Here is a 57671-nt window from a genome sequence, read left to right on the forward strand (position 1 = left end):
GTGTTAGGCACGCCGCCAGCGTTCGTCCTGAGCCAGGATCAAACTCTCCAAAAAAAGTTATTTCACTTCTTCTAGAAGAAGATGATTGACTCATGATTTATTTTGAAACTCTTGCGAGTTTCTCTCATTGGCTGTCCTTGTTGTTTAGTTTTCAAAGACCATTTTGTTGTTGAATCCCTTGTAGGACCGAGTTATATCTTAGCATTTATAACAGCTGTTGTCAATACTAATTTATATTTTTTCCATTCGGTTAATTAAGGGCCAACATTCTGTTCGCACATATTCCCGAGTATTTTCTCAAGCGAACAAATATTACTATACCATAACCATATACTCCTCCTCAAATGTCATTTGGGTCCATATTAATACTATTGTGCCCAAAAATAATAAATTTCCTTCCCAATACTATGTTTATCTTGTTTACACGTTGTATTTTGTGTTACCTTACGGTTTTTATGTAACTCTTCCGAAAGTTTCTGACAAGAACCCACTCTTTTATATAGGAGTTGTAAGAGGCAATAAAAAAGCTGCCCAGCACTTAGCCGGACAACTTAGTTAAAATTATCAAAGATTATTCTTCAATATCCTCGTCTAGGACATTTTCATCTCTAGGGCGCATTGTTGGGAAGAGGATGACATCTCGAATTGAGGCTGAATCCGTTAATAACATAACCAAACGGTCTATCCCAATTCCTAGCCCACCCGTAGGCGGAAGACCGTATTCTAAGGCCTGGACGAAATCCTCGTCCATAATATGAGCCTCATCATCTCCTTTAGCTCGTTCAGCTGCCTGCGCTTCAAATCGTTGTCGCTGGTCAATAGGATCATTTAATTCAGAGAAGGCATTGGCAAGTTCACGTCCATATATAAAGGCTTCAAAACGATCCGTATATTCAGGTTGCTTAGCGTTACGCTTAGCTAATGGGGATATCTCTACAGGATGTCCAATTATAAATGTCGGTTGGATTAGTTTTGGCTCAACGTATGCTTCAAAGAACTCGTTAATAATTTTACCACGAGACGAACCCGCTTCCACATGTAAGCCCTTCTCTTGAGCAATAAGTTGAGCTTGTTCATCCGTCGCAATCTCCCTAAAATCAACTCCCGAGTACTCTAAAATACCGTCAAGCATTGAAAGCCTACGCCATGGAGTCTTAAATTGAATAGGTTGTCCCTGGTAAGTAATTTCCAGAGTTCCATGTATTTTATGCACAATATGGGCAATCATCTCTTCAGTTAATTCCATAATATCTTCGTAATTTGCAAAAGCCTGATAGAGTTCCATCATCGTAAACTCAGGATTGTGCTTGATTGAAATTCCCTCATTCCTGAAAGTCCGGCCAATTTCAAAAACCCTTTCAAGCCCACCGACAATTAATCGTTTCAACGGTAGTTCGAGTGCAATCCTCAAATAAAGATCTATGTCTAAAGCATTGTGATGTGTGATAAATGGACGTGCTGCCGCTCCACCAGGAATAGTATGTAACGTCGGTGTCTCTACTTCAAGGAATTCTCGTTCTTCTAAGAACTCCCTCATAAAACGAATGATTTTACTGCGTGTTACAAACACTTGACGAACATCGGGGTTCATAACTAAATCCAAATACCGCTTGCGATAGCGTGTTTCTACATTCGTCAGTCCATGAAACTTTTCCGGAAGCGGGCGCATTGCTTTGGATAGTAATGAAACTTCACGTGCATGAATTGATATTTCCCCTCGTTTTGTTCGAAATACTTTTCCTCTTACCCCAACTATATCTCCCACATCAAACTTCGAGATTAAATCAAACATCACCTGACCTAATTCATCCATGCGGATATAGATTTGAATACGACCATTCAAATCTTGAATATGTGTAAAAATAACTTTTCCCTGATCGCGCTTGCTCATGATCCGCCCAGCAATACTTACTTCTTGGCCCTCTAACACTTCAAACTGCCCCAAGATGTCAGAGGTTTTATGTGTCCGAACATAGCGATCCGCATAGGGTTCGATATCTGCTTGGCGAAGCATATCAAGCTTTTCTAAGCGAATTCGCCAGAGGTCATTGGTATTATCCATCTTTATTCCTCCATATAATTGCTTATTATCAATTTTTCCAAACTTAGACCTCATTAAACAGTGAAAAACTATATATTAGATTATTACCTTCAAATTATGTATTTTATCAACAATAGCCGCAAAAATCAAACCATATTTTGCCTGGTAAATGAATAAAACAAAGTGCAGCATCTGTACGTGGCCAAACCAGTCACAGAACACTGCACTCTCAAAGACACCCTAATGGTCTAAATCGAATTCATGAACCTTGGGGTGATTGGTCCCTTACTTAATATCTAGAATCTGATAATGTAAGATACCTGCAGGAACGTTTACTTCAACGATAGACCCTTTAGATTGACCTAGGACCGCTTTTCCGACAGGGGATTCATTGGAGATTTTATTGGTCCCTGGATCTGCCTCAGCAGAACCGACAATAAAATATTCCTCTTCGTCACCAAAGTCTAAATCTTTTAAGCGGACTTTTGTCCCTATTGCCACGACATCGGTTCCTTCGAGCTCATCGATGATTCGGGCATTTCTAAGCATTTTTTCAAGAGTAATAATCCGACCTTCGATAAAAGCCTGGTCATTCTTAGCATCATCATACTCCGAGTTCTCGCTAATATCTCCAAAGTCAATGGCCTGTTTAATACGTGTGGCAACTTCGCGTCGCTTCACAGTTTTAGATAGTTCCAACTCTTCCTCAAGTTTCTTAAGGCCTTCTAATGTTAGAATAACTTCTTTTTCAGCCATATTTTCCTCGCTCCCTTTTCTCATCCTACGCACTGAGCTTCTATAATCAACGTCTGCGTGCTTTATTAAAAGCCTTATATGCGTAATTCCTTTAAAACAAGGTACTACTTAAGATTCCTTGTTTACATTACTCGTTATTATAAGGACCTTGCAAATTATTGTCAAGGATACAGCCCTTTTCTCGAACGCCTTACTTCATAAAATAATCAGTTTTTTCAGCATAATACCCCATTCTACTCAAGGATTCGATTTAGGACCACTCGCATTTCCTCAGCCGATCTCGTTTGCATAATCTCATCACGGATTAGTGCTGCCTTCCTAACCCCTTTAATATACCAAACAGCATGCTTCCTCATTTCGTTAAGACCGATCCTCTCGCCTTTATAACGCAACACACGGTCGAAATGCTCTAACGCAACTCGTATTCGTTCTTCAATTGACGGTTCAGGCAATATAATACCATGCTTTAGGAAGGATTGAACACGCGGAATAAGCCAAGGATTTCCTAATGCACCCCGTCCTATCATGACCCCGTCACACCTTGTTTGCTCGATTAGTCTCGCAGCATCATCGGGTTTACAAACGTCTCCATTTCCGATAACCGGAATATTAACAGACTCCTTTACCCGCCGAATCCATTCCCAGTTGGCTTGGCCACTGTAGAATTGTTCACGGGTTCTGGCATGAACTGTGATCATTTGGACACCTACAGCCTCTAACCCCTTTGCCAGTTCAAGGGCCACGATCTCTTGGTCATTCCAACCAAGACGAATTTTCACTGTTACCGGTACATTAACAGCCTTGACCACCGCCGAAGCAATAGCTTGCGCTCGGGGAAGATCCTTAAGCAGTGCCGAGCCTTCATTATTTTTAATAATTTTTTGGGCGGGACATCCCATATTAATATCAATAATGTTGGCACTAGCTTCTATAGCTAATAGAGCCGCGCGAGCCATTGTCTCCGGATCCGAACCAAACAATTGGACAATTCTTGGTTCAGCTTCTCCACTTAAGTCTAACATTTTCAACGTTCTCGAGTTTTGATAAGTCAATGCTTTATCACTGATCATTTCCGTCCAAACATACTCTCCACCCACTGAACGGACAGTCTCACGAAATGCTTTATCCGTTACCCCGGCCAAAGGTGCTAGAAACACCGGGACTCCAAGTTCATAATGTCCTAACTTCATGTTCTTATTCCTCTTAGTTACTATTTCCTGTTACGTTCATAGATTAATAAAAGTCCCTCCAGGGTTAAAAAAGGATCAACGGTTTCTATCATTTCCGATTCTTGAGAAATTAATTTAGCTAATCCACCCGTGGCGACTACTTTGGTCTCCGGTCCCAATTCCCCTTTCATACGTTTAACAATCCCATCAACTTGTCCCGTGAACCCATAGTATATCCCGGATTGCATTCCAGCTACCGTATTTTTCGCGATAACCGACATGGGTTTAACCATCTCTATGCGAGGTAGTTTTGATGCCCTCTGAAACAGGGCTTCAGTCGAGATTCCGATTCCGGGAGCAATAGCCCCCCCTAGGTATTCTCCACGCTTTGATATTACACAGAATGTCGTTGCAGTCCCAAAGTCCACAATGACTAGCGGCCCTCCATATTTAGTATATGCCGCTACTGCATTCACAATACGATCGGCCCCAACCTCTCTAGGATTATCATAGATAATGGGCATTCCGGTCTTTACGCCAGGTCCTACAACAAGAGGTTCTACACCAAAATACCTTCGAGCAAGAGCTTCTAAGGTAGGCATTACCGGTGGGACTACCGATGAAATCACAACAGCTTTGATTTCTTGAAATGTTAGACTACTTAAATCAAATAAGTTTTTAATAACGACTGCATACTCATCCGTAGTACGAGACTTCTCCGTAGATACCCTCCAGTGATGAGTCAATGTTCTCTCATCATAAACCCCTAAAACAATATTTGTATTACCCACATCAAATAATAGAATCATAAGAACGCCCCTTTTGATTAAGTGATTCCTTTTTCCCAATTCGCCCTAGTTGTAGCTTTAATCTCACCTAGGTCAAGACTAAAATCCATGGCCTTAACGGAATGGGTCAAGGCGCCTATTGAAATTAAATCAACCCCTGTCTCAGCTACCTGACGAAGGTGTTGCTCCCGAATCCCACCTGATGCTTCAACGATTGCCCGTTGATTAATATAAAGAACTGCCTGTCGCATTTCTTCTATTCCCATATTATCTAACATAATCACATCAACGCCGCAAGCTACCGCTTCTTTGACCTGTTCGATAGTTTCACACTCAACCTCGATCTTAATCATATGCCCGATTTGATCCCTTGTCCTTTGTACCGCTTCTGATAATCCGCCCACTGCGGCAAGATGGTTATCCTTTAACATCACGGCATCGTAGAGGCCAAATCGATGGTTCTGTCCACCACCAACTCTGACGGCATATTTCTGTAAAGAGCGCCATCCTGGAAGTGTTTTCCTGGTATCCACAATCCTCGTTGAAAGTCCTGCAACCTGATCAACTGCACGATTTGTTGCCGTAGCGATTCCTGAGAGATGCTGTAAAAAATTTAACGCTGTTCGCTCGGCCTGCAAAATACTGCTTAGGGGACCTTCCAGCTCTATCACAACGTCTCCGACATTCACCTTTTCTCCATCCTTCAACAATATATGGACCTTAATTCGTGGATCTACACTCTGAAACACTTGTTCAACAAGTGACAACCCTGCCACTACACCTTCTTCTTTGGCATAAAGTTTTGCAAAGCTGCTCAAGTCTTCTGGGAAGATCCTTGTGCTCAGGTCCCCCGTACCGATATCTTCCTGCAATGCCCGATCAATCAACTCTTGAAACTGGAACGTAGAGTACATCATTTTCCTCCTTATGTTGAAGAGAGTGCTTTTGCCAAGATTCGTCAAGCCGCGAAGGGTAATCCGATCGGAAATGACCGCCTCGACTCTCTTTGCGATCTAGAGCAGCTTTGGCGATGGCTGATCCAACAGCTAATATATTAGCTGTTTCGAATTCATTTACTGAGGATATTGACAAGAGTTCTCGATCCCAATCCAGCAATAACTCAGCGGCTTCTCTGAGTCCTGTCTCATTTCTCAAGATTCCCACTCTATTCCACATCAAATCTTGAATCCGTGTCCTTAAGTCTTGTTTATCGGACTGTTTCACCGCTTCACCTATACCAGTTTCTGTTCGATTTAGACTTAATTCAGGACTACGAACTTCCTCCCATGTAGGGCGTATACCTTGGACCCTAGCTTTGATTTTTTCCGCTATTCGTGCTCCGAAAACTAATCCATCCAGCAAAGAGTTACTTGCTAACCGATTTGCGCCGTGGACCCCGTTACAAGCACATTCTCCTGCTGCATATAGATGAGGCAGGCTTGTTTCTCCATATGTGTTCGTCGCAATCCCACCCATCATATAATGAGCAGCCGGCGCAACGGGTAACGGCATAGTTAGTACATCCACCCCAAATTTTAAACAGGTTTGGTATATGGTTGGGAACCTCTCTAGGATCCGCTTCTCTCCGATAGGCCGAAAATCCAAAAAAACTGGGCCTTGATTCATTTCCAGCCAAATTGCCCGGGCGACAATATCCCGGGGAGCGAGCTCTTTGTCAGGCATATCTTCCATGAAGCGTATACCTGCGGAATTAATCAAATGGGCACCTTCGCCACGCACGGCTTCCGAAATGAGAAAACGCGGTGCATTAGGGATTAACAGGGCCGTAGGATGAAATTGAACAAATTCCATATCCATCAATTCTGCCCCTGCACGCCAAGCTACAGCCATTCCATCACCCGTAGCAACACCAGGATTTGTCGTGAAACAATAAACTTGTCCTAACCCTCCAGTGGCTAAAATTACTGCCTTCGCCAAATGCCCTTCAAAATCTCCTGTCTGAGCATTAAGGACTAAGGCTCCCAATATTTCCCCTTTATCATTTTCTAACAGATCAACCACGAAACGTTCTTCTAAAGTGGAAACGTTAGGACATGCCTTAACTTTGGCGACCAAGGCCCGTTCAACTTCCCACCCTGTGGCATCCCCTAGTGCGTGTAGTATTCTCCTCTGACTATGTGCGCCTTCCCGGGTAAGAGCAAGCACTCCATTATGGTAGTCAAATTGAGCACCCATACCCATTAATTCTTCTACGCAGTTTGGTCCATCTTCAACCAAAATTTTTACTGACAAAGGATCGCAAAGCCCTGCTCCTGCCCGTAGGGTATCTTGTAAATGCAAGGCCGGGGAATCTGCTTCGTCAATAGCGGCTGCAATTCCCCCCTGGGCATGCTCGGTATTACTTTCTTCAATGGTTTTCTTTGTTAAAATAGTGACCTTACATCCCTCACTAGATTTGATTGCTGTGTATAAACCTGCAATACCGCTTCCCAACACAAGTACGTCCGAATCAAAGACCTTAACCTCTGATTTAGTCCAAGGGTATAAATATCGTCTCAATATGCCCATCCCCTGCTCTACTGCTGGTTATAAAGCCAGCATTCGCTCTAGTGTAGCTTTGGCTCTGACTCGTATCTCCTCGTTCACTGTAACACGTGGTGAAAGGGTTTTAAGTGCGGCTTTTACCTTTTCTAAGGTCGTCAGTTTCATATTTGGACAAACTAATCGTTCTGACGCAAGATAGAATTTTTTCTCTGGGCAAACCTGATGGAGTCGATGTAAGATCCCCGACTCCGTTCCCACAATAAATTCCTGGGCGTCAGAACTCTGGGAAAAGTTGATTAATCCTGCGGTGGAACCGACATAATCCGCCTCTTGGCATATGTCTTCTCGGCATTCCGGGTGCACGATGACTTTAGCTAGTGGGTGCTCTTCTTTAGCCTTATGAATATCCTCTTTAGTCAATCGGTCATGGGTTTTGCAGTACCCCGGCCAGAACTGAAGTGATCGACCAAGTAGTTTCGCTGCGTAACGGCCAAGATTTTCGTCAGGGATAAAAAGAATGTTGTCTCCCGCTAAAGACTGCACTACTTTTACTGCATTGGAGGAAGTGCAGCAGATATCGCTCTCCGCTTTAACTTCTGCCGAGGAATTAACATAACAAACTACCTTAACCCCAGGAACCCGCTTTTTATAGGCCCGTAAGCCATCGGCATCTACCATGTCCGCCATCGGGCAACCCGCGTTATGATCAGGCAATACTACAACCTTATCCGGTGATAGGATAGCTGCACTTTCCGCCATAAAATGGACGCCGCAAAACACAATGACTTCTGCATCCGTATTGGCCGCTTGTTGACTCAGCTGCAGGGAATCTCCGACAAAATCGGCAATATCCTGAACTTCAGGTCTTTGGTAATAGTGAGCTAAGATAACTGCTTTGCGTTCTTTCTTTAGCAGTTTAATTTCTGAAGCTAACGTCTGAAATTCGTCTTGGCTAATGGTATGCTTCATTAAAATGTCCATCCTCTCTGAAGTGGCATAATCCATTGTGGAGTAGTTCTTAAAACCTTATTTTGTACTATCAGGGCAGAAAGTATAAACTTTCGTTATATACTGCAAGAAGGCTAATATGTGCGAAGACAGTGTCTGCAAGAGGGTCTAATACGTGCGAAGACAGTGTCTTCGTGTGTGTGTGGGCGCCAGCCAAGTTTTCTTTATCAAGCTTCCTGTCCATGAATTTCTTCCGTTGATATCTTAGTTTCACAGTTTTTAGAGTCGACAAACACGACTTTAGGAGTATAGATGCGGGCCTGTTCGTCACTAAGCACCGCATATGAAATAATAATCACTTGGTCACCCACTTGTACATGACGGGCAGCTGCTCCATTTAGACAAATGACCCCAGAATCTCTCTCTCCCGGAATAACATAGGTTTCAAGTCTAGCCCCATTGTTATTGTTCACAACCTGAACCTTTTCATTGGTTAGAAGATCTGCTGCCTCCATCAAAGCGACGTCAATCGTTATACTTCCGACATACTGAAGATTTGCTTCTGTTACGACGGCTTTATGAATTTTTGATTTCATCATCGTTCTAAACATTTTGCTCAACCTCCACGACTTTATTATCAATTAAACGGGTCGTCCCAAATTTAACGGCTAGAGCTAATAGTACGGGGCTCTGGATATCCGTTACATCAGATAAGCTACCTGCATCTCTAACTTCTACATAGTCAATAACTCCATGACTCTCTAGAGTAATCTTTTCTCTTATCTGCCGTTCAATCTCCCTAGCTGATCGTTGCCCCCCATGTATACTACGCTCTGCTTCATTGAGACTCTTAGACAAAACTAAGGCTTCCAGACGTTGTTCCGCAGTTAAATAGATATTGCGTGAGCTCATAGCCAACCCATCTTCTTCCCTAATAATGGGAACAGGGCAAATCTCAATGGGAAGACTCAAATCCTTCACCATACGCTCAATGATCAGATACTGTTGATAATCTTTCTGGCCAAAAAAAGCCATGTCGGGTTGAACAATATTAAATAGCTTGCTTACCACAGTTGCTACTCCACGGAAATGCCCTGGACGAGAAGAACCACACAACACCCTATCTAATTCACCTACCTCAACGAAGGTGAGCATCGGCCGAGGATACATTTCCTCAACGCTGGGATGGAAAACTACATCTACTCCTGCCTCCTCCACCAAATGGGCATCCCGCTCTAAATCCCTTGGATAACGTGACAGGTCTTCATTGGGTCCAAATTGTAATGGATTTACGAAAATGCTCAACACCACAAAGGCATCCGTTTGCTTGGCTTGCTCAATTAATGATAGATGCCCTCGATGCAAAAAACCCATAGTTGGAACTAAGGCAATTTTTCGTCCCCGTTTTTTTTCCGAGGATATGATCTCGCGCAGCTCAGAAATTCGCGAAGTTCTCTTCATGTCTTACTCCACCTTTCTTTAACCATATAGTTTCTGATTATCTTGCACTGAGTAACGATTTCAACCTGTTTAACTCTTCCGAAGGGTAGGTAAATCCCTGAATCGCCCTCTTGCTTTCCCCTAAATCTAAAGCTTTTAAGCCTAACCCTTTATACACCTCTATCAACTTTGGCGGCAACTGATCTAGGTGGCCTTGAACCACTTGTACATCCCCACGAGCTATTGGACCTGTTAAGGCTTGGGGTAAGCCTACTTGTTCTAGGTTAGAAAGTGTTCCTTTCATTAGCGGCAACAATGAGGCTAGGGCTTCCTCTCCTTGAATTCCTGCTTCGGCAAAAAGCTCTACAGCTATTGAAGCAAGAACCGCCAAATAATTAGAGGCCACCACCGCACCTGCATGATAAAGTGTTTTTTGGTCGGCCAAAATGCTATGCGAAATTCCACCAAGATCTTTTACAATCCCCTCTCCTAATTCCTCTTCCTCCCCTTCGATCCCGAAGTGAGTTCCTGAAAGAATTGTTAGTGCATTATCAACGCTTGCAAAGGCTTGTAGTGGGTGTAGAGACAGACAACGCACAGGCAATTCCTCCTGAACACGTAAAACTGCCGAAGGAAGTGAGCCGGAGCAGTGAATCCATACTTGCCTTGGTACAATTAGATCCTTCGCTACCAGTGTTTCTGCAATAGATCGAATCATCCCATCTTGTGTTGTAATAAACAAAAACTCAACGGCAGGTACCAGCTCTTCTAACAAGAAATGGTCTTTATTAACATAACTGCGAAACCGCTCATAGGAGAGACGGCTTCGGGTGTGAACCCCTACACATTCATGCCCTGCTTCTGTTAATCGCACCGCTAAGGCGGTACCTACTATTCCGGCTCCAATAATTCCAAATTTCATCTCCGATCCTCCTCCCTAAACACATATCTTTATCCTCTAGGCTGAATAGTCCGATAATTATAAATAAACAAAAAAATACCTTCACGAGCGTGAAGGAGTGTTTCCTCCGTCTCGGTCGCCTAAGATCCAAGCGGGTATTATTACGGTATACAATTAATATGGGTCTTAATTTATTTTAAAAGCTAAGCTAATAGTTTCCCTCAATCAGTACAATTCTCTAGGATATCGTCTGATATAGGTTTGGTTATTTAGTGAGGAGATGAACCTTTCCCTCCCCAGAGACTTCATTGATCGATTTTCCTGATGGCAAGACGAGTTCGGGGGCAATCTCTCGTAAAGGAGCAATTACAAAGGCACGTTCTTCCAAGTAAGGATGTGGTAACCTTAATTCTTCAGTTTCACTGACTCTATTATCATAAATAAGCAGGTCAATGTCAATTGTCCTCGGACCCCAATGTACCTTGCGTTCTCTTCCCAGTTCTAATTCAATTTTCTGGCAAACATGAAGAAGGTCCCTGGGCTCAAGGCTTGTATCAATCTCTATTACCTGATTCCAGAAAAGAGGCTGATCTATCCCACCCCAAGGTTCTGTTTCATAAATTCCAGACTCCGCCTTAACCCTTGTCGTTGGACTTTCCAAAGCGGAGATCGCCTCTCTAAGATAATAGGCCCGGTCCCCCAGATTACTGCCTAGCCCTATAAACACCCGCATGTCTCTCACCTACCTCGCCAAATCTCCACTGAAACATCTTTGAAAATCCCTGGGACTGGAGCCTGGGGTTTATGTACTTCTACCCGTACTGATGTACAAGTAAACCCTCTCAGAACCCGTTGGGCGATTTCCTCGGCTAAGCGTTCTATTAACAAATATCTGTCCTCAGTAACACATTTCTTAATTACTTGGTATACCTCTCCATAATGGATCGTATCCTCTACTCGATCTGAAGAACCCGCCTGCCGAAAATCTGAGAAAAGGTCTATATCAATTAAAAATCGTTGCCCCAACACTTGCTCTTCCGGCAAAACTCCATGGTAAGAATAGAATTCTAGTCCGCGAAGATGTATAACATCATGCTCCGACATAGTGAACTCCCTTCTGTCCCCTCACGATAGCGTCTGACATTCGTATTGTCCTAAGGTTTGCCTTCACATCATGAACCCGGATGATATCTACCCCAGAAACAACTCCCAGAACGCTGGTTGCTAGGGTTCCCTCTAAGCGCTCATCCACGGTAAGGTTTAAAGTATTTCCAATCATAGATTTACGCGATGCAGCAAGCAGCACCGGATGTCCCAGTGTTTTAAACTCTGCCAGACGAGCCATAACCTCAAGATTCTGTTCAGTTGTTTTCCCAAATCCAATTCCGGGATCGACAATTATCTGGTCTCCCGATAATCCCTGGGCTTCAGCCAACTCTATACTTTTTTGTAGAAAACTTAGAATGTCTCCCATCAAATGCTGGTAGCTTGTTCCATCTTGATTATGCATAACAATAACAGGCACTTGGTAATCCCCGACAACTCTGGCCATGTCAGGGTCTTTTTGCAACCCCCATACATCATTTATGATGTGAGCACCCACTTCAAGGGCCTTGGCTGCGACGCTTGCCTTATAGGTATCTACGGAGATAGGAACAGTTACCCGTTCTAAGAGAGTCTTCAGTACGGGCTCTAAACGATTCCATTCCTCTTCGGCACTTATACCCGCATAATTCGGACGAGTTGACTCCCCTCCGACATCTATAATGTCTACTCCTTCTTCAACCATACATTCGGCTAGAGAGATTGCATTTTCAATACTAGTGTACCTGCCCCCGTCAGAGAATGAATCCGGGGTAACATTTAAAATTCCCATAACCAGGGTACGCTCCCCAAGTGTCAGTTCCTTCCCTCGACAATTCAATATTCGGACTTTAGAAGGTTCTAGGTTAGTCAGCAACTGTTTGAGGGCATGTCCGATTTTCTTAAGTCCAAAGGGCTGGGATAATATCTTCTTGGCAAGGTTTTCGAGTTGCCGTACTGTACCTAATAACATAACATCAGTAGTATCGACATTATTAGTGATTACATCTCGGTGAACTGCGGCATCTCCACCAACAGACAGCATTTCTTGTTTAAGAATATGTGCAACACGTAAGGGCACTTGCTCTAATTTAATAGCTCTCCCTATTCCTTTTCCAACCATGTGTGCGATTCCACCGGGGTCAGACCCAATCTGTTGTAAAGCTGCTCTAGCTTCTTGCAAATTATCCATAATGACCCACCGCATACCATATGTTTGCATACATCGTTCCTCCCTTAATACACAATCTGCTTCATCTCAGGTGTAAACTTATAACATTGGGTTTGAGCGGAACAATACCGACAGTCTCTCGACCAATCATCAGCTATGGCTAGCGCTTCTCCTAACGGAGATAAATTGGCGTCATGATGACGCCGATGTTCTCGTATCCCTACTAAAATCACCTGAATATCTTCAGCATCAAAGCCGCAGTCCTCAAGCAAGGGACATGCCAATCGAGCACTTACCTCTGCGTGATCTTCACCCGTTTGATATTCTACCCATCTACCAATATCATGAAGCAAAGCTGCTGCGTATATTCCCTCTTTGGATAAACCCATGTCCCCTTTTTCGAGCAGATAAGTATAAGCGATACGCGCGACACTTAACCCATGGTCGAAGCCATGTTTACAAAACCGTCGTTCTTTTTCTAATTCGTTAATCATCTCTATATAGAAAATATAAGATTCATGGTCCAATAGCCGATTGACCCGAGCCATCGAAAGTAACATCATCCCACTCCCCATAGTTCACTTATAGGATATTCAGAGATTTAAGGCTCCGGGGCGCTGGATGATTCTGCATGGGTAAACGTATATGACCCTTTATAGGATGGAATACTCAGGGCCTTTCTTACAATGCTTACGGTCATACCTCTTTGTTTCAAGGCCACAGCTTCAAGTTCAGAAAAGTAATCCAAAAGTGTTTCTTGATTGCCGATTGCGCTTATTTCATAGGGAATTCCCTCAGAACGGTTTATGGGCACTTGATTCACTAGGATCGTCGAATTTCCGCTTAGAACAATAGCCGTTGAACCAACAATTCGTTGGTCATTAATACTGATTGCCTCTGCGCCAGCTAGTTTCAAGATGTTAACCATCCTTGCAATATCATTCGTGTTCAAGGGAAAGGCAACCTTTTTATTACGATCATCAATACTAATCATTATACCGGGACCTTCTACCGCTTGCGTCCCATTAAGCATTTGCAATTGTTTTAGATGAACAAGCAGTTGGGGGTCCGTCCCAACCTGCTTACGTGCCAAATCCAGCCTTTCCGATAATTCTTGATGTCTCTTCTGAAGCTGGGCATTTTGCTCCTGAGAGTTTATCAACACAGCTTTCATTTGAGTCATACGCTGCTCACCAATTTGTTCAGCAGCTGACACATTCTTTTGAGTTTGAGCCTGAAGAGCTATCAAAAAACCTAAGGCAATCGCAACCATAGTGACAGGCAAGGCTAGAGTTCTTTTCCATCGTTGCATCATGTCCCCTCCTTGACTGGTTCAGCATATCGATAACTGGGTAATTTACCCGCTGGTGTTCTGATATCGCTTAAAACCTCAAGTTTGCGGGTAATCCCATACTGCTCCTGAAACTCTCCAAGTCTATCCCAGCCATAGAACTTCAGCGCAGCAGTCAAATTGCGCGAGTCACCAATTGCCCCGATCACGTAAGGCGGCATTTGCCGAGTGCCATTGATCTGAATAAACGAGCCTCCACAGAACACTTCCGTATGAGTAGTTACGCGCTGACCGTTCACGGCAATGGCTTCCGCGCCTCCATTCCAAAGGGCATTTAAAATTTCACGAATATATTCTTCATGTATGAAATAATTATTCTGGTCTTCTCCTCCAATGGCTACCCGGGTTGAATCATCTAAGGTAATTTGTACGCCAGGACCAGTAAGTTCAACTAATCCTCCATTCATCATCGCTTCGGTAACTTGCTGATTTAGTAAGACCGATGCGCTTTGACCCTGAGCATATTTTATTAATTCTTGCTCGATCTTTTCATTCTCTACGGAAAGTTGTTGATTTTCCTGTTCCGTTTTAATTAGACTCGGAATCGCCGTTTCTTGAAGTGTTACCTGACCTCCAGCAACTCCCTGAGCTTTAATTAAAATAAAAAAAAGAAAGCCGAGAAAAACTGAAGCCAACCCCAGTAAAGACCGTTCTTTTTTATTCAAATGCATAATACACCTCCAAAAGGAAACAAGGACGGTTCTCCTGCTTCCCGTTCCGAACTCAACTTTTGAAAAAAGGACACCCCTGCGGGCGTCCTTATTCCTTTATCAATTCCATGAAATCAACTTTCGTATTAGTGGGCGTTTCACAGTTCTTTTCTGTCTCAGATGAAACGGAGCTTACTCACTCAGCCATTCTTCGCCCGCTTTTTGATAGTCCACAAGTTCTTCTGGTTTGAAATAGAGCGCAATCTCTCGTTCTCCACTGGAAACTGAGTCCGAGCCATGAATAACATTTCTACTGATATCCATCCCAAACATTCCACGAATCGATCCAGGATTAGAATTGGCTGGATTTGTTGCCCCCATTAACTCGCGAGCCAATGCAACAACGTTTTTTCCTTGCCATACCATCGCAACAACGGGAGACGACATAATGTAACCAACGGTTGGTTCAAAGAACCCTTTACCCCGGTGTTCTGCGTAATGCGCTTCAGCTAAAGCACGATCAACTTGAATGAGCTTCATTCCCACAAGTTTAAAGCCCTTTTTCTCGAAACGATTGATTACCTCTCCGACTAATCCCCTCTGAACTGCATCCGGTTTAAGCATAATAAACGTACGTTCCATCTTAATACTTCTCTCCTCTACAGAATTTTCCTCTAATAAAGTCTATCCACATTTAGGACTTCCACTTAATAGGTGTTCCATGTTCTGCTTCGGTAGGATTAGAGTATTCGTCAATGCCAATTCACTTTCGAAACCGAAGTCTCGTCGGCAACATTTGCTGAAAGTTTACTGAATCTTATTCAATTCATCTTCCAGTGTCTGACCAATCAACTCTTCATCCTGCTTGATTTTAGGTTCCGTCATATTCGATACAACTTCAACAGGCTTATCTAAAGCTACCGGCGTTTTCACTTGTTCGCCTTCGGCCTTATCATCAAACTTCGCCATCAGAGCTGCAAAATCCTTAACATCCAGGGTTTCTTTTTCCATTAATGCTTCAGCTATGGCATGTAATTTGTCTATATTTTGCTCAATAAGATCTTGAGCCTTTTTGTAGCAACCATCAATAATGCGTCGAGCTTCTTTGTCAATCGAATAGGCTACCGCATCACTGTAACTTCGATCACGCGAAATATCTCTTCCTAAAAATACTTGCTCTTCTTTGTGACCAAAGGTTAATGGACCTAACTCCTCGGACATTCCTAATTCAGTAATCATTTTGCGAATAATCCCTGTAGCTCGCTCAAGGTCATTTGATGCACCTGTACTGATTTCATGCAGGACGACTGCTTCAGACACACGTCCACCGAGTAACATGACCACTTGGTCCAGCAGTTGGGATTTTGTCATATAATTACGGTCTTCTTTCGGAAGGAGGAGGGTGTATCCTCCTGCCCGCCCACGTGGGATAATAGAGACCTTATGCAAGGGATCTGTATGAGTGAGGAGCTCTCCCAGCAAGGCATGCCCAGCTTCATGATAAGAAACAAGCTTCCTTTCAAAGGGGCTTATTACTCGGCTTTTCTTCTCCGGACCAGCAATAACTCGTTCAATAGAATCTTCCACCGTCTGCTGCTTAATCTGGCTTTCACCTCGACGAGCAGAAAGAAGGGCAGCTTCATTTAGGAGATTTGATAAGTCAGCCCCAGTAAATCCTGAAGTTTGACGTGCTATCACCTCAAGATCGACATCCTTTGTTAAAGGTTTATCCTTAGCATGGACTTTAAGGATTTCCGCGCGTCCTCTAACATCGGGTGTATCAACTATTACCTGTCGATCAAAACGGCCCGGCCGCAAGAGGGCTGGATCAAGAACATCAGCCCGGTTCGTAGCCGCAATGATAATAACTCCATCATTACCATTAAATCCGTCCATTTCAACAAGGAGTTGGTTTAGAGTCTGTTCTCGCTCATCATGTCCACCACCTAAGCCTGCTCCTCTTTGTCTTCCAACTGCATCGATCTCATCAATAAAAACTATGCAAGGAGCATTTTTCTTGGCTTGTTCAAATAAATCTCGAACACGAGAAGCTCCAACTCCCACGAACATCTCAACAAAATCCGAGCCGCTAATACTGAAGAAGGGTACCCCCGCTTCTCCCGAGACAGCCCGGGCAAGCAGTGTTTTACCTGTTCCTGGAGGTCCAAATAATAAAACCCCAGTAGGTATTTTAGCTCCCAATTCGTGGAACTTCTTTGGCGTCTTCAAGAATTCAACGACTTCTTGAAGCTCTTCTTTGACTTCGTCAGCACCAGCTACATCCGCAAAGGTTACCTTTTTCTTATCTTCCCCAACCAAACGCGCCTTGCTTTTCCCAAACTGCATTACCCTATTTCCGCCGCCCTGGCTTTGTTGCATCATAAAGAAGAACAAACCAACGATCACAATAATAGGTAACATTGTCGTCAGCAAGCCTACCCACCAAGGTGTCTTTGGAGGTGGCTCAACGACAAACGAATTAACGTGAGCGTACAAATCTGTCGTAAGCTGTGGATCCGAAGCTAGACCAATTACCTCATGTTTTTTGTCATCTTTCATAGTGACGGTATACTTAGTAGAATTGTTTTCGACAACCGCTACGACACTTTTAACCTGATCCTCAACAACTGCCTTTTTAAAAGCGTTATAATCCAGACCTACCTCTTTACTAACAGGAGGGGTCGACCACTTTATTAGCATAATTGCCATGAGAATTATAAGTATATAAATTGCCGCATTCTTTAAGACCTTCAAATATGGTCCTCCTCTCTAAGTTCGGAAGCTCGCCTCATGAAGAAGCAATTCTTCATATTATACCATGCAGTACCCAGTTTTACAATGAATCCAAATTAGAAGACCTCATGGGTGTAGCGAGAATACAATAAACTTTATCGACGTTATCATCTGCATAATATAGCCCACTTTGGCGAATACCCGGAATCCATAGAACCTCTGTCCCATGGGCTATCAGTAACATACTACTTCTTGCTTTAACTGCCACCTTTGCTTCCTGAAAAACCTTTTTTAGGGACTTATGCCCAACATCCTTAAACCACATTTTATCCCCTTCGCGACGTGTGCGACATACCAAGGTCTGTTCTGAAACCCTAGCGAATAGCTCCGTACTAAAAATTGCTATCTGGCCCTCGCGCCTTTCATAATCAGTAATCCCAGGGGGCTCCGAACCTCTCCATAAACCGATTGCTGCTCTCAAACTTGGAATTTCTATCCACTTCCCTATAACTAAGGGTATGTTTATGTCCAACTCCCTCTCGTCTGCCTTACCTATTATTCTATCGAGTTGTCGGATATTTACAGGGCTAAACTGCAACCCCTTTTCTGTGATCTTAACTTGCATACCCGGCAAATCTTGTACCCAACCCGGCTTCCCTTGAGAGGCCATAATCTTCGTAACGTAGGCAAAACCAAGTCCACGGGGTTCTTGTGTAACCTGCATCGCTGCTCTGCGTAATAGACGGGAAAGTATGGCAGGGGGCTCTTTAAAAACATCACGGCTCAAGCAGGTCATTTTCTGGGAGTCTTTATAGCAATACCGCCTCCAGGCGATCTCAACTTGCTGAGTTAAGTATTCTTCATCCCAACGTAGTAGTTCTCCCGTTCGGCCTAGCGCCTCCTGAATACGTGAATTGTAACTTCTCTCCAACTCCGGCAACAATTCTAAGCGGATCCGATTACGCACATAGACTGGTTCTTCGTTTGAAGGATCGAGAGCGTAGGGGACTGCTTCGCTCTTACAATAATGCAAAATATCTGCTTTTGTATAGGTTAGCAGGGGTCGAATAATTGAGTCCTTGCTCGGATACATTCCCGCTAAACCTGCCGTACCACTCCCTCTAAGCAAGCGATACAGTATTGTTTCAGCTTGGTCCCCAAGGTGATGAGCAGTTGCCAGAAGGGAGCACCCTTCCTCAATCATATCCTCTCTCCAACGTGCGTAACGCCACTCCCGAGCAGCTTCTTGGAAGGATTGACCTGTGGATTTAGCGTATTGTTTAGCGTGAAAACGATGAATACGGCAAGGGACATTCCACAGCTTAGCTAATTGTTGAACCATATCCTCTTCCTCATCCGACTCAGCTCGAACGCCATGATGCACATGGGTTAATACTAGGGAAATTCCTCTCCAACTCTCGTCTTGTGAATAGCGCCATAAAATATGACTTAGGGCCATGGAGTCTGGTCCTCCGGATACAGCGACCAACACTCTGGTTTTAGACGGAATTAGCTGTGGTAATATGTATTTGCGCAATTGCTCGTACATCTTGCGCCCCCTTTATATCAATAGTTATAGCTTCCACGGAAAACTATAATTTCAAACCTGCTAATCTTAACTATTTTAACACTTTCATTTAAAAACAAATACTTATTTTTGTTAGAATGGTTAAATCAAAAAGGCCCTGATTTAATTCAGGGCCTAAAAAATTCCTCTATGTAAGTAGGGGCAATTCATGAATTGCCCCTACCGAATCCTAGAACAATCCCATTACTTTACCGGTCTTGGTGTCAACGTCAATTCTTCTGTAAGCGGGGTCTGAACTTGTCCCGGGCATCAAACTAATTGCCCCAGCCATTGGGCAAAGGAATTTTGCTCCGCCATATACTAAGACGTCACGGATCGGCAATCTCCAACCTTTGGGGACACCTTTCAGAGTGGGATCATGGGAGAGGCTTAAGTGGGTTTTCACCATCATGGTGGCAAAATCGGCATAATAAGGATCTGATTCAAATCTCTTAGCCTTAGCTTCCGCTTCTGGGGACCAATCTACGCCGTCAGCCCCGTAAACTTCTTTAGCGATGAGTTCAACACGTTCACGAAGTGGCATTTCTAATGGATAGAGGCATTTGAATTGAGATTGTTCATTGCAGGCGTCCATAACCGTGTCTGCTAATTCCAAAGCACCGTCTCCACCATTGAGCCAGTGATCGGAATGGGCACAACGGGCTCCTGCTTCTCGTACGATTTTCTTGATCAAGTCAATTTCTGCTTGGGTATCTGTGTAGAAACCATTAATACATACAACTGGAACAATTCCAGACTTTTTAATAATGTTTAGATGGTGAAGCAGATTGGCGCACCCTTTTTCCACGAGTTCAAGGTTTTCTTTCGTGTACTCTTCTGGTAAAGGACGACCAGGTGCCACAGCAGGTCCGCCACCATGCATTTTAAGAGCACGAATGGTTGCAACAAGAACGGATACATCTGGTTTTAAGCCGCCCAAACGAGCCTTAACATTCCAGAACTTCTCAAATCCGATATCTGCAGCAAATCCGCTTTCCGTAACATGGTAATCAAACATTTTGAGCCCAACGCGGTCAGCAATAATGGAGGATTGGCCAATAGCAATATTAGCAAACGGACCGGCATGAACCATAACAGGTTGACCTTCTGCTGTGTAACAAATGGTCGGATTGATAGTATTCCGCATCCAAGCAGTCATTGCGCCATCAACTTCTAAGTCGGCAGCAGTAACCGGTTCACCAGTTTTACTATAGGCAACGATAATCTTGCCAATCCGCTCTCTGAGGTCCGGAAGGTCTTTAGCGACTGCCAAGATAGCCATTAACTCTGATCCAACGGCAATTCCAAATTTAGATTGCATCTGGAAGCCATCTTTTTTACCACCAATACCAATAATAACATTTCTTAGACCTTGAGCCGCGTAGTCGATAACCCAACCCATTTCCACATTTTTGGGGTCTATGTCTAAACGTTTCAAGCCTTTTGAAGCTAACACTTCATCAGTATAGTTTGCTTCATGCTGCATCCGGGCATTCAATGCGACCATGCAAAGATTATGAGCGTTCATGATGTCATTAATATCCCCTGTGAGTCCTAAGGAAAACTCAGTCATCGGAATCAACAGAGCGTTACCACCACCAGCAGCAGTACCCTTAATATTCATGGTCGGACCGCCGGATGGTTGACGAACAGCACCGCCAACATTCTTGCCTCTCTTAGCAAGTCCCTCGATTAAACCGAGAGTCGTCGTCGTTTTTCCTTCACCAAGTGGAGTTGGCGTAATGGCTGTTACTTCAATATATTTGCCATCAGGCTTATCCCCAAGCCGCTCCATCATTTTCAGAAAATCTACTTTTGGTGTTCTTCCGTATGGAATAATTTCCTCTTTTCTAAGTGACAACTTCTCGATTAATTCGTCCACAGTAGGCATGTTTTTCTCGGCCTCTTCGGCAATCTGCCAGTCCTTTAGTTTTGTAGCATCCCAAGCCATTTCTAAATCCGCTCCCTTAATTAAAATTTCTTCTTCCCTGTGAAGGAATGGATAGTTACCCGCACCACTAGTTAACCTCAGTATATAAAGCATAGGACCGTTATCCCTGATATACTAATTATCGGGATTAGTATATCCAAAAATGTACTTTTAACTAAAAATACTTTTGGGTTATTCTCCTAGACTCAACGTGTAAATTTGGTTTAACAACTTAGGTGCTGGGCTAGTCTTGATAAAAAGACATAATAGTTTGATTCGACGCACATTTCTGTTATCCTGCTTTTGAACTTAGCTTTTCCCAGTAACTTTTGTCACTCACTTGTCTTTTTTTCAAAAACAATCATTCGCTCCAATAGTTTTTTCTAATAACCATTACGATACCATCATCCTCCAACGTCCCCCCGCTTAATCGACGGGCTTCTTGTCCAATTAGTTCAGCAAGCTCCTGAGATTTATTGATAGGAGGCATTTTCTCTAGGAAGTTTTTAATCCAGTCATCTTGTTCTTTCAAAACATCTTGCACCCCATCCGTTAATAAGATTAACGATTCTCCATTCTGCATCTCCATTTCAATGACTGGCGTATCAATTTGGTTTAAGATGCCCGCCGGAAGGCTTGACGATTCAATAGTTTTCACTCCATCTGGTCCAATCATGTACGAGGGCGAAGCGCCCACTTTAATGATCTTTAAGTTCGTCGATTCCAAATCAAGAATTGCCATATCAATGGTTACGAAACTTTCTTCAGGGGAACGCAGTACTAATATAGAATTAAGCGCTTGTATTGCTCCTTCTGGTTTAAACCCTGTTGTTAGAAGCTGCTCAAGGAGGGTCAAGGCCGTTGCGCTCATCTTTGCGGCATTTTCCCCAACGCCCATACCGTCGCTTAAAATAAACGCATGTTCCTTTGTAGAGAAGGCAATAGAAGCATAATTATCACCACTCATTCCGTTTCCGGTTTTCGTGAATGTTGTTATCCCCACATCCATAAAATATCGCCGACGGCGGGCTAGATTTGAAGGTTTTACTACTTCCCAATTATGCTGTGTGTGAAGCTCCTTAGCTAAATTTCCAATGACCTGGGAAACATTGAGAAATTGGCGTGACAATGCCTCTTGATTTAAAAGCAAACGACGGCGCCATGTCTCCTGGTTCTTTTCTTGCTCTATAATAAACTGTACTCCTAGGAGCATCTCTTTTAGCCGTCCACAGTGCCGTTTCCATTCGATGGGCAAAGATTGTAATTTGATATTAGTTTCCTTTTCGACTAAACCAAAGAGTTCAAAGAAGATATGATACGTTTTATAAAATTCTCGATTCCAGCATACGTCCCTTGTGGGGCAAGAATGACATACACGCTCCACTAGTATATTCATGAGTTCTGGAACTTCTGGGCGCATCTCGATAGATTCTGCCTCTGCTGCTTGGTAACTTAAGGCAATTTGATCAAAAATCTCTGACAATGCCTTTACTTTAGAAACAGTGGTCTCAACCTCTGGAATCACCTTTGGTTTAAGAAAGTCTTTTTCGGGGGTCGCCCCAGGCCATAATAAGAAGAGGAAAAGCCCCACTGTAGAAGAAACAAGTTGAGAGTATATTGCCTCCTGACGCAAAAAGACGGTAAGCATCAGCATTACCGCAATAAAAGCGGTCCCTATTCCAAGTTTGCCAAACCGCCTAAAAGCCCCAGTACAAAACCCTGCCAATCCATATATACCTGCATCTATAAGATTCTGGGTATTTGTTGATAATTGTGGCATAAAACCCAGCAATGCCCCTACGCCCGCCGCAGTACCTGCTCCGTAACGTTCCGATACAAATAATGTAAAAAAACTCAATAGCACGATAGAAAAGTTAATACTCATAACCTGGACCCCTTGAAGACCGCTAATCAAACCAATCAAGATGAAAAGCCAGGCAATTCCCTGTTCGCGCTGAAATTCTCCTCTCCATATAGCTTCTTGGTGACATAGAGCGAACCAAAAAATAATGGCACATCCTCCTGATAGCACCCCGTGAAGAGCGATTACTAAAAAAGCATAGAGATTAGGATTCGCTAAGCTAATTGCAAGATAAGAAATCAGAGCTGTTATTAGACTGGTTAAGCCAAACAAATATATTCCTTGGTGCTTCTTTTTGCGGATTGAAGGAAGTATTACCATCAAAGAAGCTAAAATAGCCACACCTTGTAAAGTAAAGGATATATCATTTAATGAAATTAAGCCCATTAGAACACCAACTAGGCCAAAGAAAAATCCCTTTTCTCCCCTCAATATCAAGGCCGCTCCGATAGCCACTCCAAAGGGCTGGAGGCCCAAGATACTCCCCCGAGCCAATAGCCCTCCCAGAACTATTGGAAGGAGTGCACTCTCAACGGAAATTCTGCTTCGCAGACCTTGATCTACTTTTAATGTTGCCCACTCTGCCATAACGTCACCTCTTACCCATTTATTGGTAATATTATAGCGCAAGTTCTTAGCAAAGCTTGTCTAGTAACGTCAATAAAGCACAACAACTTTCGACGTTGTTCACAATAAATGTCTCCATTGTTTCGCTAAAGCACTATTTGCCGTATAAATATTCCAGCATTCTCTATCATGTCTTTGCTATGAAAGCGACTTAAGCACTGTGTCATCCTGAAGGAGGGACGACTGAAGGATCTAGATCCTTCGCTATCGCTCAGGATGACATCAGTGAAAGAAGACCCTAAAGTTATACGATACGTTAAAGAAAACTTGGCTGGCGCCCGCACACACACACACACGAAGACACTGTCTTCGCACGTATTAGCCCTTCTTGCAGACACTGTCTTCGCACGTATTAGCCCTTCTTGCAGTATATAACGCTACTTTTTGACAGTATAAAAAAAACCGCCTTTCGGCGGTTATGTGTTCTAGTATCTACTTGATCCTCTACCTCCACGTTTAGAGTCTGTGGCCCGACGGAACTCAGTCTGACGTTCATCACTGTCCTTTATAAACTTAGCCAATTTATCCTCAAAGGATACTGTTGGCGGAAGACGGCGTTCACGACCCACGTTACGAACAGTGGGGTTTGCTTGCTTGATTGACAGCCCTATTTTTCCCTTTTCATCAACATGAATAACCTTTACCTTAACATGATCTTGTTCCTTTAAGTAATCTCGAACGTCCTTGACATAGGCATCAGCGACTTCCGAGATATGTACGAGTCCGGTAACTCTATCCGGCAATTCAATAAAAGCTCCAAAGTTCGTGATCCCTGTTACGACCCCTTCAACAATACTGCCAACGTCAATGGCCATACGAAGCAAACTCCTCCTTGTGATGATCTATCTATACTTACTCTATATTATATGCAGTACATTTCGTGCCTGTCAAGGTTAACGAGTCTAATGTTCAATACTAATTCTTGGGAGAAATGAGAATTTCGCCTTCTTTCACAAGTCCTAACTGCTCGCGAGCCAACTGCTCGATGTAACTTGGTGTATTCAAGCGTGTGATCTCATCGTTAAGAATTTTTTCTTGTTGAAGCAACTTAGCCTTTTCCTGATTTAATTGAGCTAGTTGCTCCTCAACTTGAGAGCGAAGTTTCCATATCTGCCACCCCGAACTTCCAACCACTATCATAATCAGGCATAGCATAAGAACAGAACTAAGACGAATCCGAACCCTTTGGCGATTTTTAGAGTTACTCTTCAGATGAGCCCTCTTCATCCAATTCCTCTCCTCCTATACCTAGTTCCGCGCCCGGGATAATACAAACGATTTCATACCCTTTACTTCTTGCACGAGTTAACAACGTTGCTACCGAACTCTGACTGAGATGAAGTCTTTTGGCGATGTCTTCTAAAGACTTCCCACTCTCCTTGAGAATAACTGCTTGGCGTTCCCGAAAACTTAGTTTTTCCAAACCCCGAATTTCTAGTTGCACATTGGCACGCCCTTGCTAAAAGTTATACACAAAGTGTGGATAGTTTGTGGACAGATTACCTACAATTCATTTACAAAAAGAGTACAAACTAATCCGGCAACTCTTATTATAGTCACTCATTATTAAGGAATCAAGCCCCCTGGAAAATTTTAACCATTAGTTCTTGGGGGAAGGAGTCCCTTCCACCAATCTTTTAGCCTTCTTTGGACATGCCTAATTCTCTCAAGTAAGATCACTTCTCCAATTCGATACAGCAATAAGCCCAACCAAGATAACAGGGCATAGGGCGGCCTCATAATAAGCCGCAATCCCCTAACTGGAATCCTTATACTTCTGTGGATAAGTTTTGCAAGAAAGGATATGAATCTATAGAGGCCAAAGAAACAACGCAGAGTAAAACGACTTAGTATTCTTAGATAAACCAATAAGCCTAGCAAGCTTCCCCAAATAGTATAAAATCGAAAATCAAGAGCGTTTGCTTTTTCGAAAAAGTAAAAAAGAATACCCATGGCAACCAACGAGAAAATTACATCCCCGATAAAGGTCAAAATCTGTCCCCAGTGTTGCCAACTGCGAAATGAGCGATAACTGTCGAAAACTAATCCTACTGTTGCTCCCCCAAGGATTACCCAAAAAAACGTCTCAAATTCTGAGATTGTTCTTTCCTCCTTTCTCCTTCCCCCTTCCTTTTTCTTCAAACTACAGAGGAATTATGGAGTGTCAACGGAATACCCGGTTCAGAAATCCTCGACGTGAAGCATCGCTAGAATTTCGATGATAGATTAATGCGACGACTGAACCTTGCAGGTCTACTAACCCTTCCTCAAGATTAAGTAACTTGATGCCTAATTGTTCCCCTTTGACACTCAGTATTCCCATCTCGGTTTCAAGAACTATTTCCTTGGGGTCAAAGGACTGAACCTTTCGTACCCCTGACAACTCTATGAGTTCTCGATTTTCCATGACAAGGCGATGTCCTTTGGCAATCTTATCAACCATGCCCCATCCCCCTAACTCTTTTACTCTTATATCCCTATTCATCTTTCCCATCCTTTAGACTAGACTACATTATCAATTCCATAACACTTACTTTGACACTTCTTACCCTCTTCCACCGTAAAGGGGTACCTAACGGTACCCTAGATGCTTGATATATTAATAAAAGACAGAGCCTTTAATTAAGACTCTGTCTTTCGTTCATCCCGAATCAGTTCGTAGAGTGTATGAGCTTCGTTGGCTTTTACACTGTTAGGGGTGGACAATACCTGTACTTCAATTACTCGATTTGCAAATTCAAGGATAATGCGATCCCCCAACTTGACTTCAGCTGAAGGTTTAGCAACTTTACCATTAATAGAAATTTTCTCTCCTACACAAACATCTTTAGCAACTGTGCGACGCTTAACAAGTCTAGAAACTTTCAAATATTTATCAATACGCATAAAAACCCCCTTAGGAAAACTAATGACGCCCACTAATAGATAAAATCAGGTTCCAGACAGAACCTGGAACCTGATTTTATCAGCCGTCCTAAGACTCATTTTTGTACTGCGTCCTTGAGAGCTTTACCTGCTTTAAAGCCAGGCACCTTTGCGGCTGGAATTTGGATTTCTTCCTTGGTTTGTGGGTTCCTTCCAGTCCGGGCTGCGCGTTCTTTAACTTCAAATGTTCCAAAACCAACTAGTTGGACTTTTTCACTCTGCGCCAACGATTCCTCAATTACTTCAAAAACAGCTTTAACCGCTTTTTCAGCATCTTTTTTGGACATGTCAGCCTTCTCCGCAACTGCGCTAACTAATTCAGCCTTATTCAAAACGAGTCCCTCCTAATAACTGATCTACTACGTAAATTATATTTCGCGATAAATAACCAAACTCCTGCTTTTTTTAGATTATATTACACTTCATTGCCACTTTTTTCTTGGGATTTTGCTTTTTCCCAGAAAGTATCCATTTCATCGAGAGAAAGTCTTTCAAAGATCAAACCCTTTTCTCTGCTTAATTCAACCATTTTTAGGAACCGACTTTGGAATTTATGTATGGTATCCCGTAAAACCTCTTCTGTATCAAACTTTAAATATCTCGATAAATTTACAATGGAAAACAATAAATCTCCTAGTTCTTCACGAATTCCGATTCCCTCAGCTAAGGCACTTTCAAGTTCTTGCAATTCCTCCTGAACCTTACTCCAAGGTCCTTCAAGATCCGACCAATCAAATCCTACCTTCGCGACTCTATGCTGGGTTGAGGATGCCCACATAAGGGCTGGTAACCCTTTAGGATCGTTGAAGAAGTCTAGCCGCTGATTGTCCTCCTTTTCGATTGACTTAATTCTATCCCAAGTGAGAATAACATCATCAGCTGTTTCAGCTTTCTCTTCCCCGAAAACATGAGGATGTCGACGAATCATTTTTTGAATAACTTCTCGAAGTACGTCTCGAATTTCAAACACACCTGACTCGGAAGCGATCTGTGCATGAAAAACTACTTGTAATAATAAGTCTCCCAACTCTTCACACAAATTATACATATCTTGTTTATCAATCGCGTCAAGAACTTCATAACTTTCTTCAATCAAGTATTTTTTTAACGTATCATGTGTTTGTTCCCTATCCCATGCACACCCACCCTCTGAACGCAAAGTTTTCATCACTTTAGCCAACTTGTTAAATGATATAACATCCGAGTTTGGTTGTAAGACAACGGTTGTCAAATGATCAAATTTTTCATGATCCATCTCATAAAGGGGAAGCTTGTCCACTTGTTCCCCGGCGGTGCCTAGAGCCTGCACAACGTATACCCATGCATCATCCGGATAGATATTCATAAGATCCAACTTGACCTCAGAGGCAATCAGCTTGTTATAAACTTGAGGAATAACAAGCCATTCCTGCCCAGTTAGGGCAATCTCTTTAAGGGCATCATAGTTACGTATTATTACTCCTTCAATGGGATCAAGGTTTAAGACTCGAAAGATCTCATCCACAAAACTCATGGCTGGATGGATTATAACATCATACTCTTGCGTAAGCTTTTCTCCAATAAGCTGTACTGTCTTTTCCGCAACCATAGGGTGCCCAGGAACGGCATAAAACACCTCAGAGTTATTTTTTAATTCCTTGCGTAATTGTTCAATAATTTTTTCGTACACTGCCTCGAAGGAAGTTTCTGCAGCATAAATCTCATCAAAGGATTCAACACTTATACCCTCAGCCATTAAATCCTGAATGCAGGGATGTTGGGCTGTACGTGCAAAAATTTTCGTTGCACTCTGTATGCGCCGGTAGTTTCCGACAGTTAACTGGTCTAGCCCCGCAGGACCTAACCCAATAACATGAAGACACGAAGTCATTTTGTTCACCTCCTACGGTATTTTACCACAAACTGTCTAAAGGGTATAGAAACGCTAGTATCATCTAAATAACTATTGTCTCAAAAAAAAAAGCGGTAAAACCGCTTTTATTTATGTATACATTATTGTTCCATCTGCTTTGCTAAGAACCCAGCGGCGGTCTCAACTAACTTAACCTCTAATTCACCCATTTTCATGTTAGGATCTTTAGACATAAGGATCACTGCCCCTATTGGATCCCCTTGTGTAATAATCGGCGCAACTACTTCACTTGTATACTTACACTCTTCATCTTCATTTTCCGGACAGTTTTTGCAAGAGGTATGTTCGCCTGCTAACCCAATTTGAATCGTTTTTCGTTCCTCCATGGCTTGTTCAATAGCTGGTCCGATTGCTTTATTAAGAAACTCTTTCTTTGATGCCCCAGACACGGCAATAATAGTATCTCTGTCAGCAATACAAGTTATATGTCCAGTAGCCTCGAACAATGAATCAGCATATTCCTTAGCAAATTCTCCTAATTCCCGGATAGGAGAATATTTTTTTAGTATCACTTCCCCTTCACGATCTACAAAAATCTCTAACGGATCTCCTTCTCGAATGCGAAGTGTCCGACGAATTTCTTTTGGAATAACAACACGACCAAGGTCATCAATTCTCCTTACAATACCGGTTGCTTTCATAGGCGCACATTCCTCCTTTATTATTTTAGACTAATATTAATTCTTTATCCTTTTTGCAAGCTAAATAAGCTTAAATTCAATGATAGTATATATCTAGGGATTGCCAATTATTCATTATTTTCCAATGCAAAACAGAAGAAGGCATTATTACAATGCCTTCTTCTGTCCGTTTTTTTAACTTATAGGCTGATATCCTTGAGAATACTCAATTTTTGCTTTTTTACGAATGTCATCAAAATAGGTTTGAAATTTAGCATCTTTCGCTTGATTCAATGCATCCTGCCCTACTTGATCTTTTACCTTAGCATAGTCTGGAGCGGCTGCAACAGTATGAGCTTCAACTTTGATGACATGAAAGCCAAATTCGGTTTTGACAGGTGTTGTGGAAAACGTGCCCACTTTTTGTGCAAAGGCTGCCGTCTCAAACTCCGGGACCATTTTCCCTTTAGTAAAGGTACCTAGATCTCCACCAGATTCCTTAGCTCCAGGTTCAATGGATTTTTCTTTAGCAAGTTGTTCGAAACTTGCTCCGGTTTTAAGTTGAGCTATAATTGCATTTGCTTCATCCTCAGTCTTAACCAGAATGTGCCGGGCCTTTACACTTTCAGGCTGGCTATAATACGAAATATTCTTATCGTAAAAGGCCTTAAGATCCGCATCGCTTACTTTGACATCCCCTGTAATTTTCTCATAGACTGCTAAAAAATTCCTTAATTCCGGTTCTGTCATTCCCTGTTGTTTTAATGTATCTTGGAATGCTGCTTCATTCCCCATATTTTTCTTAATAACCTCTTCTTGGTCTTTTACTTTTTTATCCTCAGGATTAAGTGCTAACTTTTTAACTTCTTGGGCAATAAGTTCTCCTTCAACCATACGCTCCAGTAACATGTTTTTGATCTGAGGCAGTGCCTCTTTCCCTTGGTCCGTGTCAAATTTCATGCCTTGTTTTTCATAAATCGCTTGAGCTTCCGTAACCCTGGCGTCAAGATCCTTTACTAGGATCGGGGTTTCGTTCACTTTAACCGCCCATTTACCTCCTACTAACGAAGAACACCCTGTAGTCACGAGCATTAACGCCAAGGCCCCAATAATTAACCCTATGCGGGACTTTTTCATATAGACACACCCTTTCGATTTGACATGAGAATAGTATATCAAGGAGTTGGTCTTGAAGCAATGTCGCAAAATGTCGAGAGCACTCGGCGAACTGCCTCAATCACCGCTTCTTGACCTAGGGTACGAATGCGAATCTTGCACTCTAGATTTCCATTTTGCATGGTTTTAAAGGCCAACGGATAAGGACAAGCAGATGCTAAAGACATCAGTTTCTCTCCCGTTATAAAATCCGTATCTGCCAAGAAACGAATACTTACATTTTGTTTTAATTGTTGAATCTGTTCAATTTTCAACGAACTCGCAAGTAATTTGAGGCGGATGATCTCAATCAGGTGTTCAACCTCTCGCGGCGGAGTTCCGAAGCGATCCACTAATTCGTCTACCATCTCACTAAGCTGTTCTTCATTCCTTACCATAGCAAGCCTCTGGTATAATGTCGCCTTAGTTTGACTATCCGCTACATAGGAATCTGCCAGGAAAGCGTCAATTTGAAGCTCAATGCTCGGTTCGACAACCTCTTCGACTTTTTCTCCCCGAAGTTCCTGAACCGCTTCCTTAAGCATTTGACTGTACATTTCAAATCCTACTGCAGCTAAATGTCCGTGCTGTTGAGCCCCTATTAAATTTCCAGCGCCACGAATTTCCAAATCACGCATAGCAATCTTAAACCCTGCTCCAAATTCAGTAAACTCCCGTATTGCTGCTAAACGTTTTTCGGCAATTTCCGTAAGAACTTTTTGGGGTTTATACAAAAGATATGTAAAAGCTTTACGATTTGACCTTCCTACTCGCCCACGTAATTGATAGAGCTGCGACAACCCAAAACGATCAGCTTCATCAATAATCAGCGTATTAGCATTAGGCATATCTAAACCTGTTTCAATGATCGTAGTGGATATTAACACATCCATCTCATGTTCGAGAAAATCAAGCATAACCCTCTCTAATTCTCTTTCGCGCATCTGCCCATGGGCAACTCCAAACTTAGCTTCCGGAACCAATTGACTTAAGAAGTTAGTGACCTGGTCCATGTCCTCAACCCGATTATGCACATAAAACACTTGCCCCCCGCGTTGAATCTCTCGCCGTATTGCCTCTCGTACCACATCTGCCCTGAATTCTGTAACGTAGGTTTGCACAGGATAGCGCCCTTCTGGAGGAGTCTCAATGACACTCATATCCCGGACACCCACTAACGACATATGTAAGGTTCTGGGGATCGGTGTAGCCGACAATGTTAGTACATCGACATTCCCCTTCAACGTTTTTAATTTTTCTTTATGGGCAACCCCAAACCGCTGTTCCTCGTCGATGACTAACAGGCCTAAATCATGGAATTTGACTGCTTCGGAGAGGATCCGGTGTGTCCCTACAATGACATCAATTCGCCCTTCCTTAAGACCCTTTATGATTTCCTTTTGCTCCTTTTGAGAACGGAAGCGGCTCATCATTTCAATGGTAATCGGATATCCAATAAACCGTTCTTTGAAGGTATTAAAATGTTGTTGAGCTAAAATAGTCGTAGGAACAAGAACAGCCACTTGCTTACTATCCATCACTGCTTTAAATGCTGCACGAAGTGCAACCTCCGTTTTGCCATATCCCACATCTCCACAAAGTAGGCGATCCATGGGACGTGAGCGCATCATATCTGCTTTCACATCTGCAATACTCTGAAGTTGATCAGGAGTTTCAACATATGGGAACTTTTCCTCAAACTCATTCTGCCACACATTATCTTGAGAAAATGCATACCCTTTAATGGCCTCTCTCTGAGCATAGAGCTTTACTAAATCAATAGCCATTTCCTTGACAGCACTGCGTGTTTTCCTCTTTACCTTGTGCCACTCGGATCCCCCAAGTTTATAAAGCTTTGGCAGAGTTTCACCGGCACTACCTAAATATTTTTGCAGAAGATGAAGTTGATCTAAGGGAACATAAAGTCGGTCTTCTCCTGCATAGCGAATTCCAAAATAGTCCTTAGCGATACCCCCTACTTCCAGACGTTCAATACCTGTAAATTGTCCTATCCCATGGTGGACATGTACCACAAAGTCTCCTTGTTTGAGATCGGAAATAAACACATTTTTTGGGGCAGGTGTACTAGTTTTTTTGACAACTGCCTTGCTCTCGCGTTTATAAATCTCTGTTTCAGTGAGAACGACTAGTTTGCCAAGGGGCAGCTCAAAGCCATGGTCAATGGAAAACGGATAGACGTAGACATGCCCTTCCTCAATGGAATCTTTAAGATCTTTACGAGTTGCTGTCACTCCACGGTCCTTCAAGCCCTGAATCAAACGTAAGGCATGTTCCTCATCCCCAACAAATAGTGCCACTACGTTCCCAGCATCTTTACGGTGCACAATCTCGTCCACCAATTTACTTGTTTTTCCCATAAAGCCTGTTAAAGGACGAGCGTGTAAGTTAAAGATTCGCTTTGGAGAGAGCCCAGGAGCCTGCCTCAACAGCGTAGAAAGTCCAATCAAGGGATTTCGTCCCTCCTGCTTTGATAACTCCTCGTAGGCAATAAACTGTGACTCAGGATGAACAAACCCTTCACCGCGTTCAAGTTGTTGCGTAAAGTCCAGTAAACGTTCATTAGCCTCAAACTCTAACTGCTCCTTCAGGCGTAGAGGCTCATCCAAAATTACATAACGCTCCTTGGAAAGGTATGAGAAAAATGGAACGAGAGGAATATTTATAAGGCTTAAAAAAGGATAGATGTTTTCATCTAAAATCCCTTGCTCTAGTCGTTCTACTATAAAATCTACTTTGTTTTGCAGGTGTTCAGCCGCTTCGTTTCTCCCTGAACGTTGAAGACGACCGATGGTTTTGCGAGCCTCAGCCCTAATAGCAAAGCGGAGTTCTCCCAACTCCTCTTTTGTTACGATATATTCCATGGCAGGGGAAATAGAGACCTTATTCTGGGAACGAATCGATTTCTGAGTTCCTAGATCAAAGGTCCGTATGGAATCAACTTCATCATCGAAAAACTCAATTCGCACTGCCTCTCCATCTAAAGGGGCAATGTCTAAAATCCCTCCCCTTAAGGCAAACTGACCATGCCCCTCAACCGTTTCGATTCGTTCATATCCACTGGTTGTTAATGACGAAAGAACTTCGGATAAGTTATATCTATGCCCTGCTTCAAATGTTAAGGTGAATTCTTTCCATCGTTCGGCCGGAAATAATCGTCGTTCCACAGCGAGGACAGAAGCCACTACTGTACATTCCGGGTTCAGAGCCAGTTCACTTAATACCCTAATCCTTTCCGAGGTTGTTTCCCGGCTTCGTCCCAATATTTCAAAAGGGAGCCATTCCGTTGTAGGCAAATGCAAAATGGTTTGATGAGGACACCATGTCCGTAAATCATTCGCCCACTTTTGAGCCTGCTCTTCCGAATAGGTCAAGATTAAACCCGGTCTGGATTTTTGTAAAAGCTGAGCAACAAAGGCAGCTTTTTGGCTTCCTGTTAAATCGTAAATCATTTGGGGCCATTCCCCATGGCTTAAGGACTGATCAATCTCTTTTAGATCAAGCCCCCGCCGAAGATAAGTATGAATATTACTCAAAATGATGTTCATCCTTTCGGATATTTAGAAAACTTGGCTAGCACCAAGCGATAGCGAAGGTGGTAGCCTTAGTTGCACTTATGCTTCAGAAAGTATGTAACGAAACGTTATACTTTCTGTTTAGTATTTAGAAAACTTGGCTAGCACCAAGACCTATAGACGATGTTCTTGACTCGAACAAGGATGTTCGAGTTAGAACACCGCCATAGGATGGCAAGGTGCCGTGACAGCGAGAAGGGGCCCAATTAAATAAACCCTAGAACTGTGATTAATGGTATACATTCCTAGGTACAGTTTCCATTTCGTGTACACAGTCTGTGCATAGTGCATATGCAACATTTCCAACGATATCCATTATAGGGTCCGTGCTGTTGTTGGTCAAGTCATCTAACTCGATCTCTCCGATAATTCGATCACAAGTATGACATACCTTAAATATTTTCATCTCGCAATAACCTCCCTTAACTAGTAGAATTACCCCTAGCCTAGGAGGTTATACTCTTAACTCATCTATGGTATAGATTCATAGCACGCTCAAATTCCTCTTTAATCCATAAATAGGTTGCTTTTTCTCCACGCCCTAAAACCTCATCCAACAATAAAAGTTCTTCCTCTGCGAAGGGAGCAAGAACATAACGAGCAGGGTCCCACTCCTTTGGCGGACGACCAACGCCCAACTTCAGTCTCCATAATTTATCCGTTCCTAACTCAGCTTGAATTGATTTAATCCCGTTATGTCCTCCTGCGCCTCCCTGATCACGCAAACGAATTTTGCCAAGGGGTAAATCCATATCATCCTGAGCTATCAATAAATCCCCTTGAGCAACTTTATAGAAATGAACAAGTTCAGCTACTGAACGTCCGCTCAAATTCATATATGTTTGAGGCTTTAAGAGAAACAGCCGTTCTCCTTCTATCTGCCCTTCTGCTAATAAACCTTGAAACTTAGGGCGAAACTGGAGTTTATGCACCTCCGCCAGAAGATCTACCAGCAAGAAACCAATATTATGGCGTGTCTCTGCATATTGAGACCCTGGGTTACCAAGACCAACAATAACCTTCATGAAAATCTCCTCCAAAGCATATTCAAGGGAAACCATGAATACATTCTTTAAGAATAGGGAACGAGAGAACTCGTTCCGCTAAAGCTCCAACATTGGACACAGGCTTAAACTAAATTTCAAGATTAAGGGGGGTGAACTATGAAACCCAGCCGGAAATTCCTATCATTACCAATCATTTCCCTCCAGGAAGGACAGCAACTTGGTTTTGTCAAAAGTTTAATTCTGGATGCAGGTACAAAGTCCCTTGCTGCAATCGTGGTGGACCCAAAGGGTTTTTTCAAGGACCAGCGAATCATTCCCTATTCCAAAGTTGTTAGTGTTGGCGATGATGCCATCACAATTAACAAAGAATCTCATGTCGAGAAAAGCTCAAGTCTCCCTGAACTTTTAGATTTGGTCAAAGAAAAACTGACCATCATCGGTACAAAGATGGTCACCGAAACTGGCAAAACTCTAGGAACGGCTAATGAATATTATGTAGATCCAAGTACTGGAAAAATAACTCAGATCGAGATTTCAGGAGGAAAACTCGAAGGATTCCTAAACGGCAAAGCATGGATTTCTTCAGACTATGTTACGACTATCGGACACGACGTTATCGTAACCCAAAAAGGAAGTGAGAATGCTTTAACCGTATCTGATAAAGGGCTTAGTGAATCCTTAAAGAGTTTAATCCACTCAACATCCCATTTAGCTTCAGAAACCACCCATACCATTAGCAGCTACTTTAAAAAAGATAATTTAAAAACTAATTCTCACACTGCACAGGATAAACCATCGGTTATCTTTCCAGAAACTGAGACTGAAACTGAAACCGAGACTATCCTGGCAGCTGAGCAGATCATTTCAGAAACACCTACAACCAAAGACCCCCAGGGGTAATACCCAGGGGGGTCTTTTCAACTAAAGAGTTTACTGACCGAAAGATCCTCGTGGATTCGAACAATAGCTTCACCTAAAAGGGGCGCTACAGACAATACCTTTATTTGGGGAATGCTTTTTTCCCTGCCTAATGGAATCGTATTAGTCACAACAAGTTCTCGGATAACAGAGTTCTCTAAACGCTCGATGGCTGGTCCGGATAAGACAGGATGAGTACAACAAGCGTACACTTCCTTTGCTCCCCGATCAACAAGAGCTTGGGCGCCCTGAGTGATTGTTCCAGCAGTATCGATAATATCATCGATCATAATAACTGTTTTGCCTTTCAGTTCGCCAATAACATGCATGATTTCTGAAACATTCGCTTCCGGACGACGCTTATCTATAATAGCAAGGGTAGCACCGATCCGTTCTGCCAGGTCCCTCGCTCGTGTAACTCCACCTAAATCAGGAGAAACAACACAGATATTATCTAGTCCTTTCTCCCTAAAATATTCTGCCAGAATTGGGACACCGGGCAAGTGATCAAGAGGAATATCAAAGAACCCCTGAATCGCCGGAGCGTGTAGATCCATAGTTACTACGCGATCTGCCCCTGCTGTAGTTATTAAGTTTGCCATTAATTTAGCGGTAATCGGATCACGAGCCCTTGTCTTACGTTCCTGACGAGCATAGCCATAATAGGGCATTACAGCAGTTATACGTCGCGCTGAAGCCCTGCGAATGGCATCGATCATAATCAGTAACTCCATAATGTTATCATTGGTTGGATAGCAGGTTGGTTGAACAACATAAATATCCGCCCCTCGAACACTTTCATCTATAGCCAGACAGGTCTCCCCATCTTGGAAACGCTTAATTTTTGCTTCACCCAGCGGTACTCCTAGATAATCAACAATTTCTTGTGCCAATGGCCGATTAGCATTCCCACAAAATATTTTAAATTCTTTTGCTGCCATGCCTATATTTGCCCCCTATTATATCTTTTCGCGATGCCAATTTTCCCTGATTACTTGGTGGTTTCGTTCAACCGCCAATGCTTTTGCAGGAACATTTTTCGTAATGGTAGAACCTGCACCCGTAACGGCATATTCCCCTACTTCAAGCGGGGCAACTAAATTCGTATTACTGCCGATGAAGGCATGATCGCCAATTTTAGTAGGATGTTTCTTTAATCCATCATAATTACAAGTAATAGTACCCGCTCCGATATTTGCAGATTTCCCGACATGAGTGTCTCCAATATAACTCAAATGGGGTACTTTTGCTCCCGTTTCAATCCAACTATTCTTAATTTCGACGAAGTCTCCTACTTTAACTTCAGCTCCTAACTTCGTACCTGGTCGTAAATAGCTAAAGGGTCCAATATGACAACGTTCTCCAATCATCGCATCTCTGGCAACACTATTAAATACTTCAGAGCCACGACCCACGATACAATTCTCCAGACTGGTCTGAGGTCCGATGACAGCATCCTCTTCAATACGGGTTTTCCCCGATAACCTTGTAAACGGTAATATTGTAACGTCCTGTTCGAGTTCAACGTCTGCATCGATAAAGGTAGAGGCTGGATCCACGATCGTAACCCCTTCCGCCATCCAATGCTCTAGAATTCGAGTACGAACAATTTTTTCAGCCTCAGCCAGTTGACCCCGACTGTTGATACCGAAGGCTTCGTGAGTATTCACAGTACAATAGGTCAATATTTTTTCTTTACGCTTAAGCAGAATATCAAAGACTTCCGTTAAGTAGTATTCCCCTTGCGCATTCTGGGTGGTGATTTTTGTTAGAGTCTCTCTGAGTGCAGATCCTTTAAAACAGTAGGTTCCAGAATTTACTTCCTTGATCTTCCGTTCATCTGAAGAAGCATCTTTCTCTTCAACTATTTTGACAAGATCCTCACCGTCTTTAATAATCCTACCGTAACCAAAAGGTTGATCCAGATAGGCTGTCAGAACTGTGGCGCTAGCCCCTTGTTCCTGGTGCAATTTTACGAGGGCGTCTAGTGTCTCAGCTTTAAGCAACGGCTGATCCCCGCTTAAGACGAGAATGGTCTGATCATCCTCAAAGTAAGGCATTGCTTGCATGACAGCATGTCCAGTGCCGAGCTGTTCCGTCTGCACGACAATCTCTGCTCGTTTGTTGATACAGGCTTCTATACACTCACGTCCATGTCCTACAATAACTAAAGGCCGTTCAACACCGGCTTGCTCCACCATATCTAAGACATGCTCAATGAGAGTTTTCCCAGCCAATGAATGCATGACTTTCGGCAATTTAGATTTCATTCTTGTCCCTTTTCCTGCCGCCATGATCACCGCTACCAAATTAGACATAATCTAATTCGCCTCCAGCTTTAGTTTAACCTCTACTAATTTTATATACCCGTAAAAGTATAACTTTCGAATGGCGTAAGTGCAACTAAGACTTCGCTATCCATATTTTACTACCTCAAAAATTGTTTATTCGCCAAATTAGGCAAGAATCCTTTTTTATTTCTAATTTTTTAGACATGTTGAAGGAGACCTAACAAGCAAGGTCCCCTTCAACATGTCTAAAACTATCTAAAATAAGCATTCAAATAGCTTCTTGATAAGCTTTTAAAACCGCAGTTTGAATTACTTCTCGTGCCACAGCTGAAATGGGGTGGGCGATATCACGAAATTCCCCTTCAGGTGTTTTACGGCTGGGCATGGCAACAAAAATACCATTCATTCCTTCAACAACTTTGACATCATGGACGACAAATGCATTATCAAAGGTTACCGAGACGACCGCTTTCATCTTTCCTTCAGTATTAATCTTCCGAACCCGCACATCGGTAATATTCATTATGAATCACCACCCTTCCACTTTCCGGGCCTATTCATAATATTATTCTCTGTTTGGTAAAAAAATCCTGCCTCTAAATTACGAAAATTTTATAAATGATAAAAATATACTTTTTATTTTACTTCAGATTATGAAAGACTGGAACTACGGAGGTTTTGCCAGAAGACTGATTCAATTCCTTTAGCTGTAACAAAGATAAATAGCCTTCTACAAGCTTAGGCTCTGCAGTTATTTGAGAATCTACTAAAACCCCAATTCCAACAACATCTGCTTCAAATTCTTCCATTAAATTCTTGATACCTAAAGCTGTTCCACCAGCCTTCATAAAATCGTCAATAATAAGAACTCGCTGCTTTGGTTCTAACGCTCTTCGAGAAAGTGACATAGTTTGAATACGGCGTGCTGATCCCGAAACATAATTGATACTTACAGAAGAACCTTCTGTCACCTTGTTGCCGCTTCGAATGACCACCATAGGTAACCCTAAAGCCTCGGCCGTGACAAGAGCAAGCGGAATGCCTTTGGTTTCAATGGTCACCACCACATCAGGCTTTCTATCTCGAAACGCACCGGCAAAAATTAGACCTAGGGGTCGTAAAACCGAGGGATCAAATAATAAGTCCGTCATATAAAGAAAGCCCCCGGCAAGAATTCGCTCTTTATCGTTCAGACGCTCGGCTAAGTTATTTAGTACTCGAGCAGCCTCTTCCTTGGAAATTTCAGGGATATAACGAACTCCTCCCGCCGCCCCGGAAATTGTCTCCAGATGACCGTGTCCTGATAGCAATAGACTTCCCTTAACTGCCAGCAAGTCTTCACTAATAGTAGATTTAGCGGTCCGAAACTGTTCTGCAAATAACGTCAACGGAGTCAGCACATTCGGTTTTAACATCAGCACTTGGGTAATGGCTACCATCCGTTCCGCTCTTTTCATCTTCTCCACAATTATTAATCCACCTTGTCCGGATCATTCTTTACACTAAGCGCATCGAACATGACATTCTCTGCTGTCACAATATGTGCCATAGCTAGAGATTGGGCCTCCTCACTATCATGCCTTCTTAAGGCCTCAACAATCATTCTGTGTTCTTCAATTGCAAGTTTATTTCGTCCGGGAACAGCTAGTGAAGTTGCCCGAAAACGTTGAATCTGTTCTCGCAAATTGGCTAAGATCTGAATCAACCGTTCATTGCGGCTGGCACTATAGACTAAGGCGTGGAAATCTGTGTCTGACTTCACTATTTGCTCTAGGTCCATTTCCCCCTCATTAGCTCTATAAAATAAGACTCGTTCCATTTGCTCCAATTCATCCTCCGTGATTCGTTCTGCTGCAAGTCCTGCTGCTAATCCTTCAAGAGCAGACCGAATTTCAAAGACATCTGCCACGTCTTTTGAGGAAACCCCCGCAACATAAGCCCCTTTTCGAGGAATCATAACCACAAAGTTTTCGAGTTCTAGTTTCCGGATGGCTTCACGAACCGGCGTTCGGCTAACACCCATTTCTTCAGCCAACTGAATCTCCATCAACCGCTCTCCCGGTTGTAAAACTCCACTCAAAATAGCCTCCCGCATAGACTCAAAAACAATCTCACGCAATGGTTTATAACCATCAAGAATAACCGGTAGTAATCGTTTCCCCACAAAAATTTCCCCTTTCATCTAGTATTCACTGACGACCGTTGTGGTCGCATAAACATACTTTAAGCCCTTTTTTCTCAACGTTTCTGCTATATGCATAGCATGCTGAGCTCCTTCTGCAATTCCAAATACACTAGAACCACTGCCTGACATCAAAGCTCCATAACACCCTGCATCAAGTAAAAGCTGTTTATAGTGTTGGATATCTGGAACCATCTGAATCGAAGCTGGCTCAAGATCGTTATATAATAGCTCTGCAATTCGCTGTACCGAATCTCCAGATAAAGCCTTTTCCCATTCCGTTCTTATCAGACTCCCTGTCTGGCCTGTTAAGTCAAATTGCCGATAAGCTTCACTCGTGTTTACTCCGGCTTCTGGTTTAATCAAGACAAGATCCAACTTCAGTGCAGTAGGCAATACTTCTAATTGCTCGCCCCGACCAGTCGCCCACATCGTACCACCTCGAAGACAGAAAGCAACATCTGTTCCACATCTACATGCAAGCTTAAGGAGTTCATCCTTGCTTAAAGGTTCTCCATAAAGTTCATTTAATAAACGAAGTGTTGCAGCCGCATCTGTGCTCCCTCCAGCCAAACCAGCCTGAATCGGAATATGTTTCTCGATCTCAATTTCAATGCCCTCCGTCTGTCCACACTGATCTAAAAATTCGACGGCTGCCTTATAGGCTAAATTTCCTGGGCCGCTTAATGCTCCGCACCGACATACCACCTTTTCCCCAGAACGACGAACTCGAACAATATCGTGCAACCCAATGGATTGCATAACACTTTCTAGCTCATGATACCCATCTTCTCTAATTCCCTTAATGGCTAAGGCTAAATTAATCTTAGCATTTGCGAACGTTGTAAGAAAAGTTCCTTCCATTTTAACTACCTCTTCCGAACATTGCCACAGTATTTCTTTTTATTATACATATTTTCAAGTAGGAGTTCCAGCATTTATGGAGCAAATCTCATATAAAATCGGGTAGGGGCAATTCATGAATTGCCCCTATTTTTAGCCTAGTTAATCGTAGAGGGGCGAAGATCGATCTCGCCCCTCTAACGCCGAATTCTTTCCCGGCTTTTCTACTTACAACACCTAAGTCTTAAAACTCTCCGCCAACGACCCAGTCTTTCTGAGCTGGTATATAGGACAAGGCCTTTTGCAATTCCATTCTCTTACGAATTTCTTCTTCAATCGGCTCTAAGTGCTCATAAAACATGACAAATGTATCCCCTGGAGAACAGCTGTTTAGTCCCGCACAAAAGGCCTCTGTCTCCGGAAGTACGATAGTTACCTTCTTAGGGTCCATACCCCCTGATATTGCCTCTTCATAAAGAATTTGGGCGATCTCTCCAGGTTTACGACCTCTTAAATCATGATCCTCTCGAATAATCAAACGCTGAAACCCCTTAGCAGCGATCCTCCCTACCTCACGCACTGTTTCATCCGGCCGGTCCCCTGGAACAGTAATACAGCCTACTAGAGTTTTCTTATTGAAACTTTTGAGGGTTTTGGCGATCTCACGAATTCCTGCCGCATTATGACCATAGTCTACAAACACATGTACCCCATCAATTTCATATAAATTTAGACGCCCGCGATTATGTTCAGCATCTGATGAGAACTCTTGGAGAGAATTTCGAATAGCAGTTACACTTAGCCCTAATGCCCATCCTGAGGCGATGGCGGCTAAAGCATTTTGAATATTATGCCTAGCTTTTCCATCCCAGGTCACAGGGATTTGTTTTACTGAGCAGATCCTAAATACTTGAGAACCTTGACAAAGCAAGATCGTACCCCTTCGCACAAAGATTGCTGTTCCCCCTTTTCCTAAGTGTTTGCGAATATGAATATTATCCTTTTCTGTACTGAAAAAGATAACTCTTCCTTGGGTACGCTGGGCCATTTGAACAACATGAGGATCATCAGCATTTAAAACCACATAGCTATGCGGCATGACAACCTCAGCGATCAAACTTTTAACATGCGCAATATCTTCAAGTGTTTCAATTCCATATTGACCCAGATGATCGTTAGAAACATTAGTGATCACTGCTACATCAGCATAGTCATAGCCTAGGCCAGATCGTAATATACCCCCTCTTGCTGTCTCTAAGACGGCAACTTGAACTTGAGGATGCCTTAAGACAGTCTTTGCACTTTCCGGCCCTGTCATATCCCCTCTTATCCACATTTGTTTATTAATATATATTCCATCCGTTGACGTCATTCCTACGAAAAGCTGTTGATCTGAAAGCAGCTTGCTAATCATACGAGTGGTGGTTGTTTTGCCATTTGTCCCGCTGATCGCAACAATCGGGATACGTCCATTTCCAGAAGGTATTACTTGCTCTACAATCGCCTTACCCACATCCCTTGATTGTCCCTTACTAGGAAAATGATGCATACGAATTCCAGGAGCAGCGTTAACCTCGATGATATGTCCTCTTCTCTCGCGATAGGAAGCCTCAATATCCTCGATGACTAAATCAATACCTGCGATATCCAACCCAATCAGCCTTGAGGCATGAACTGCTAAATCAACATTATCAGGATGTACAAGATCCGTGACATCCTCCGCAATGCCTCCCGTACTTAAATTGGCGCTATCTCTCAGATACACGATTTCACCTTTTTCGGGAACGGAAGACAGGGTTAAATTTCTAATAGTTAAATTTAAAAGCACTACGGAATCAATCTTAATTTTTGTTAAGACCTTCTCATGATCATCTCCACGTAAGGGGTCAGTATTAGTTTGCACAACTAATTCTTCAATAGTGGATTTCCCATCTCCTATCACATGAGCCGGAACCCTCTTGGCAGCCGCAATAAGACGATCTCCTACCACAACTAAGCGGTAATGTTGTCCCTCAATATATTCTTCAACGATGACCCATTCCCCATAGGTTTGAGCTACCTTAAAGGCAGCTCTGACTTCTGCAGCACTTGTCAGCTGAAGTGTTACTCCCTTACCTTGGTTTCCGTGCAACGGTTTAATAACTACAGTTGTTTCCATAGCCTCAAAAGCTTCGACAGCTTCCTCTTCCGTTCGAACGATATATCCACAAGGGACGGGGACTCCGCCCTCGCTAAGTATTTTTTTGGTCATCTCTTTATCACAAGCAATATCTACACCTATGCTTGATGTTGCATCAGTAACTGTCGCTTGGATCCGTCGTTGATTTCGACCATACCCTAACTGTAGTAAGCTCCCCTCGTTTAGACGATGAACTGGAATTCCTCGTTCCTTGCAAGCTTCAACAATGACTTGAGTCGAAACCCCTAATTGATTTTTGTTCATTACATCTTTAATCTGATTAACAGCTTGTGATACATTAAAAGAATCTTGATTTAAAAGAGTCTTCACAAGCAAAAAACCCTGTTTAAAACCCTCAATGGCGCCTGCCTTAGCTTCGTAATTGAATATGATCTCGTAGCAACCTGGTTGATCTAAAACAGCCATAGTTTTTCCATATTTAATAGTTTGTCCTGCTTGTGTTAAAAGCTCTATAGTTACATGTTCAATAACATGTCCAATAAGGGTCCCCTCTTGTAATCGTTCTAAAAATCCGCCAACTTTTCCCCGTGAGCAATGGTGCTCCTCCAAGGTAGGTAGATGGTTGACAAGTCGATGGCGAAAATCCTCCAGTTCATTTGTAAATCGTTCTGTCCATTCTTGGAGATCCACAATCGCTCGAATAATTGGGCGATGGCTATAGACATTAGCCCCTTCGATTGCTTGGATTTCTCTAATCTCCATTTTGTTATTGTTCCTCCTTAAACTACGATGGATAATTTTCCTCCACTAGTTTAAACCTTTTTTCGTCAAGGTATTCCTCTTAGTTGATTCATTTTACCTAAAGCTGGGAAACTCGATTTTTTAAATCAAATCCATACCCCTCTGAAAGAACATGCATTAAGACCGGACTTAAGACTAGCGATTGGCCAGGAGTGGTTTCCGAAACATTCGTAATGGTAGAAGTTGATGCATCAACTACTGTAACAGTATTGTTTCCTATCACAGAAAAACTTGCGTCAGACTGCACTAATATGGCTGTATCCTCATCAATTCCAACCCCAAGAACGTAGGGATTTTGGGAAATTGCTGATAGGAGTCTGCCAATTCGACCACGCTGCGCAAAATGTTGATCTACCACCACTGAACGCAGTAAACCTAGTCCAGGTGCCATCGTTAAGGTATCTTTCTTCGCTGTTCCTGCTTCCCCCCCGACGATCATCGTATCCGACATAACCGAGGCTCCCGCACTTGTCCCCGCGATTATGATTCCTTGAGAATACAATTGTTGGAGTTTCCGACCAAGTAACGTACCTCCAAGCAATCCTGTAATTCGAAGTTGATCTCCCCCTGTAAAAAAGATCCCCGTTGAACTTTCAAATTCCTTTTCAATCCCCCGCCTATTTGCCTGATTGCGGTCGGAAACATCGAGAACCTGAACTTCTTTAGCCCCTAGTTTTAAAAATAAAGCATGGTACTCTGTTCCTACTTGAAGCGGATACTCCGTCGCAGCTGTTAAAACTGTAATACGACTTTCTCTGCCGCCTGATTCTTCGACAAATCGCTTTAAGATTTTGCATTCATTTTTTTTATCCTCTGCTCCACCGATAATAAGCAGTTTTCCCTCTACATGTTCTGTCAAGCTTATTCCTCCAGTCCAAAATCGTGGTTCTAGTTAGTCAAGCACTCTATAGTTTCCGCCTAGAATAGGTTTAATTATGCAACGAACATTCAAAAATCAGATACATACCATGAGATAGAATAAATATGCGTAAAGAAAGGAGCGTCTCTCTATGCCCAACCGTAGAATTTATATATATCCCGCGCGTCGATTGCTTGAGCTTTTTGATGGGGCCCAGCGAATACGTTGTTATTCCATAGCAGTAGGCAAACCATCAACTCCTACCCCCCCTGGCTACTACACCCTGGCTACAAAAACAATGTATCCCGGTGGAGTCTTTGGCAGTCGTTGGCTAGGCCTCTCTATTCCTCATTATGGAATTCATGGAACTAATAACTCTTCCAGCATTGGGCAGGCCGTATCTAAAGGCTGTATTCGCATGCATAACCAGGACATTGAAGACTTATACGAACTCGTCGAAATTGGAACCCCTATCATAATTCAGCATTAAGCCCGAGGGTCGCGATCGCACTATGCTCAGCCACGCGCTCGTCGTGCCAAACTAGGGCTTTAATCCGTTATGAGAGCGGGCAGGCGAACACACTGTGTTCGGGCCAAAGCGGCGTCCGACGGCCCGAAGACACTGTCTTCGCACGGATTAGCCTTCTTGCAGGACGGCGGGAGGTGACCTTGCCGCATGGCCCGCGGGAAACGTCCGACGGCCATGGATGGCCTAGTGTCCCTGTAGCCATGGACGGCGAGAAGGGACCTGTTTCCCGCCCTGCTTTATGCAAGCGGATTAAAGCCGAGTTTGGCTACGACTCACGCAGAGGCGTTCGCTCCGTGTGATCGCGACCCTCTTGGGTTGTGGGAGACGAAGGAAGCACGGGGACGGTTCTTGTCTCAAAAAGACAAGACCGTCCCCGTGTCTGACCTTGTTAGCTTGCTAAATTCTTCTCTTAATAAGGACTTCTAGAATATCCTCGACGCATTTGTCCTCTAGTCTCCACTCCTCCGACTCCATCTGTTCCCGTAATTGTGTGTGTCAAGATATCTTTTACAGAAACAATTTGGTCTGTTGGGGTAAAAGCAATTCTCTCAACAATAAAAACCGGATCAAAGGCATGGATAAGCATGCGTTTTGGGGATGAAGCGAAATTTGCTCCCGCAGAAAGAATCGCTTCGTAGTTAGATTGGCAGGCACCTGCAAAAATCACCAGTGCATCCCTATTATGCTGAAAACGTCGAGCTTCTAAGACAGACTCTACAAAATATTTAGAACTTCGATAACTATCCATGCTATGAAAATCTTTTTTCCCTGAAATCAACCCATCATGACCGGTTAGAACTAAAATGTCCGCCGGGTTTTCTTGTAACACTTTGCGAATTACCCTTGGCTGTTCAACTTCCGATTTGCAAATCCCTTTAGCTTCAATTCCCATTTGCTTATATGTCTTAATACATTGGTGTAAATAATCTTGGTCCCCGTCTAGCTGAAGCACTCGACCTGGTATCTCAAAAAACTCTCTTTGATCATCAAGATCTATTTTCCTTTGGTTGGTTAATTTGTGCAATTTCTGATAAATCATCTTATGATCTTCACGTTCGTAATTGGCAACTTCAACAGGACTCTTTAATACTAGGTCTGAGATCGGAGCATCCGCTAACAGCCTTAAATTAAGGCCCTTTAGTATAGCCGTAGCCGAGTCTTTGCCTTTTAGCCCCCCTTGTATCCTATCAACATGAAAGAAGATATCCTGTTGATGAGAGAGACGTGCAACTATATCTCCAATCTGAACCATTTCACTGACCTCCTCCTTCGTGGGTTTGAATATCTAACACCCATACCCCTAGATATCACAATCTTCTAATGAGATAATTTCTTATATCCCTATATTCTATGTCGAACCCGACTAAAACGGCATATATTATAATTATAACAATTTAAGGATAAAAGGGGGAACTAAGATGTTCGGAGCAATTATTCCCGCAAAAAACGAAGAAAAGAGCATCTTGGCAGCTTTAACTACCATTCTACGCCTTCCGATCAGTCATATCATATTGGTTCTCAACGGCTGCACTGACCGGACATTTGAACTTGCCCGCTCAATCCCTGATACTCGAATCCATATTCTATATTTTTCAGAGCCCCTAGGAATTGATATACCAAGGGCAATTGGCGCGCTCTACGCACGTCACTTAGGAGTTCAAGGCGTCCTCTTTGTTGATGGGGATATGTCTGGAGATATCTATGAGAATCTTGTTCACCTTCTTGATTCCATAGAGTCTGGAGTTGATGTTGCTCTTACGAATTGTTACCCCTACATTCCACATCGCCAAAAACTCGCTAATCTGGTCCTTAGATTTAGAGCCAAACTTAATCGTGAACTAGATCTGTTTAAACGTCTCGGCCTAGCAACTCCTACACATGGACCTCATGCACTCTCTGAACAAGCCTTACAGCTAATTCCTCCCGAGGCTGTTGCCATTCCCCCCCTCACCTTATATTGGGCCCAGAAAAGCGGTCTGTCCATTAAAGTAGCGACATCCATCCCCCATGAAGCCTTACATTCTCCTAGAAAACATCGCCGGCATGCTCGTATGATTGCCGAGACCATTATTGGGGATTGCATCATGGGATTATCTCTCGTTCAGAACAAACCTCTGTCTCGTTCACTAGGCAAGCATAAATTACTTGGCTACCACACAGAACGGCGTTTTGATCTCCTGAAAGCATGGGAGCAATCACTTAAGTCTCAAGGCATGTTTTTTGAGCAACATGTCATCGTTCCAGGATCTTCTCGCTCTATTTCAAACCCTTCTGATCATTCCAACCTCATAACCTAGTGACTCCTTATGCTTGGATCAATACTATGTCTTTGAAAGTAGTCCAAAATTTTATTTTTTTCTTCAACTTGCACATGAACAATTGGTTGGAGTTTCCCCTCATGTACGCCACTCCACTTCATGTAAATCGTTTGATTGTAGGATTTATTTAAAATGGGATCTGCATACCGTAAATCGACAAGCACGTAATGTGCATCAATATTGAGCTGTTTTGGATATATCTCGTCACTGGGTATCGTTATAACTAAACTTGAAGCCCCATCTTTAGGGATCTCATTGACAATCGATGCCTCATCAGAGTAAACCGGTTCAGCAGTTAAGTGCTCATCAAATACAATTGTCTCACTTGAAAGATTAACCGCCGGATGTATCCCTACATTATTAAACCTTAATTCCAGACTAAGTTCATTGCCTAACTCCACTTTGGGGGATTCTTTCAACACAAAGTAAGGACGTGTTGTCTCTTGTTGGACTTTCCAAGCGGCAACGGTTAGATAAACGGTAATCAATGCTGTAATTGCAAGCACCGAGGTAGCCGACGTACCGATAATACTCGACCATTTTATGGTTCCCTCTTTAATAGCTTTTCCCAACCCAAACTCACTCTCCATTAATGTCAACATTTTTACTGAAAATTTAAGGGCATCAAGCCTCAATTGATTCAGGCTCCTTTATAGTTTGGATATTTCTGCTCTTTTATGCCCTCTTCAAGCAAAATTTATTACAATAACTATAATGGAAAAACGAAAGGGTGTTGGGGGACGGGGTTGTTGACACTAACAACCCCGTCCCCCAACACCCCAATACCTAAGGTAGGAGAACATTACTTCAATTCCGAAAAAGCTTTTGCTAAAACTTGAAATTCCTCAATACTTAACGACTCTGCTCGCCGACCATCAGAAATTCCCACGCTTTGAATGCGTTCGACAACATCTTCCTTCTTCAACCCTAAACCACCTGCCAACGAATTTCCTAAGGTTTTTCGCCGTTGGCTAAAGGCAGCCTTGACTACCCGAAAGAAGTCTTTTCTATTCATATTAAACCCTTGATACGGACGAAGGTCTAACCTAATCACGGCAGATGTTACCTTAGGTGCTGGCCAAAATGCACTTGGTGGAACATCCATAACTTTTGTGACCTTGGCAGAAATCTGCACTGCAATAGACAAAATTCCATAGGTTTTACTCCCTGGTGGAGCAGCAATCCGATCCGCCACTTCTTTTTGGACCATAATTGTCATTCCACTCAAATGAGTCTCTTGCTCGAGAAAATGCATAACCAATGGGCTAGTTATATAGTACGGTAAATTGCCTACTAGATACCCCATTTTATCACCCCATAGGTCTTTTAAGTCCAACTTTAGGGCATCTTGATGAACTATCTCTATGGGATACTCCTTCAACTCTTTGTTTAATATGCCGATTTTATGATTATCCAACTCAACAGCCCACATCTTCGGTACCCTTTTAGCTAGAGCTCTGGTTAATACTCCAAGACCAGGTCCAATTTCCACCAGCGGAACATCTTGTTGCAATGTACTGGCTAAGACAATGCTTTCTATGACTTCGTCGCTGATCAAAAAATTTTGGCCCAAGGATTTATGAGCTCGTGCCCCATATTTTACGAGACGTTGTGTATATTCAGCTGCGCTCTCCACACTGCACCTCCCCTATCGCTCGAAGAAACTCCTCACGTGAGACTCCAAAACGGTTCAATCTATGAAGGAATTGCTTCCCATTCGAGTCTCCGATCCCCAACTTGCGCCCAAGAGCTAACCTATATTCATTGGATCGTTCTGAACCAACAAGACCCAATAACAGCAAATCCTCAATGGTATACTCCTCATTGGGTAACCCTTGATCTTGTTTAATATGAGCAAAGGCACGTCGTATTTCATGTAGGGCCGCATTTTCTACTCCTATATCCCCTTGTTTTGTCGCTAATTTTCTTGATAAGTAAACATGTTTTGCCTGAGGAACAAACGCTTGAATACGGTTTCGGATTTGTTCTCCCACTGTATCAGGATCAGTAAATACAATTACCCCTTGTCGTTTGGCCATTTCTGAAATGTAGTCTAACTTTTTTTTAGACAGACCATAACCATCTGTCCAAATTACATCAACTTCCCCAAGGGCAAGGCGCACTGCATGGGCATCATTTTTACCTTCTACAACTATAAGTTCCTTTATCATTTTTGATTCCTCCGTTTTTCAACTCTTATATCTTAACCGAGAATGAACAAATACTCAAATAAAGGACCTACGTAATGGAACTATTTAACGAGTTTTCAATTAGTATTAAAAGGAGCTGCAGGAAACTAGATACTAACTAGTTTCTTGCAGCTCTGTTTATTAAGTTATACTATCTTATTTCTTTTCTCTTGTTTCTTTATTGGTTCCATAAGTTTTTATAAGCTGATCCCAGATTCGGGGATCCTCCATTCCTAAGCGCCAAATGGCAACACCGTGCAGCTTATATTTAAGTGCATCATCCATTTTTGCTCTTAAGCTGGCGATGTTTTCAAAGTACACTTCGTGTCGTACTCCATTTGATGTATAGGTAAACTGTGGAACTTTCGCATTAGGGTCGGTAACAATCTCTACTCCGTGCTTTTTAGCTCTCTCAAGGGTCTGAGCATAGGAGAGATAATCTGGCATCGTAGGTTTGTTTGATCCCCAGTCAAATGAGTATACAGGAAGACCCATTACAATCTTCTCTTTTGGAATTTTTCCTACGGCAAATTTAATAACCCGATCGACCCATCCCTCAGAGGCCACTGGACCTTGGGTTGTTCCCAGTCCATGCTCATCATAGGTCATAAGAATAATTTGGTCGGCGGACTTTCCAATAGCCGTATAATCATAAGCACCTGACCATAAATCAGACGGGTAATCAGCGAATTTAGCGGGGATAGAAATGTTTAAAACTTTATCTTTTGCTTTTAACGCTTTCTTAAGCTCCGCAACAAAGGCCGAAAAATTTTCTCGATCTCCAGGAGGGGTTTTCTCTATATCGATAGAAATCCCATCCCAATTGTCTTTGGTGGTTAGGTTGACTAAGTTCGTCACCAAGTTCGATCGTTTTCCAGGGTTAGATAACACACTATGCGCTAAATTCTCATCGAAGCCAACCGTCCCTTTTAACTTCATGTTATGAACCAAAGCATAGGCTTTAGCCCCACCCTTTTGAACCTGATCTTTAATTTTCAGATCAATGTCGCCAGTCTTAAGCAATTTACCATTGTAGTCAAAGGAATACCAGAAAAACGCTACCTCATCAAGCAATTTAGCATTTTTCAACGTAGTTTCTTTTGAACTAGGTACAGGTCCCTCTTGGTCAGTGTAAAAACCCATGACAACTCTTTTTTCTGGTCCTAATACTGATTCACGTGTTGCCCCTGCCTCAGCTTCCGGCAACTTTGCAGTTTGTTCCGGTGCATCGGGAGCAGCCGGTGGTTGTTGTACATTAGTACATCCTGTCAGGGTAAGGCTTAAGATCAAGGCACTACTCGCCAATAAAGTCAGAAACCGTTTCATACTGCACTTCAACTCCTTAAATCTTAGATTCGGTCACTGACTTTATCTTCCCCTCTTCAAAAGAGGATATGTATCTAAGCGCCAAGCGTTAATATCCTATTTAAGTTAATTATGGAAGTTCAAAATAATTAGCTATTCCTTTAGCAATTGCTCTTGATAACTGTTCTTGGTACCAAGATTGCTGCAGCTTTCTCTGTTCTTTTACGCTTGATAAGTATCCCACTTCTACTATAACCGCAGGCATGCTCGTATTTTTAATAATATAAAAATCTCCAGGTTTTGCAATTCTACGATTCATCCCCGTTATTTTTATCATTTCTTGTTGGATTAATTCAGCCAACCTTTTTCCAGATTCAGATTTATAATGATAAAAGGTTTCGGCGCCGGAGTTTTGTCCAGTAGCTGTCGCATTAACATGTAAGCTAACAAAAACATCAGCTTTCTCTTCTTTAGCCATTTCAATACGATGATTTAAATCAATATGCTTCTTTATCGTCTTTCCTTTAACCCCATTCGGAACATAATCCGTATCTTCCTCTCTCGTAAGGAAGACTTCTATACCACTTGGCAGCAGCATCTCCTTAACTTTCTGGGCTATTTGAAGATTAATCGATTTTTCGTAAACACCTTGAGATGTGACTGCTCCAGGATCATATCCACCATGCCCAGGATCAAGCATAACCACATATCGGTTTTCAAATTGACTTACCACAGCGGTAGAACCCTGCCAGAATACAGAGAGTACCAACGTACACATAACACCAATAACAAGCACAACTGCAAATTTTGTTCCTATGATTACTTTGGGCCATCGCATTCAGCACTCCCCCGTTTCGCAATTCTATTAAAGAGTATGTGCTGATAAATAAAGTTATACTTTTGGACAGTAAAAAGAGCCCTCGCATTAGCGAAGACTCTTAAAGTTTACTCACTGTACATAGACTGTAACGTTACGAACTCCCCATGATAAGGCTTCCTCCCTAGAATTCATATATAGATCAATACGGTTCCCTTTAATCGCTCCTCCAGTATCTAAGGCACGAGCAGGACCATACCCCTCTACATACACTTTTCGACCTAATGGTATAACTCTGGGATCAACTGCAATAATCCCTGTCCGGACCGATGCCCCAGTCGCTGTTGTCCCACCGGGTATACAGTAGGCAGACGCTCTCATTATGTAAGCCCGCTTAAAACTAATGGTATTACCACCTCGCGATATGGAGGTTTGGGTACCACGCAAAACGACTTGATTAGTAGGAGGCTCTACGACTCGTTGATCAAGTATTTCCCGATCAACCTCTTTTCCATCCTCAAGTGTTAGTTTAACAGTTTGCTCTTGAATTCCATTAGAACCACGACTAACTGTTCTATCTGGCAGCCCTACAGGATAATCCGCTGGCTTTGCCACAGTTTGATAGGGAATCTCGCTTTTTACCGTTTCAATGCGTTGGGCAACCCGCACCACAGTCAACTGGTCATTAGGTTGTAACATGTGGCCAAGGGCTAAGGAAACTCTATCCATAGAGCCAAGAACAATACCTAATTTCTTAAGGGCATCACCAACTGTTCGTGGCGCAAGATATGTATCGAACTTCTTACCATCAGCACTAACTTGAATAGGAATTGCTCTAAGTACTTTGATCTCCATTTGCTCTGTTACGGGTTCCAATCGAGACACATTCACTTCATCCACGTCTTTAATCTCAAGTCCATAACGCTCCGATAAATCCTTAAGAGCATCACCAACTGTTTTTGCTGGTGTTCGTGTGCTAAATAGTTGCTCATCTACTGAGAGTTGAACAGGCACACTGCTTGTCACTTCAATGGCTAAGTCCTTTGTAATTTTGGTATCTCGTGAAGGGTTAACAATATCTTCTGGATAAAAGTCAAATTTAGACGAATGCTCAAGTGCCTCACCTACGGTCCCAAAGATCGTTATAATACGCACTGGTTTTCCATCAATCGTTACATTGATAGTCTTTACATGGTACAAAGCTACTATAATTGCAATTACCAAAATTGTGAATACAGTAACGGCTATTTGGACAATACGAGATGTCCGAACCAAGGTCATTGCCTGAGTTCGAGTCAACTGAATCATTCAATCCCTCCAAAACTGCTGATAACAACTTTATTTTAAGGCATAAGTAGTCAGTTGTCAAAGATTTTTTCCATTATGTGGGATTAAGTACATGGATTTGGACAGACCTTCGCCCCCAGTCAATACATTTGCGAAGGGTAGAGTAAAATACATCAATTCTATTCCCACGAATACTTCCACCTGTATCTGCGGCTATGGCGTATCCATATCCTTCGACATAGACCTTGCTTCCCATGGGAATCACTTTGGGGTCGACTGCAATCAACCCTTCTCTTGGCTTGACACCTGTCGCTGTATTGTTACCGGTATATGTATACGCCGTTGCCTCAACAGTTAAAGTTTTACTGATATTCAGTTTCGTTAAGTCAACATCAAGGTTAGCAGCTTTCGGCGTAGAGTTTTCAATGGTCACCTTCTTCTTAGGAATAGGTTTAGTGTTTCGAAGAATAATCTCCTTTTTTGGTGCTTCGAGTTCAAAAACAGCTTGCACTTGCTGATCTATGGGTTGTCCACCAACCTCAAAGGTCTTTACCACTTCACGTCTAGTGCCATTTTCCCCTTTTACCTGTAGTTTACTGGTACCCGGAGGAAGTTTATCTGACTCTATATATTGCGTGTCAAATGGTAACTCTTCGTCCTTTATTTCAACTTTACTTGTCGCCCTTGCTTCGAGTTTATCAACTAAGTCTTTCTGACTGTCAACCCCTCGGCTAATTTCCCCTTGCTTGCTGAAGCTGTGGACTCCTAAACCTTGATTTAATTCTGATCCCAGTAATCCATCGAATTGAATATCCGTCCTCATTCTTTCTAAACTTAAGGCATTCATTGCCTGAAGTGACTGTGGCATTGCTTTCCTAATTCCTGGTTCTTCTAATGCGGCATATCTGGTACCAGCGACTAAAACTGCCAAACTCCCGAAATACGCGCTCCATAACTTCGTTCTACGCCAATAATCGGAATACGTAGTAATCGGCAAAGAATACATTCTATCCCTCCTTACCAAAACCTATGAATTAGCCGAAAAAAAAAGAACCTTTTCCAATGAAGGTTCCTAAACAAGCCTAAAAACACTTTCAGCATTACGCATGGTTTTTTCTGCTACATCTTCAATACTTAAATTTCTTAGTTCTGCCAGTTTCTTTACAATCTCTCGGACATACGTCGGTTCATTACGTTTTCCTCGTCGAGGCTCAGGGGTTAAATAGGGGGAATCCGTCTCTACTAGAATTCGATCCATCGGGGCGTTCCTTGCCACTTCTACTGTATGACGTGCATTTTTATACGTAACCGGCCCAGCAAACGAAAGGTAAAATCCAAGTTTGAGAAGAATCTCTGCCATTTCCCAAGATCCAGAATAACAATGGAATATTCCTCCGTAACGAGGCGGATAGGCCTTAACAATCTCCATGACATCCTGATGAGCATCACGGTTGTGGATAACAATAGGTAACCCAACTTCATTGGCTAATTTTATCTGTTGAATGAAAACCTCTTTTTGTATTGGACGTGGTGACAAATCGCGGTAATAGTCTAGCCCGATCTCACCCCAAGCTAATACTTTTGGGTTTTTGGCCAACTCCAGAAGCTTTCCCCAGGTTTCTTCAGTTACCTCTTCTGCATTATGAGGGTGAATACCGATGGCAGCATAGAAAAAATCGTAATCTTGCGCTAATGTTACAGATCGCTCTGAGGAAGCAAGATCATATCCCACATTCGTCACCCGCGAAATACCCGATGCCTCCATTCGCGCTAAGACGTCTTGAAAGTCCCCCTTATAGCTGTCATCATCTAGGTGTGCATGTGTATCCCAGATCATTTGACTCGTGAACCTCCAGGGAGTTCTTTATTAATTGTAAGTACTTCCAATACATCACCTTGGGAGGCAGCTAATATCATACCTTGAGACGTAATTCCTCTTAGTTTTGTAGGTTTTAAATTAGCAACTACGACAACATATTGATTGATAAGATCCTCTGCAGAATAGTGTTTTGCAATCCCGGAAACAATTGTACGCACTTCACCGGAAACTTCTACTTCTAACTTCATTAATTTATCTGTTTTTTCTACTTTCTCGGCACTTAGTATTTTCCCGACACGCAAATCAATCTTGGCAAATTCATCAATACTAATTTCTTCTTTAATCGGCTCAAACTCAGGTAATTGGGTTGGTCTAGCTTCTATAGTATCCCTTTGATTCTGATCCACTGATTTTGACTCCTCTTCTGTTAAATACTTGGAAATGTCAATTCTCGGAAAGAGAGGTTCTCCTTTTTGAACCATTATACCAAATTCTAAAATACCCCATTGATCTGCCTCATCCCATTTGATAAGCCCCTCATCTTTTCCTAGAAGCGCACAGATTTTAGATGGTACCCCGGGCATAAATGGAGCGGTCAAAATTGCCATAATCCGAATACATTCCACAAAGGTATAAAGCACCGTATCTAGGCGTTCTCCTTGATCCTCTGATTTTGCCAAATTCCAAGGAGCTGTCTCATCGACATATTTATTGCACCGTCCTACAAAGCGCCAAATCTCTTCCAGTGCCCCCGCAGGATCACAACTCCCTAAACTTTCATCAACTGCTTTCTTCACCTCGTGACTTAGAGCTTTTAACTCTCGCTCCAGTTCTCCATCTTGTCCTGGTCGGGGAACTATACCTGCTCGGTACTTAACAATCATTGCTAAGCTTCTGGAAACAAAATTTCCGAAATCGTTAGCCAAATCACTGTTAAGACGTTCAACTATATTGTCCTCGGAATATGTACCATCCGTTCCTACTTGCATCTCGCGCAATAAGAAATAACGGATAGCATCCGAACCATATCGTTGAATTAAAGCGAAAGAATCTTGCACATTTCCGCGGGATTTAGAGATTTTTCCTCCATCTTTCGTCAAATACCACCCATGCCCATAGATAACCTTAGGTAGAGGAATATCTAAGGCCATCAGAATGATCGGCCAGATAATTGCGTGGAACCGCACAATATCTTTTCCCATAATATGAACATCTGCTGGCCAATAGCGTTTATATTTATCCCCATCTGGATAACCCAAGGCAGAAATGTAATTAATTAAAGCATCGAGCCATACATACACCACATGCTTTGGATCAAAGGGTACTTTGATTCCCCACTGAAATGTGGTTCGAGAAACACAAAGATCTTCTAATCCACCCTTTATAAAGTTGATCATTTCGTTCCGACGAGAAATAGGTTGGATAAAATCGGGATGCCCCTCGATATAGTTTAACAATGTATCTTGGTACTTTGAAAGACGAAAAAAGTAACTTTCTTCCTTCAGTAATTCAACACTGCGACCGCAATCTGCATTAGGACATTTCCCATCAATTAACTTATTCTCCATCCAAAAGGTTTCACAAGGAGTACAATACCAACCGGAATATTCCGACTTGTAGATATCTCCTTGCTCAAATAGTTTCGTAAAGATGCGTTGTACAACACTTTGATGTCGTTCTTCGGTTGTACGGATAAAGTCATCATTCGAAATTTCTAAGGCTCGCCATAAATCTTTAAAGCGTTCTACAACACCATCAACGTAAATCTTGGGGTCGGTGTTATTAGCTTCGGCAGTACGAACAATTTTTTGCGCGTTTTCATCCGTACCTGTTAAAAAATGAACCTGGTCCCCCATCAATCTATGATAACGAGCAAGAGCATCGGCAGCAACTGTAGTGTAGGCTGTTCCAATATGTGGGCTTGAATTCGGATAAAAAATCGGGGTTGTTATGTAGTATTTCACGTTTAAGTCTTCCTCTCAATAAAATTATATTTTACAAGTTTACCCATAATTAAGATTTTCTATTATGAAACCATATAGGTTAATAATACCATGAAAAACTTCGAAAAAATGTGTTGACTTTATATGGAACGATTGGTATCATAAGTCTGTAGTTTTCTGTCGAATGTTGTTGTAAGGGAGTGGGGGAAAAATGATGAAATCAACCGGAATCGTAAGAAAAGTAGATGAACTTGGTCGTATTGTTTTACCGATAGAGCTTCGCCGCACTTTAGGTATTGACGAGAAAGACGCCCTGGAAATCTATGTAGATCAAGAAAAAATTATCCTCAAAAAGTATGAGCCAGCTTGTGTATTTTGTGGTAATGCCAGCGACATCCAACTTTTCCACGGCAAAAACGTCTGCCGTGAATGTGCTATTGCCATGGGAGAAAATGTAGCTGCAAGCGCTGAAAAAGCTGTATAATTCTATCTAAATACATAGACAGCTTGACCTATACTGGAATCGAAATCTTTGAAGGCCTTGAGGCCTTCTTTTTTATTTTTTATCAAAGACTTGTGAACCAAGCAGAGCTTGATAGACATCCGATTTTCTTACCCCATAACGTTTTGCTACGTCTTTCATGGCGTCTTTCTTAGTTAACCCTAGGTCTACTCTTTCCTTAACCTCTAAACACCA

Annotated in this window: 58 protein-coding genes (1 of these 58 running past the window's edge); 5 read left to right on the top strand and 53 right to left on the bottom strand. The window is 42.6% G+C overall.

Going from position 1 to position 57671, the window contains the following annotated elements; genetic code table 11:
* Positions 1-571: 571 nt before the first annotated feature.
* From lysS to pth, 34 genes are all read right to left on the bottom strand, one after another.
* Positions 572-2062 carry a lysine--tRNA ligase gene (lysS, locus tag HGJ98_RS15280; protein WP_291352359.1) on the bottom strand — a complete coding sequence of 497 codons (1491 nt, stop codon included), beginning with the start codon at positions 2060-2062 and terminating at the stop codon, positions 572-574.
* 264 nt (positions 2063-2326) lie between these two features.
* Entirely contained in the window at positions 2327-2797 is a 471-nt protein-coding gene (gene greA / locus HGJ98_RS15285) for a transcription elongation factor GreA (RefSeq protein ID WP_291352361.1), read from the bottom strand.
* 233 nt (positions 2798-3030) lie between these two features.
* Positions 3031-3987 carry a tRNA dihydrouridine synthase DusB gene (dusB, locus tag HGJ98_RS15290; RefSeq protein WP_291352363.1) on the bottom strand — a complete coding sequence of 319 codons (957 nt, stop codon included), beginning with the start codon at positions 3985-3987 and terminating at the stop codon, positions 3031-3033.
* Between the two features lie 20 nt (positions 3988-4007).
* Entirely contained in the window at positions 4008-4775 is a 768-nt protein-coding gene (locus HGJ98_RS15295; RefSeq protein ID WP_291352365.1) for a type III pantothenate kinase, read from the bottom strand.
* A 17-nt stretch (positions 4776-4792) separates the two neighbouring features.
* Positions 4793-5668: a carboxylating nicotinate-nucleotide diphosphorylase gene (nadC, locus tag HGJ98_RS15300; protein WP_291352366.1), complete on the bottom strand. Its 876-nt coding sequence runs from the start codon at positions 5666-5668 to the stop codon at positions 4793-4795.
* Positions 5634-7283 carry an L-aspartate oxidase gene (gene nadB, locus HGJ98_RS15305; protein ID WP_291352367.1) on the bottom strand — a complete coding sequence of 550 codons (1650 nt, stop codon included), beginning with the start codon at positions 7281-7283 and terminating at the stop codon, positions 5634-5636. The genes nadC and nadB overlap by 35 nt, the downstream gene beginning before the upstream one ends.
* An 18-nt stretch (positions 7284-7301) precedes the next feature.
* Positions 7302-8228, bottom strand: coding sequence for a quinolinate synthase NadA (gene nadA / locus HGJ98_RS15310; protein ID WP_291352369.1), 927 nt, complete (start codon positions 8226-8228; stop codon positions 7302-7304).
* Positions 8229-8434: 206 nt separating this feature from the next.
* Positions 8435-8818, bottom strand: a complete 384-nt coding sequence (panD, locus tag HGJ98_RS15315; RefSeq protein ID WP_291352371.1) for an aspartate 1-decarboxylase — start codon at positions 8816-8818, stop codon at positions 8435-8437.
* A complete protein-coding gene (panC, locus tag HGJ98_RS15320; protein WP_291352373.1) occupies positions 8811-9668 on the bottom strand; it encodes a pantoate--beta-alanine ligase in 858 nt (285 codons plus the stop codon). The genes panD and panC overlap by 8 nt, the downstream gene beginning before the upstream one ends.
* A gap of 37 nt (positions 9669-9705) precedes the next feature.
* Positions 9706-10569: a Rossmann-like and DUF2520 domain-containing protein gene (locus tag HGJ98_RS15325; RefSeq protein WP_291352375.1), complete on the bottom strand. Its 864-nt coding sequence runs from the start codon at positions 10567-10569 to the stop codon at positions 9706-9708.
* 244 nt (positions 10570-10813) lie between these two features.
* Positions 10814-11281, bottom strand: coding sequence for a 2-amino-4-hydroxy-6-hydroxymethyldihydropteridine diphosphokinase (folK, locus tag HGJ98_RS15330; protein WP_291352377.1), 468 nt, complete (start codon positions 11279-11281; stop codon positions 10814-10816).
* Between the two features lie 5 nt (positions 11282-11286).
* Positions 11287-11652 carry a dihydroneopterin aldolase gene (gene folB / locus HGJ98_RS15335; protein ID WP_291352380.1) on the bottom strand — a complete coding sequence of 122 codons (366 nt, stop codon included), beginning with the start codon at positions 11650-11652 and terminating at the stop codon, positions 11287-11289.
* On the bottom strand, positions 11639-12853 hold the full coding sequence (gene folP, locus HGJ98_RS15340; protein WP_291352382.1) for a dihydropteroate synthase: 1215 nt from the start codon (positions 12851-12853) through the stop codon (positions 11639-11641). The genes folB and folP overlap by 14 nt, the downstream gene beginning before the upstream one ends.
* A gap of 14 nt (positions 12854-12867) precedes the next feature.
* Positions 12868-13362, bottom strand: coding sequence for an HD domain-containing protein (locus HGJ98_RS15345; protein WP_291352384.1), 495 nt, complete (start codon positions 13360-13362; stop codon positions 12868-12870).
* 41 nt (positions 13363-13403) lie between these two features.
* Positions 13404-14114 carry a DUF881 domain-containing protein gene (locus HGJ98_RS15350; protein ID WP_291352386.1) on the bottom strand — a complete coding sequence of 237 codons (711 nt, stop codon included), beginning with the start codon at positions 14112-14114 and terminating at the stop codon, positions 13404-13406.
* Positions 14114-14824, bottom strand: coding sequence for a DUF881 domain-containing protein (locus tag HGJ98_RS15355; protein WP_291352388.1), 711 nt, complete (start codon positions 14822-14824; stop codon positions 14114-14116). The genes HGJ98_RS15350 and HGJ98_RS15355 overlap by 1 nt, the downstream gene beginning before the upstream one ends.
* Positions 14825-14995: 171 nt before the next feature.
* Positions 14996-15445: a nucleoside-diphosphate kinase gene (ndk, locus tag HGJ98_RS15360; RefSeq protein WP_291352390.1), complete on the bottom strand. Its 450-nt coding sequence runs from the start codon at positions 15443-15445 to the stop codon at positions 14996-14998.
* Between the two features lie 165 nt (positions 15446-15610).
* Positions 15611-17557, bottom strand: coding sequence for an ATP-dependent zinc metalloprotease FtsH (gene ftsH / locus HGJ98_RS15365; protein ID WP_291352392.1), 1947 nt, complete (start codon positions 17555-17557; stop codon positions 15611-15613).
* A 79-nt stretch (positions 17558-17636) separates the two neighbouring features.
* Entirely contained in the window at positions 17637-19085 is a 1449-nt protein-coding gene (gene tilS / locus HGJ98_RS15370) for a tRNA lysidine(34) synthetase TilS (protein WP_291352394.1), read from the bottom strand.
* Positions 19086-19293: 208 nt separating this feature from the next.
* Complete coding sequence (locus tag HGJ98_RS15375; RefSeq protein WP_291352684.1) at positions 19294-21054, bottom strand: formate--tetrahydrofolate ligase; 1761 nt, start codon at positions 21052-21054, stop codon at positions 19294-19296.
* Positions 21055-21394: 340 nt separating this feature from the next.
* Complete coding sequence (locus HGJ98_RS15380) at positions 21395-23482, bottom strand: SpoIIE family protein phosphatase (RefSeq protein WP_291352396.1); 2088 nt, start codon at positions 23480-23482, stop codon at positions 21395-21397.
* A 464-nt stretch (positions 23483-23946) separates the two neighbouring features.
* Positions 23947-24336: a S1 RNA-binding domain-containing protein gene (locus HGJ98_RS15385; protein WP_014182659.1), complete on the bottom strand. Its 390-nt coding sequence runs from the start codon at positions 24334-24336 to the stop codon at positions 23947-23949.
* Between the two features lie 100 nt (positions 24337-24436).
* Positions 24437-24748 carry a septum formation initiator family protein gene (locus HGJ98_RS15390; RefSeq protein WP_291352398.1) on the bottom strand — a complete coding sequence of 104 codons (312 nt, stop codon included), beginning with the start codon at positions 24746-24748 and terminating at the stop codon, positions 24437-24439.
* On the bottom strand, positions 24723-24965 hold the full coding sequence (locus tag HGJ98_RS15395) for a sigma factor-like helix-turn-helix DNA-binding protein (RefSeq protein WP_291352400.1): 243 nt from the start codon (positions 24963-24965) through the stop codon (positions 24723-24725). The genes HGJ98_RS15390 and HGJ98_RS15395 overlap by 26 nt, the downstream gene beginning before the upstream one ends.
* Before the next feature lie 149 nt (positions 24966-25114).
* Entirely contained in the window at positions 25115-25663 is a 549-nt protein-coding gene (yabQ, locus tag HGJ98_RS22440; RefSeq protein WP_367142738.1) for a spore cortex biosynthesis protein YabQ, read from the bottom strand.
* A gap of 22 nt (positions 25664-25685) precedes the next feature.
* Positions 25686-25964, bottom strand: a complete 279-nt coding sequence (yabP, locus tag HGJ98_RS15400; RefSeq protein WP_291352402.1) for a sporulation protein YabP — start codon at positions 25962-25964, stop codon at positions 25686-25688.
* Positions 25965-26143: 179 nt separating this feature from the next.
* On the bottom strand, positions 26144-26407 hold the full coding sequence (locus HGJ98_RS15405) for an RNA-binding S4 domain-containing protein (RefSeq protein WP_291352403.1): 264 nt from the start codon (positions 26405-26407) through the stop codon (positions 26144-26146).
* A gap of 95 nt (positions 26408-26502) precedes the next feature.
* A complete protein-coding gene (locus HGJ98_RS15410; protein WP_007778009.1) occupies positions 26503-26778 on the bottom strand; it encodes an HU family DNA-binding protein in 276 nt (91 codons plus the stop codon).
* Between the two features lie 83 nt (positions 26779-26861).
* The gene (gene mazG / locus HGJ98_RS15415; RefSeq protein WP_291352408.1) at positions 26862-28316 is read right to left on the bottom strand and encodes a nucleoside triphosphate pyrophosphohydrolase; all 1455 of its coding nucleotides are present in this window, start codon (positions 28314-28316) and stop codon (positions 26862-26864) included.
* Positions 28317-28438: 122 nt separating this feature from the next.
* Positions 28439-28999, bottom strand: coding sequence for a stage V sporulation protein T (spoVT, locus tag HGJ98_RS15420; protein ID WP_291352410.1), 561 nt, complete (start codon positions 28997-28999; stop codon positions 28439-28441).
* A 174-nt stretch (positions 29000-29173) separates the two neighbouring features.
* A complete protein-coding gene (locus HGJ98_RS15425; RefSeq protein WP_291352412.1) occupies positions 29174-30115 on the bottom strand; it encodes a peptidylprolyl isomerase in 942 nt (313 codons plus the stop codon).
* 38 nt (positions 30116-30153) lie between these two features.
* Positions 30154-33699 carry a transcription-repair coupling factor gene (gene mfd / locus HGJ98_RS15430; RefSeq protein WP_291352414.1) on the bottom strand — a complete coding sequence of 1182 codons (3546 nt, stop codon included), beginning with the start codon at positions 33697-33699 and terminating at the stop codon, positions 30154-30156.
* A gap of 256 nt (positions 33700-33955) precedes the next feature.
* Positions 33956-34132: a hypothetical protein gene (locus HGJ98_RS15435; RefSeq protein ID WP_291352416.1), complete on the bottom strand. Its 177-nt coding sequence runs from the start codon at positions 34130-34132 to the stop codon at positions 33956-33958.
* 61 nt (positions 34133-34193) lie between these two features.
* Complete coding sequence (gene pth / locus HGJ98_RS15440; protein WP_291352418.1) at positions 34194-34751, bottom strand: aminoacyl-tRNA hydrolase; 558 nt, start codon at positions 34749-34751, stop codon at positions 34194-34196.
* A 138-nt stretch (positions 34752-34889) separates the two neighbouring features.
* Here pth and HGJ98_RS15445 point away from each other — a divergent pair, with 138 nt between their 5' ends.
* On the top strand, positions 34890-35633 hold the full coding sequence (locus HGJ98_RS15445) for a PRC-barrel domain-containing protein (RefSeq protein WP_291352420.1): 744 nt from the start codon (positions 34890-34892) through the stop codon (positions 35631-35633).
* A 17-nt stretch (positions 35634-35650) separates the two neighbouring features.
* On the opposite strand, the gene HGJ98_RS15450 is transcribed toward HGJ98_RS15445, so the two are convergent.
* From HGJ98_RS15450 to HGJ98_RS15485, 8 genes are all read right to left on the bottom strand, one after another.
* Positions 35651-36592, bottom strand: a complete 942-nt coding sequence (locus HGJ98_RS15450; protein WP_291352422.1) for a ribose-phosphate pyrophosphokinase — start codon at positions 36590-36592, stop codon at positions 35651-35653.
* Between the two features lie 18 nt (positions 36593-36610).
* Positions 36611-37969, bottom strand: coding sequence for a bifunctional UDP-N-acetylglucosamine diphosphorylase/glucosamine-1-phosphate N-acetyltransferase GlmU (glmU, locus tag HGJ98_RS15455; RefSeq protein ID WP_291352423.1), 1359 nt, complete (start codon positions 37967-37969; stop codon positions 36611-36613).
* A 241-nt stretch (positions 37970-38210) separates the two neighbouring features.
* Positions 38211-38465 carry a septation regulator SpoVG gene (gene spoVG, locus HGJ98_RS15460; RefSeq protein ID WP_007777981.1) on the bottom strand — a complete coding sequence of 85 codons (255 nt, stop codon included), beginning with the start codon at positions 38463-38465 and terminating at the stop codon, positions 38211-38213.
* A 118-nt stretch (positions 38466-38583) separates the two neighbouring features.
* Positions 38584-39408: a pur operon repressor gene (gene purR, locus HGJ98_RS15465; RefSeq protein ID WP_291352424.1), complete on the bottom strand. Its 825-nt coding sequence runs from the start codon at positions 39406-39408 to the stop codon at positions 38584-38586.
* A 5-nt stretch (positions 39409-39413) separates the two neighbouring features.
* Positions 39414-40106, bottom strand: a complete 693-nt coding sequence (locus tag HGJ98_RS15470; protein ID WP_291352426.1) for a GntR family transcriptional regulator — start codon at positions 40104-40106, stop codon at positions 39414-39416.
* An 18-nt stretch (positions 40107-40124) separates the two neighbouring features.
* Positions 40125-40988, bottom strand: coding sequence for a 4-(cytidine 5'-diphospho)-2-C-methyl-D-erythritol kinase (gene ispE, locus HGJ98_RS15475; protein WP_291352428.1), 864 nt, complete (start codon positions 40986-40988; stop codon positions 40125-40127).
* A gap of 223 nt (positions 40989-41211) precedes the next feature.
* Complete coding sequence (cphA, locus tag HGJ98_RS15480; RefSeq protein WP_291352430.1) at positions 41212-43869, bottom strand: cyanophycin synthetase; 2658 nt, start codon at positions 43867-43869, stop codon at positions 41212-41214.
* Positions 43870-43966: 97 nt separating this feature from the next.
* On the bottom strand, positions 43967-44767 hold the full coding sequence (locus HGJ98_RS15485) for a cyanophycinase (RefSeq protein WP_291352432.1): 801 nt from the start codon (positions 44765-44767) through the stop codon (positions 43967-43969).
* A gap of 151 nt (positions 44768-44918) precedes the next feature.
* On the opposite strand from HGJ98_RS15485, the gene HGJ98_RS15490 reads away from it, so the two are divergent.
* Both HGJ98_RS15490 and HGJ98_RS15495 read left to right on the top strand, forming a co-directional pair.
* Positions 44919-45257, top strand: a complete 339-nt coding sequence (locus HGJ98_RS15490) for a L,D-transpeptidase (protein ID WP_291352434.1) — start codon at positions 44919-44921, stop codon at positions 45255-45257.
* 179 nt (positions 45258-45436) lie between these two features.
* Positions 45437-45595 (top strand): hypothetical protein, encoded by a 159-nt coding sequence (locus HGJ98_RS15495; protein WP_291352436.1) that lies wholly within the window; start codon positions 45437-45439, stop codon positions 45593-45595.
* Positions 45596-45705: 110 nt separating this feature from the next.
* On the opposite strand, the gene yabG is transcribed toward HGJ98_RS15495, so the two are convergent.
* Complete coding sequence (gene yabG / locus HGJ98_RS15500; RefSeq protein WP_291352438.1) at positions 45706-46548, bottom strand: sporulation peptidase YabG; 843 nt, start codon at positions 46546-46548, stop codon at positions 45706-45708.
* 166 nt (positions 46549-46714) lie between these two features.
* On the opposite strand from yabG, the gene HGJ98_RS15505 reads away from it, so the two are divergent.
* Complete coding sequence (locus HGJ98_RS15505) at positions 46715-47593, top strand: glycosyltransferase (RefSeq protein WP_291352439.1); 879 nt, start codon at positions 46715-46717, stop codon at positions 47591-47593.
* On the opposite strand, the gene HGJ98_RS15510 is transcribed toward HGJ98_RS15505, so the two are convergent.
* The 9 genes from HGJ98_RS15510 to metG all read right to left on the bottom strand — a co-directional run bounded on the left by HGJ98_RS15510 (position 47590) and on the right by metG (position 56995).
* Entirely contained in the window at positions 47590-48216 is a 627-nt protein-coding gene (locus HGJ98_RS15510; RefSeq protein ID WP_291352441.1) for a hypothetical protein, read from the bottom strand. The two genes, HGJ98_RS15505 and HGJ98_RS15510, sit on opposite strands and share 4 nt — an antisense overlap.
* 200 nt (positions 48217-48416) lie before the next feature.
* Positions 48417-49250 carry a 16S rRNA (adenine(1518)-N(6)/adenine(1519)-N(6))-dimethyltransferase RsmA gene (gene rsmA, locus HGJ98_RS15515; protein WP_291352443.1) on the bottom strand — a complete coding sequence of 278 codons (834 nt, stop codon included), beginning with the start codon at positions 49248-49250 and terminating at the stop codon, positions 48417-48419.
* Positions 49234-49785 carry a ribonuclease M5 gene (gene rnmV, locus HGJ98_RS15520; protein WP_291352445.1) on the bottom strand — a complete coding sequence of 184 codons (552 nt, stop codon included), beginning with the start codon at positions 49783-49785 and terminating at the stop codon, positions 49234-49236. The genes rsmA and rnmV overlap by 17 nt, the downstream gene beginning before the upstream one ends.
* 174 nt (positions 49786-49959) lie before the next feature.
* Positions 49960-51129 (bottom strand): glycosyl hydrolase family 18 protein, encoded by a 1170-nt coding sequence (locus tag HGJ98_RS15525; protein ID WP_291352447.1) that lies wholly within the window; start codon positions 51127-51129, stop codon positions 49960-49962.
* A gap of 109 nt (positions 51130-51238) precedes the next feature.
* Entirely contained in the window at positions 51239-51946 is a 708-nt protein-coding gene (locus tag HGJ98_RS15530; RefSeq protein WP_291352449.1) for an N-acetylmuramoyl-L-alanine amidase, read from the bottom strand.
* Between the two features lie 111 nt (positions 51947-52057).
* Entirely contained in the window at positions 52058-53233 is a 1176-nt protein-coding gene (locus tag HGJ98_RS15535; protein WP_291352451.1) for a 3D domain-containing protein, read from the bottom strand.
* A 73-nt stretch (positions 53234-53306) separates the two neighbouring features.
* Entirely contained in the window at positions 53307-54218 is a 912-nt protein-coding gene (locus tag HGJ98_RS15540; protein ID WP_291352453.1) for a 3D domain-containing protein, read from the bottom strand.
* 66 nt (positions 54219-54284) lie between these two features.
* On the bottom strand, positions 54285-55049 hold the full coding sequence (locus HGJ98_RS15545) for a TatD family hydrolase (protein ID WP_291352455.1): 765 nt from the start codon (positions 55047-55049) through the stop codon (positions 54285-54287).
* Positions 55046-56995: a methionine--tRNA ligase gene (metG, locus tag HGJ98_RS15550; RefSeq protein WP_291352457.1), complete on the bottom strand. Its 1950-nt coding sequence runs from the start codon at positions 56993-56995 to the stop codon at positions 55046-55048. Before metG ends, HGJ98_RS15545 begins: the two co-directional genes overlap by 4 nt.
* A gap of 193 nt (positions 56996-57188) precedes the next feature.
* On the opposite strand from metG, the gene HGJ98_RS15555 reads away from it, so the two are divergent.
* Positions 57189-57458 carry an AbrB/MazE/SpoVT family DNA-binding domain-containing protein gene (locus HGJ98_RS15555; protein WP_291352459.1) on the top strand — a complete coding sequence of 90 codons (270 nt, stop codon included), beginning with the start codon at positions 57189-57191 and terminating at the stop codon, positions 57456-57458.
* 72 nt (positions 57459-57530) lie between these two features.
* On the opposite strand, the gene rsmI is transcribed toward HGJ98_RS15555, so the two are convergent.
* Positions 57531-57671, bottom strand: partial view of a 16S rRNA (cytidine(1402)-2'-O)-methyltransferase gene (gene rsmI, locus HGJ98_RS15560; protein WP_291352461.1) — the 3' portion only. 708 nt of this gene lie beyond the right edge of the window; the window shows 141 of its 849 coding nt (coding positions 709-849); its start codon lies beyond the right edge, outside the window; the stop codon is at positions 57531-57533.

Origin of the sequence: Desulfosporosinus sp. (assembly GCF_014237355.1) — a bacterium.
GTDB lineage: Bacteria > Bacillota > Desulfitobacteriia > Desulfitobacteriales > Desulfitobacteriaceae > Desulfosporosinus.

Coding starts and splice junctions, on each gene's coding strand:
- panC (WP_291352373.1), bottom strand. CDS start 9,668: ATGAAGAGAACTTCGCGAATTTCTGAGCTGCGCGAGATCATATCCTCG.
- HGJ98_RS15555 (WP_291352459.1), top strand. CDS start 57,189: ATGAAATCAACCGGAATCGTAAGAAAAGTAGATGAACTTGGTCGTATT.
- mazG (WP_291352408.1), bottom strand. CDS start 28,316: ATGACTTCGTGTCTTCATGTTATTGGGTTAGGTCCTGCGGGGCTAGAC.
- rnmV (WP_291352445.1), bottom strand. CDS start 49,785: ATGATAAAGGAACTTATAGTTGTAGAAGGTAAAAATGATGCCCATGCA.
- HGJ98_RS15405 (WP_291352403.1), bottom strand. CDS start 26,407: ATGCGTATTGATAAATATTTGAAAGTTTCTAGACTTGTTAAGCGTCGC.
- HGJ98_RS15540 (WP_291352453.1), bottom strand. CDS start 54,218: ATGTATTCTTTGCCGATTACTACGTATTCCGATTATTGGCGTAGAACG.
- HGJ98_RS15380 (WP_291352396.1), bottom strand. CDS start 23,482: ATGGCAGAGTGGGCAACATTAAAAGTAGATCAAGGTCTGCGAAGCAGA.
- spoVT (WP_291352410.1), bottom strand. CDS start 28,999: ATGAAAGCAACCGGTATTGTAAGGAGAATTGATGACCTTGGTCGTGTT.
- HGJ98_RS15530 (WP_291352449.1), bottom strand. CDS start 51,946: ATGCGATGGCCCAAAGTAATCATAGGAACAAAATTTGCAGTTGTGCTT.
- HGJ98_RS15505 (WP_291352439.1), top strand. CDS start 46,715: ATGTTCGGAGCAATTATTCCCGCAAAAAACGAAGAAAAGAGCATCTTG.
- HGJ98_RS15355 (WP_291352388.1), bottom strand. CDS start 14,824: ATGCATTTGAATAAAAAAGAACGGTCTTTACTGGGGTTGGCTTCAGTT.
- tilS (WP_291352394.1), bottom strand. CDS start 19,085: ATGTACGAGCAATTGCGCAAATACATATTACCACAGCTAATTCCGTCT.
- HGJ98_RS15545 (WP_291352455.1), bottom strand. CDS start 55,049: ATGATCTGGGATACACATGCACACCTAGATGATGACAGCTATAAGGGG.
- mfd (WP_291352414.1), bottom strand. CDS start 33,699: ATGAACATCATTTTGAGTAATATTCATACTTATCTTCGGCGGGGGCTT.
- folP (WP_291352382.1), bottom strand. CDS start 12,853: ATGCAAACATATGGTATGCGGTGGGTCATTATGGATAATTTGCAAGAA.
- HGJ98_RS15445 (WP_291352420.1), top strand. CDS start 34,890: ATGAAACCCAGCCGGAAATTCCTATCATTACCAATCATTTCCCTCCAG.
- folB (WP_291352380.1), bottom strand. CDS start 11,652: ATGTCGGAGCATGATGTTATACATCTTCGCGGACTAGAATTCTATTCT.
- HGJ98_RS15385 (WP_014182659.1), bottom strand. CDS start 24,336: ATGGCCATTGACGTTGGCAGTATTGTTGAAGGGGTCGTAACAGGGATC.
- HGJ98_RS15390 (WP_291352398.1), bottom strand. CDS start 24,748: ATGAAGAGGGCTCATCTGAAGAGTAACTCTAAAAATCGCCAAAGGGTT.
- HGJ98_RS15345 (WP_291352384.1), bottom strand. CDS start 13,362: ATGTTACTTTCGATGGCTCGGGTCAATCGGCTATTGGACCATGAATCT.
- HGJ98_RS15350 (WP_291352386.1), bottom strand. CDS start 14,114: ATGCAACGATGGAAAAGAACTCTAGCCTTGCCTGTCACTATGGTTGCG.
- yabP (WP_291352402.1), bottom strand. CDS start 25,964: ATGGTTGATAAGATTGCCAAAGGACATCGCCTTGTCATGGAAAATCGA.
- pth (WP_291352418.1), bottom strand. CDS start 34,751: ATGAAGGTTATTGTTGGTCTTGGTAACCCAGGGTCTCAATATGCAGAG.
- nadA (WP_291352369.1), bottom strand. CDS start 8,228: ATGAAGCATACCATTAGCCAAGACGAATTTCAGACGTTAGCTTCAGAA.
- glmU (WP_291352423.1), bottom strand. CDS start 37,969: ATGTCTAATTTGGTAGCGGTGATCATGGCGGCAGGAAAAGGGACAAGA.
- yabG (WP_291352438.1), bottom strand. CDS start 46,548: ATGGTTCAGATTGGAGATATAGTTGCACGTCTCTCTCATCAACAGGAT.
- nadC (WP_291352366.1), bottom strand. CDS start 5,668: ATGTACTCTACGTTCCAGTTTCAAGAGTTGATTGATCGGGCATTGCAG.
- panD (WP_291352371.1), bottom strand. CDS start 8,818: ATGTTTAGAACGATGATGAAATCAAAAATTCATAAAGCCGTCGTAACA.
- folK (WP_291352377.1), bottom strand. CDS start 11,281: ATGCGGGTGTTTATAGGGCTAGGCAGTAATCTGGGGGACCGGGCCTAT.
- HGJ98_RS15535 (WP_291352451.1), bottom strand. CDS start 53,233: ATGATTCAGTTGACTCGAACTCAGGCAATGACCTTGGTTCGGACATCT.
- HGJ98_RS15450 (WP_291352422.1), bottom strand. CDS start 36,592: ATGGCAGCAAAAGAATTTAAAATATTTTGTGGGAATGCTAATCGGCCA.
- dusB (WP_291352363.1), bottom strand. CDS start 3,987: ATGAAGTTAGGACATTATGAACTTGGAGTCCCGGTGTTTCTAGCACCT.
- ndk (WP_291352390.1), bottom strand. CDS start 15,445: ATGGAACGTACGTTTATTATGCTTAAACCGGATGCAGTTCAGAGGGGA.
- HGJ98_RS15490 (WP_291352434.1), top strand. CDS start 44,919: ATGCCCAACCGTAGAATTTATATATATCCCGCGCGTCGATTGCTTGAG.
- HGJ98_RS15375 (WP_291352684.1), bottom strand. CDS start 21,054: ATGGCTTGGGATGCTACAAAACTAAAGGACTGGCAGATTGCCGAAGAG.
- HGJ98_RS15325 (WP_291352375.1), bottom strand. CDS start 10,569: ATGAAATTTGGAATTATTGGAGCCGGAATAGTAGGTACCGCCTTAGCG.
- cphA (WP_291352430.1), bottom strand. CDS start 43,869: ATGGAGATTAGAGAAATCCAAGCAATCGAAGGGGCTAATGTCTATAGC.
- HGJ98_RS15425 (WP_291352412.1), bottom strand. CDS start 30,115: ATGAAAAAGTCCCGCATAGGGTTAATTATTGGGGCCTTGGCGTTAATG.
- lysS (WP_291352359.1), bottom strand. CDS start 2,062: ATGGATAATACCAATGACCTCTGGCGAATTCGCTTAGAAAAGCTTGAT.
- HGJ98_RS15525 (WP_291352447.1), bottom strand. CDS start 51,129: ATGAAACGGTTTCTGACTTTATTGGCGAGTAGTGCCTTGATCTTAAGC.
- nadB (WP_291352367.1), bottom strand. CDS start 7,283: ATGGGCATATTGAGACGATATTTATACCCTTGGACTAAATCAGAGGTT.
- ispE (WP_291352428.1), bottom strand. CDS start 40,988: ATGGAAGGAACTTTTCTTACAACGTTCGCAAATGCTAAGATTAATTTA.
- HGJ98_RS15295 (WP_291352365.1), bottom strand. CDS start 4,775: ATGATTCTATTATTTGATGTGGGTAATACAAATATTGTTTTAGGGGTT.
- greA (WP_291352361.1), bottom strand. CDS start 2,797: ATGGCTGAAAAAGAAGTTATTCTAACATTAGAAGGCCTTAAGAAACTT.
- spoVG (WP_007777981.1), bottom strand. CDS start 38,465: ATGAATATTACCGATGTGCGGGTTCGGAAGATTAATACTGAAGGAAAG.
- HGJ98_RS15435 (WP_291352416.1), bottom strand. CDS start 34,132: ATGAAAATATTTAAGGTATGTCATACTTGTGATCGAATTATCGGAGAG.
- HGJ98_RS15510 (WP_291352441.1), bottom strand. CDS start 48,216: ATGTTGACATTAATGGAGAGTGAGTTTGGGTTGGGAAAAGCTATTAAA.